Raw genomic sequence first — 55,773 nt, forward strand, 5'->3', positions numbered from 1 at the left:
CTGCCCGGCCGGCTGCGCACCGGACCGACGGTGCTGCTGTCCACCCGGCCGGACCCGAAGGCGCTGCTGGCCATCGCGCGACTCGCCGACCCCGAGGCGGTCTTCGACGGCGACGACATCCTCGCGGGCAGTTCCCGGATTCTCGCGGCCATCGAGTTGACCGGCGCGATCCTGGCCAAGCTCGGCCTGCAGGGCGAGGAGCGCCTCTGGGCATGCCGGGTCACCGCGGAGGGGCCGCTGCCGGTGGACTTCTTCGACAAGAGCCTCGCCGAGGGCATCGCGTTCCGCCTGGGCGGCTGGTCCCTGTGCCAGGGGGAGCCGACCGATCCGACAGAGAGCGAGCGGCGCGACCCCGTCGTCTACCTGCCCGCCGCGCCCTCACCCGAGGAGACCATCGAGATCCTCCGCGAGCTCGTCAGCCCGGTCGAGTCGCTGGACGTCGACCGGTGGCCGGACGGCGAGCTGGTCGACGGCATCGTCCGCGTGCCGATGGGGCAGGGTGCGATCACGGACGTCTACGTGGGAGCCGACACGGTTGTCACCATCGAGGAAGGCCGTGGGATCCCCCCGGCCGCCCGGGTCCGCTGGCCGTACCTCACCGAGATCGTGATCGCGAAGATCTCCCCGCTCGCTTCCCCGGACGCGAACGAGCCCACGGGCGCCGTGGACGATGGGTCCGACGCCGAAACACGGGACGACGGTGAGGTCCAAGGCGGGATTCCAGCCGACGAACAGGCGTTGGCGACCCGAGCGGAGGTGGCGCTGGCACTGGCGCAGCGGCTGCGGGGCATCGCCGCCGACGAGGGCGGTTTCCAACTCGTCGAGCCGGCGGACATCCTCCCCGGCCGCCACACCTGAACTTCCGGCGGTGATCCCCCCACCCCCAGATTGTGATCTTGCAAAAACTGTCAGACATGCCCCCTGACCTGCGCAAACTCCTGCAATGTTCTTGCAGAAACTCGCACGCATACCTCCTGACCTCGCATTATGTCGCCTATGATCTTGCATTGGATCATCGGGGTGTGGTCCATGTGCCGGACAAGCGTTCTGATGTAGCCTCTCAAGTAACCGAACATTGCTCGGTTGCTTTGGAGGACTTCTGTGGCAGAGGCGTACATCGTCGGCGCGGTCCGCAGCCCCGTCGGCAAGAAGAAGGGCGGGCTGTCCACGGTCCACCCGACCGACCTGGCCGCGCACACTCTCGCGGCCCTCGTCGAACGCACCGGCGTGGATCCCGCTGCGGTCGATGACGTGATCATGGGCTGTGTCATGCAGTTCGGCCCGCAGTCGATGGACATCGCACGCAACGCCTGGCTCAGCGCGGGCCTCCCGGAGAGCGTGGCGGGCGTCACGATCGACCGGCAGTGCGGGTCCTCGCAGCAGGCCGTCCACTTCGCCGCCCAGGGCGTGATGTCCGGCACGCAGGACCTGGTGGTGGCCGCCGGCGTCGAGTCGATGTCCATCGTCCCCATGGGGTCGAGCATCACGGCCGCGCTGGAGAAGGGCATGCCCTTCCCGTTCGGCGAGAAGTGGGTCGAGCGGTACGGCAACCAGGAGATCTCCCAGTTTCGCGGTGCGGAGCTGATGTGCGAGAAGTGGGATCTGCGGCGCGACGAGTTGGAGCGCTACGCCTACGAGAGCCACCAGCGGGCCGCCAAGGCCGTCGCCAACGGCTACTTCAGGGACCAGATCGCGCCGGTGGGCGGCGTAGAGGACGACGAGGGTCCCCGGCCGGACACCACGCTGGAGAAGATGGCCGCCCTCAAGACCCTGCGTGAGGGCGGGCGGATCACGGCGGCCACCTCGTCGCAGATCTCGGACGGCTCGGGCGCGGTGCTCGTCGCCTCCGAGCGGGCGGTACGCGAGCACGGCCTGACGCCACGCGCCCGGATCGTCACGTTGTCGCTCGTCGGAGGCGATCCCGTCTACATGCTGACCGCGCCCATTCCTGCGACGCGCAGGGCGCTGGAGCGGGCCGGTCTCGGCATCGAGGACATCGACGTCATCGAGATCAACGAGGCGTTCGCGCCGGTGCCGCTCGCCTGGCTGCGCGAGATCGGCGCCGACCCCGCGAAGACCAACCCGAACGGCGGCGCGATCGCCCTGGGCCACCCCCTCGGGGGCACGGGCGCGATCCTGATGACCAAGCTGCTGCACGAGCTGGAGCGCACCGGCGGGCGGTACGGCCTGCAGACCATGTGCGAGGGCGGCGGCCAGGCCAACGTCACGATCATCGAACGACTCTGATCTCCGTACGGCTCCGAGGGCACCCCGCGCCGGGGTGCCCTTCGCCCCGGGCTCCGCTGGGTTACGCTGAACCGTGACTCGTGGAATCCGGGTGAAGGAGGCGGGATGAGCGTCGCTTACGACGATCGTGAGCACTCCTATAATCACGGACCGTACATGATCGCCGACCTGGATCGAATGCCCAGGGATGCTCGGTATGAGCTCGTCAACGGATGGATCGTCATGTCGCCCTGGCCCAGCATTCGCCACGACCACGCGGTTCGGAACCTGCGGATGCAGCTGGAAGCGGCGGTCACACGAGCCGGCGCGGATCTCTACGTGAATGGTCCTGTCGACGTGTTCACGTCCACCGGGATACGCGTGCCCGATGTCGCGGTGATCGACGGCAAGGCGGCTCGGCGGGCCATCGAGCGAGACGATCGGGCCTATCAGGGAGCGGACCTGCTCCTTGTGGTCGAGGTCGTATCCCGAGAGAGCGGCAGCGAGCGCACCGACAGATACGAGAAGCCCAGCGAGTACGCCGCAGCGGGGATCGGCCAGTACTGGGTGGTGGACCTGGAGCCTAAGCCGAACATCACGGTCTGGACGCTGGTGCCCGGTCATGGCGTCTATCGGCGGGCCGAGCGAGTCTTCGCCGGGGACCTGCTGGAGGTCCGCGCTCCGGTCGAGCTCACGATCGATCCGGCGGTGCTCGTCTCGGTCTGAGGTCGGCTCCTCGGCCCCTGGCGGGAACGGCCGGTCCGGGCCTCTCTCGATCGACAAGAGGCCCGGACAGGCCAGGGATCGATCGAACTACCTGACGTGCCGATGCACGTCCTCGAAATCCGACGGCCCGGGTCGCGACTGGGCGATCCAGGGACCGTCCAGTGAGGGGTCGAGGACGCCCTCCTCCAGGAACGCGTACCGGCCGTCGAGGACCAGGCGGGCCAGCCGTACGTCACGGGAGTCGGTGTTCTCCCACAGCCGGTCGAACAGCGCCTCGGCACGCAGGCGCGCCTGATGACAGAAGGTGTCGGCCAGTTCGTACGGCCTGCGCCCGTACTCGACGGCGTCCTCCTGGGCCTGGACGCACACGGCGGTCATGGCGAACAACTCGGCGCCGATGTCCACGATCCGGGAGAGGAAGCCCTGCTTGTGCTCCAGCCGTCCCTGCCAGCGTGACATGCCGTAAAACGTGGACCTGGCGAGCCTGCGGCTGGTGCGCTCGACGTAGCGCAGGTGATGGGCGAGCGCGCCGAACTCGGCGTAGGAATTCGGCAACTGCCCTGCCCCGGCGACCAGGCTCGGCAGCCATCTGGCGTAGAAGCCGCCCGCTTTGGCGGCCGCCCGCCCCTTCGCCTTGAGATCGGCCTTCGGGTTGATGAGTTCCCCGGCGACCGACAGGTGGGCGTCCACGGCCTCGCGGGCGATGAGCAGATGCATGATCTCGGTCGAGCCCTCGAAGATGCGGTTGATCCGCAGGTCGCGCAGCATCTGCTCGGCGGGCACGCCGCGCTCACCGCGAGCGCGCAGGGACTCGGCCGTCTCGTAGCCGCGCCCGCCCCTGATCTGGACGAGCTCGTCGGTGGCCTGCCAGGCCAGCTCCGATCCGTACAGCTTCGCCAGGGCCGCCTCGATGCGAATGTCGTTGCGCTCGTCGTCGGCGAGGCGGCTGACGAGGTTGACGACGGCTTCGAGGGCGTAGGCCGTGCCGGCGATGAAGGCGATCTTGCGAGCCACCGCCTCGTGCTCGCCGAGGCGGCGCCCCCACTGGACCCGTTCCCCGCACCACTCGCGGGCGATCTTGGTGGCCCACTTGGCGGCGCCCGCGCAGGTGGCGGGCAGTGAGAGGCGCCCGGTGTTCAGCGTGGTCAGGGCGATCTTCAGGCCCTGGCCCTCGCGGCCGATGAGGTTCTCCGCCGGGACACGGACCTGATGGAAGCGGGTGACGCCGTTCTCGATGCCGCGCAGGCCCATGAACGAGTTGCGGCGCTCGACCGTGATCCCGGGGCTGTCGGCCTCCACCACGAACGCCGAGATCCTGGCGCCGGTGCGGGCCATCACCACCAGCAGGTCGGCCACGACGCCGTTGGTGGTCCACAGCTTGACGCCGTCGATGACGTACGAGTCCCCGTCGCGGACCGCGGTCGTGGCCAGTCGCGCGGGGTCGGACCCCACATCGGGCTCGGTCAGGAGAAACGCGGAAATTTCCCCACTCGCGCACCGGGGGAGGAAACGCTCCTTCTGCTCAGGCGTACCGAACAGCCGCAGCGGCTGGGGAACCCCGATGGACTGGTGCGCCGACAGCAGCGCGCTCAGCGCCGGGCAGTATGACGCGGTGAGCTGCAGAGCCCGGCAGTAGTAGAGGTGGGCCAGGCCGAGCCCGCCGTACTCCTCCTCGATGGTCATCCCGAACGCGCCGATCGAGGCCAGGCCCTTGACCACCTCGTCGGGGATGACGGCCGTGCGCTCGATCTGCGGCGGATCGACCTTTTCCTGCAGAAACCGTCGCAGCGTCCGCAGGAAGGCGTCCCCCTTTTTGATCTCTTCTTCCGGCAGTTTCGGCGCGGGGTGCACGAGGTCGAGCCGGAAGTCCCCGAGGAACAGTTGCCTGCCGAAGCTCGGCCGGGTCCATTCCGTCTCACGTGCCTGCTCGGCGACTTCTCGTGCGGTGGCGTAGTCGGTGGTCATCGCGGCCTCCTCAGGCAGTGGACCTCCCGCCGCGTCCCGGGATCCGCGGGACGCGTCCCATAACGGGATACCTACCCACCAGTAGCCTGATAAGCGCTGTCGATGTGAATGCTCGCCCGATACCAACCGCGTGGACTGCGTTTATTGGGGATTGTGCCTATTGAGGGACGCGTGCCACGCAGAAGACGGTCTGGCCGAAGGGCGGCCGGATGATGCGCTCGATGAACCGCGTCATCGGCACGACGGTCCGGTCGTAGACCTTGACGAGTCGCGGATCGGGATAGCCGACGCCGCCTCGCCGTACCGCGGCCCACCACGCGATGCCGCCCAGGAAGTTGATCGGCTTGAGCACGTCGACGCCCAGCCCCGCGGCCGTGACCGCGGCGCGGAGCGTGGCGGGGGTGTACCGCCTGACATGCCCAACCTTGCGGTCAAAATCCCCATAAAGCTGCATGTATCCGGGAACCCAGATGATGATACGTCCGCCCGGCGCGGTCACCCTGGCGAGGGATCGCAGGGCCTCGGCGTCCTCTTCGATGTGCTCCAGGACATTCATCATCACGACCGTGTCCACCGGATCGGCCAGGGGGATCTCGGCCGGCAGCCCGAACTGGAGCACGGAGACGTCGTCGCGATGAGCGAACCGCTTCTCGAGCTGCTCGACACAGTACGGATCGAAATCGCTCACGACCAGCCGATCGAGACGCGGGAGGAACTGTTCGGCGAAATGCCCCAGACCGGACCCGATCTCGAGCATTGAGCGTCCGACGTGCGGGGCGACCATGTCGAACTCGTACTGCCGGTAGTTCTTCGCCTCATCGCCACCGAGGTGGTTCTCCAGAGCATCGTCTCCGGCCGCGGGCTGGACTACACGGTCATACCCAGACATAAGATCCTCTTTACGCGCTGACGGACGTCGAAAGTGTAGTGGTCACCGGATTCCGGGGTGTCGCCTTCGGTGGCCTTCACCCGATGCCCTACCCCAAAGCCTCCTGGGATCGGGTGACGAGGCCGAGGACGTCGTTCAGGAAACCTTCGTCAAGGCGTTCCGACACCTGGGAAGCTTCCGTCGCGACGCGGCTTTCAAACCGTGGGGGGATCACTCCGGGGTGGTCAGCCAGGTGTCGATCTCGGTGATGATCTCCTTCTTCACCGTCTCCGGCGCCGCCGACGACCTGATCGACTGCCTGGCCATCTCCGCGATCTCCGCGTCGGTGAAGCCGTACACGTCCCGGGCGAGCTGGTACTGCGGCAGCAGCCGGGCGCCGAACAGCAGCGGGTCGTCGGCGCCGAGCGCGATCGGGACACCCGCGTCGAACAGCCGTCGCAGCGGTACGTCCTCGGGCTGCTCCGCCACACCGAGCCCCACGTTGGACAGCGGGCACACCTCGCAGGTGATCTGCCGGTCGGCCAGCCGCTCCATGAGCCGCTGAGACTCGGCCGCGCGGATGCCATGGCCCAGCCGGTCGGCGTCCAGATCGTCGACGCACTCCTCGACGCTGGCCGCGCCCAGCAGCTCACCTCCGTGCGGTACGGCGAGCAGCCCGGCCCGCTTGGCGATCCGGAAGGCGTGGTCGAAGTCCCTGGCACGTCCGCGCCGTTCGTCGTTGGACAGGCCGAAGCCCACGACCCCCTTCCCGGCGTACTGCGCGGCCAGCCGGGCGAGCGTCCGCGCGTCGAGGGGATGGCGGGTGCGGTTGGCCGCCACGACCACGGCCATGCCGATGCCCGCGGCCCGCGCCGCCTGCTCGGCCGCGTCGAGGACGAGCTCGAGCGTCGATGTCAGCCCGCCGAACCGCTGGGCGTACCCCGAGGGGTCCACCTGGATCTCCAGCCAGCGGGAACCCTCACGCGCCTCGTCCGCCGCCGCCTCGTGCAGCAGCCGCCGGACGTCCTCCGGCCGCCGCAGCACCGACCGTGCGATGTCGTAGAGCCGCTGGAACCGGAACCAGCCCCGCTCGTCGGTCGCCCGCAACCTGGGCGGCCAGTCCTGGACGAGCGCGTCGGGCAGATGGACGCCCCGCTCCCGGGCCAGCTCGATCAGCGTCGTGTGCCGCATCGAGCCGGTGAAGTGCAGGTGCAGATGTGCCTTGGGCAGCGTGTCGAGTGGACGTGCCATTTTCATATGGTGCCGCATCCCCCGAGCGCGCGTGCTGCGCTCCTGGACTCGGCGGCCATCTCGGCCGGCTAGGACATGCGAAAAGGCCCGGATGTCGCCATCCGGGCCTTCGCCGGCAGAGCTAGTGTGCTTCGTCGAGGAACTTGGCCAGACGGCTGACGCCCTCGACCAGGTCGTCATCGCCCAGTGCGTACGAGAGCCGGAAATAACCAGGAGTGCCGAACGCCTCGCCGGGGACCAGCGCGACCTCGGCCTCCTCGAGGATGATCTCAGCCAACTCGGCCGACGACCGCGGCCGCCTGCCGCGGATCTCCTTGCCGAGCAGCGCCTTCACCGAGGGGTAGGCGTAGAACGCGCCCAGCGGCTCGGGGCAGACCACGCCGGGGATCTCGTTGAGCATCCTGACCATGGTCTGGCGGCGGCGGTCGAAGGCCGCGCGCATGGCGGAGACGGCCGACAGGTCACCGGAGACGGCGGCGAGGGCGGCGGCCTGCGCGACGTTCGAGACGTTGGACGTCGCGTGCGACTGCAGGTTGGTCGCCGCCTTCACGACGTCGGCGGGGCCGATGAGCCAGCCCACCCGCCACCCGGTCATCGCATAGGTCTTCGCCACGCCGTTCAGCACGACGACGCGGTCCCGCAACTCGGGTACGGCGGTGGCCACGCTGGAAAACGCGGCGTCGCCGTACACGAGGTGCTCGTAGATCTCGTCGGTGACGATCCACAGGCCCTTGTCGAGCGCCCAGCGGCCGATCTCCGCCACCTGCTCGGGGGTGTAGACGGCGCCGGTCGGGTTGGAGGGGGAGACGAAGAGCAGCACCTTGGTGCGCTCGGTCAGCTTCTCATCGAGCTGCTCGACCGAGGCGAGGTAGCCGGTCGTCTCGTCGGTCACGACGTCGACCTGGACACCGCCCGCCAGCTTGATCGCCTCGGGGTAGGTCGTCCAGTACGGAGCGACCACCAGGACCTCGTCGCCCGGGTCGAGCAGCGTGGCGAACGCCTCGTAGACCGCCTGCTTGCCACCGTTGGTCACGAGCACCTGGGCGGCGTCGACCTGGAACCCGCTGTCGCGCAGCGTCTTGTCGGCGATCGCCTGCTTGAGCTCGGGCAGGCCCCCGGCGGGCGTGTACTTGTGGAATCTGGGGTTCCTGCACGCCTCGACGGCCGCCTCGACGATGTAGTCGGGTGTGGGGAAGTCGGGCTCGCCGGCGCCGAAGCCGATGACCGGGCGACCGGCGGCCTTCATCGCCTTGGCCTTGCTGTCCACGGCCAGCGTCGCGGACTCGGAGATCGCGGAGATACGCGCGGAGATGCGAGGTCGGGTCATGCCTCCATCGTTCCAGATCGCCTGTGTGGTTTCCCCGCGATATCCGGCCCTGGGAGGCCGTGCTGCGGTACGGTCGAGGGGCACGGAGGCGATCTCCGGGCAACGCTGTGAGCTGGGACGCGGTCGGTGTGGACAACGTCGGTTCGACGTAGCCGCCATTCCCCCGTACACTTCACCGTCTAGTGGGCCACGCGGGGAACGTGCGGACGCATCAGAGCGTTTCTCGGGTATCGTGGTGCACGGCCTAGGGCACTGGCGCAATTGGTAGCGCACCGGTCTCCAAAACCGGCGGTTGGGGGTTCGAGTCCCTCGTGCCCTGCGGAGTGCGGTCCGCGCAACAATGGCGTGAAAAGCGCGCCGCAAGCTGCGACGGACACGACGGATCAGGTGAGGACTGTGGCGATCGACACCCGCGGCGAGACCGCTGGAAAGCCAGGCAAGTCGACCGGTGAGAAGAAGACCAAGCGCACCTCTCCCGCCCTCTTCTATCGGCAGGTCGCCGCTGAGCTGCGCAAAGTCATCTGGCCACGGCGAAACGAGCTGGTCTCGTACACGGCTGTGGTCCTGGTCTTTGTGCTGATCATGGTTGGCCTTGTGTTCGGGTTCGACACCCTGCTGGGTAAGGCTGTGCTCTGGCTCTTCGGCAGCGGATCCTGATCCGGATTCGATCCGAGACGTCCCAGCGCGTCAAGACACCGAACGAAGAAGGAAGAGTCCCGTGTCCGAGTCCCCGATGTCGGCCGACCACTCCCGCGACGAGTGGGAGATCGAGCAGGACGAGGCCGTAGCGGAGGTTGGCGACACCGCGGCCGTCGACTCAGACGCCGTCGGCGACGACGCCGACTCGACCTCGGCCGCGCCGGAAGTCGACGAGGACGGCGACATCGTCCCGGACGTCGACCCGGTTGAAGAGTTCAAGCGTCAGCTTCGCGGGCAGATCGGCGAGTGGTACGTGATCCACTCCTACGCCGGCTACGAGAACCGTGTGAAGCAGAACATCGAGAGCCGGATCGGCAATCTCAACATGGAGGAGTTCATCTTCCAGGTCGAGGTGCCGACTCACACGATCACCGAGTTCAAGGGCGGCAAGAAGACCCCGATCAAGGAGCGGGTGCTTCCCGGCTACGTGCTGGTCCGCATGGAACTGAGCGACGAGTCCTGGGCCGCTGTACGGAACACGCCCGGTGTGACCGGTTTCGTCGGCCTCTCGAACAAGCCGAGCCCGCTGAACCTCGACGAGGTCGCCAAGCTGCTCGCACCGGAGCCTTCCGAGGAAGTCAAGAAGACGACGACCAAGACGGTCACCGCGACCGTCGACTTCGAGGTCGGCGAGTCGGTCACCGTGATGGACGGGCCGTTCGCCACGCTCCCGGCCACCGTCAGCGAGATCAGCGCCGAGTCGCAGAAGCTCAAGGTGCTCGTGTCGATCTTCGGGCGGGAGACGCCGGTGGAGCTGTCGTTCAACCAGGTCTCGAAGATCTGACCGTCTGACTTAGACTCGATAGTCGTCCTCGCGCGCATGCGCGAGGATTCTGTAGGACCAAGGACCCGGAGAAGGACAAATGCCTCCTAAGAAGAAAGTCGCGGCGCTGGTGAAGGTCCAGCTTCCCGCTGGACAGGCCACGCCCGCGCCGCCGGTCGGTACCGCGCTCGGTCCGCACGGTGTCAACATCATGGATTTCGTCAAGCAGTACAACGCTGCCACGGAATCTCAGCGGGGCAACATCATCCCCGTCGAAATCACCATCTTCGAAGACCGCACCTTCACCTTCATCACGAAGACGCCTCCGGCGCCTGAGCTGATCAAGAAGGCGGCCGGCCTGCAGAAGGGCAGCCCGAGCCCGCACAAGGAGAAGGTGGGCAAGCTGACCCGCGAGCAGCTCCGCCAGATCGCCGAGACGAAGATGAAGGACCTCAACGCCAACGACGTCGAGGCCGCCGAGAAGATCATCGCCGGCACCGCCCGTTCCATGGGCGTCACGATCGCCGACTAGTCCTCGCGAGCCGAGCAACCGAGCACTGTGGCAGGGCCTGCGCCGGCCCGGACCACGAACTCCACAAGGAGCATCAAGTGAAGCGCAGCAAGAGCTGGAAGAACGCGGCCGCCCAGGTCGACCGCGAGAACCTGTACAGCCCGCTGGAGGGCGCCCGGCTGGCCAAGGAGACGGCCACCACCAAGTTCGACGCCACCGTCGAGGTCGCCCTGCGCCTGGGCGTCGACCCGCGCAAGGCGGACCAGATGGTCCGCGGCACCGTCAACCTCCCGCACGGCACCGGTAAGACCGCCCGGGTCCTGGTCTTCGCGACCGGTGCCCGTGCCGAGGAGGCCCGCGCCGCCGGCGCGGACATCGTGGGTGCGGACGAGCTCATCGACGAGGTGTCCAAGGGCCGCCTCGACTTCGACGCGGTCGTGGCGACCCCGGACCTGATGGGCAAGGTCGGCCGCCTGGGCCGCGTGCTCGGCCCGCGTGGTCTCATGCCCAACCCGAAGACCGGTACGGTCACGCCCGACGTGGCCAAGGCCGTCACCGACATCAAGGGCGGCAAGATCGAGTTCCGCGTCGACCGGCACGCGAACCTGCACTTCATCATCGGCAAGGCGTCCTTCAGCGAGCGTCAGCTCGTGGAGAACTACGCCGCCGCCCTTGACGAGGTGCTGCGTCTCAAGCCGTCGGCCGCCAAGGGCCGCTACCTCAAGAAGGTCAGCTTCAGCACGTCCATGGGTCCGGGCATCCCGGTCGACCCGAACGTGACGCGGGGACTGACCGCCGAGATCGAGGCCTGATCGAGGCCTGGTCGCCTGATCGAAATTCCGAAGAACCCCTGCCCGTCGCCGGGCGGGGGTTCTTTCCTGCATTCAGGGTTTCTTGTTTCCACTGAACAGCGTGATTCGCGTGAGACCAGCTGTGCCGTACGGGCGGAGAAGTGTGCAGCGGGTGTGCACACTTCATGGGAATTTCCGCGGTTCGCCGCGTTCGGCTCCTCGGCCGAATAGGGTCAAGGGTAAGTAAACGGGGAACAGAAGGGATGCAACGATGCGCCGACTTCTGGTGGCCGCTTGTGCGGCGGCCGCGATCACGATCGCGGGATGTGGCTCGACCACGACGCCGACGCTGGAGAATGCCAAGCTTTCGGCCGCCGCGGTGCTCACGCAGAGCGCGAAGAAGGCCGATGAGGTCACTTCCTACTCTGCCGACCTCGTCATGGACATCACGGCAGGTGCGCAGGGCAAGGGCAACATTCAGGGGACGATGCTCTACCAGAAGACCCCTGAGCTGGCCACGGACACGACCCTCGACAAGGTCTCGTTCGCCGGCCAGGACCTGCCCGGGGGCATGCGGGTGATCCTCCTGGGCGATGTGATGTACATGAAGATGGACATGCTGAAGGCCCTCACGGGCTCCACCAAGCCGTGGGTCAAGGTGGACCTCAAGCAGATCGGCTCCTCCGCGGGAGTCAACGTCGACCAGCTCCTCGGACAGTCCAAGCAGATGGACCTCAAGACCAGCGTCACGATGCTCACGGCGTCCAAGGACGTCAAGGAGGTCGGTGCGGAGCAGGTCGGGGGCGTCGACACCACGCACTACGCGGGAACGTTCCCGATCGAAGAGGCGATCAAGCAGCTGCCGGCGGAGGCCCAGAAGAACATGAAGGGCCAGCTCCCGGCGGAGGTGAAGGACATGAAGTTCGACGCCTGGATCGACGGCGACGGGCTGCCCCGCAAGGTGCAGCTCAGCGGGGAGCAGAAGGAGGGCGCGTTCGCCGCCACCATGATCTTCAAGGCTTTCAACGAACCCGTCGAGATCAAGGCGCCGCCGGCCGACCAGGTGGGCGATCTTCCGCAGAACCTCCCGGTGGGCGGCTGATTTGGCGTCCTAGGGATTGACACGTATTCTGGCTTCTGCCGAAGACCGCCGGTCGTCGCCGGGCTCACAGCCTGGCGACCGAAGGATCCACTCAGTGGGTGGCCCGCGTAGGTGTATGTAGAAGCTTGGGACGTGTCATGTCAGTCCAAGCCCCGTGCGCCTGCGCCGGGGCTTGTCCGTTTTTGTGGGCCTTCGCCGGTGGCACATCTGGAAGGAGGCCCATGGCGAAGGCAGACAAGAGCGGTGCGATCGCCGAACTCAAGAGCGAGTTCGAGAGCTCCAGCGCCGCCGTTCTGACCGAGTACCGCGGTCTCACCGTCGCCCAGCTCAAGGAGCTGCGCGTTTCGCTCGGTGGGAATGCGAAGTTCGCCGTGGCGAAGAACACGTTGACCAAGATCGCGGCGAATCACGCCGGGATCAGCGTCCTGGACGACCTGTTCCAGGGGCCGACCGCCATCGCCTTCGTGAAGGGCGACGTGGTCGAGGCGGCCAAGGGTCTGCGTGATTTCGCCAAGGCCAACCCCCTCCTGGTGATCAAGGGAGGTGTCGTCGACGGCAAGTCGATGACCCCGGCCGAAATCACGAAGCTTGCCGACCTCGAGTCCCGTGAGGTGCTCCTCGCGAAGCTGGCCGGTGCGCTGAAGGCCAAGCAGTCCCAGGCTGCCGCCACCTTCGCCGCGCTGCCCACCAACATGGCTCGACTGGCCGAGGCTCTGCGCGCCAAGCGCGAAGAGGCCGGCGAGTAAGGTCCGCGCAGGCGGCGGGGGAAGCGCGCACCGCGGTCCCTTTTCACGTTTTTCGCTAGATCCACGAGAGGAACACCATCATGGCGAAGCTCAGCACCGACGAGCTGCTTGAGACCTTCAAGGAGATGACCCTCCTTGAGCTGTCGGAGTTCGTGAAGGTCTTCGAGGAGACCTTCGACGTCAAGGCCGCTGCCCCCGTCGCCGTTGCCGCGGCCGGCCCGGCCGGCCCCGCTGCCGCCGCTGAGGAGGCGGAGGAGCAGGACGAGTTCGAGGTTGTCCTCGAGGCCGCCGGCGACAAGAAGATCCAGGTCATCAAGGAGATCCGCGCCCTGACGAGCCTGGGCCTCAAGGAGGCGAAGGACCTGGTCGACGGCGCTCCGAAGCCGGTCTTCGATGGCAAGGTCAACAAGGAGCAGGCCGAGAAGGCGAAGGCGGCCCTCGAGGGCGCCGGCGCGACGGTCACCGTCAAGTAACGCTCTTCCGAAAGGGGCGGATCCATCCAGGTGCCGGATGGTCCGCCCCTTTCGCATGTTCGCAGTCAGTGCGGCGCGCGGCGGGGAAGTCGTGCGACGAGCGTCGAACCGGTGGGCAGATCGCGCAGGCTGATCTATGTTCGGAACTACCGCTCTTGGCGCGGCCGGCAGGGGAGCAGCGGGACCATCGGGACCATCGGGACCATCGGGAGCAGGGGGTGGCGGGCATGCGACGGCGGGTGCCGATCATCGGGCTCGTCGTCCTTGTGGCGCTCCTGTCGGGAACGGTCTTCCAGGTCAGGGCGAGCCGGGGCGCGGCGCGGGACGCGGCCGAGGCCCGACAGGAGGCGGTGCGTGCGGCGGCGGCTCATGCGATGAGCCTGCTGTCCCTGAACCACCGGACCATCGATGAGGACATGAAGCGGGTACTTGTCACCTCCACGGGCCGGGAGCACGAGCGGTACGCCGATGGCCGTGCTGCGTTACGGGCCGCCACCCTGAAGAACAAAGTCGTGCAGACCGGGGTGCTCCGGGCGTCCGCCCTGGAGTCTGCCCAAGCGGGAAAGGCACAGGTCCTGATCGTCGCCGACGCGGTGATCCATTGGGAGGACGGCAAGAAGTCGGCGCCTGAGGAGCGGTTCTTCCGTTGGCGTATGACGGTCACCGAGGTCTCCGGCCGGTGGCTGGTCTCCGACTCGGAACTGGTGCCGTGAGCCGGAGGCGCGGGCGGAGCAGGGTACTGCCCGCCCTGCTGGCGCTCGTGGCCGTCGGGTTGGCCGCCGCGGCCCTGTGGATCTTCCTCGACCTGCGCCGCCTGCAGGAGAGTGCCGCGTCGGCCGCGTCGGCCCGCACGGCTGCCCGGTTATATGCCGCCGAGATGTTGTCGTACGACTATCGTACGATTGATCGGGATTTAGCCAGGGCGAGCGGTCGTGCCACCGGAAGCCTGGTGGCTCACTTCCGTGAACTCGCCGGGACGCTGGGGCCACAGGCCCGGCAGCGGAAGACGGTCCAGCAGGCAGTGGTGGCGGCGGTGGGAGTGGAGTCGGCGACCCCGGACGAGGTGCACGTGCTGGTGTTCGTGAACATGGTCACGACCAGTACGCCACCGGGGCAGGAGAGCCCCCGACAGGAGATCAGCCAGGGTAGGGTCCGGCTTGTCCTGGTTACGCAGGGTGACGACTGGCGGGTCGCTCGGCTGTCCACCCTGCTGGGCGACGCACCCGTTCGGTAGTTCGCGTTATTTAATTGTTAGCAAAGGCCGTGTTTAGGGCGCGGATACGGGTGGGATACCTACGGCACGGCAGCGTCGACCCACGGTCAGCGTTGGACCCTTCGCGTGACGGAGCGTTACCCGGACGGGCTCTCGGGTAGGGACTGGAACCCCGGCGCTCGCGAGTCCTGCGAAGGGAAACACCCAGCGTGGCGGCTGTGAGTTAGGCGAAATGTCGGCTCTTGGGGTTGACGTATCGCCGCTAACGGGTGATGCTGCCAGCAACGTGGAGCGTAGAGCGAAAGCGGAGTGGACAGGTGTATGCCTATCGGCTACACTGCCCCTTTGCGCTGCCCTTTGACGACCGCTTCGCTGAGTGACTCCGAAACTCCTTGATTCTGGTCGTCTGGCGTGCGTGTAGTCAGTCCGCGAGCCCTCGGAAGGACATCTGTTGGCAGCCTCGCGCAACGCCTCCGCCGTACCCGTCGGTCCCCGTACCGTGTCGTTCGCACGTATCGAGGAGCCGCTCGAAGTTCCCGACCTTCTCGCCCTGCAGACCGAGTCCTTCGACTGGTTGGTCGGCAATGAGAAATGGAAGGCCCGGGTCGAGGCAGCTCGCCAGGCCGGGCGCAAGGACGTTCCCGCCCAATCAGGTCTCGAAGAGATCTTCGAGGAGATCAGTCCCATCGAGGACTTCTCCGGAAACATGTCCTTGTCGTTCCGCGACCACCGGTTCGAGCCGCCCAAGCACTCTGTGGACGAGTGCAAAGACAAGGACATGACCTACTCCGCCTCGCTCTTCGTGACGGCGGAGTTCATCAATAACGAGACCGGTGAGATCAAGAGCCAGACGGTGTTCATGGGCGACTTCCCGCTCATGACCTCCAAGGGCACGTTCATCATCAACGGCACCGAGCGTGTCGTGGTCTCCCAGCTTGTGCGTTCGCCGGGGGTCTATTTCGACCGCACGATCGACAAGACCTCTGACAAGGACCTGTTCGGCTGCAAGGTGATCCCGTCTCGGGGCGCGTGGCTCGAGTTCGAGATCGACAAGCGCGACAGCGTCGGCGTGCGCATCGACCGCAAGCGTAAGCAGCCCGTCACGGTGCTGCTCAAGGCACTCGGCTGGACGAACGACCGGATTCTGGAGCGTTTCGGTCAGTACGAGTCGATGCGGGCAACGCTGGAGAAGGACCACACGTCCGGTGAAGAGGACGCGCTGCTCGACATCTACCGCAAACTGCGTCCGGGCGAACCGCCGACCAAGGAGTCCGCGCAGACCCTGCTGCAGAACCTCTACTTCAACCCCAAGCGCTACGACCTGGCGAAGGTCGGCCGCTACAAGCTCAACAAGAAGCTCGGGGTCGACTCGGAGATCACGCAGGGCACGCTGACCGAGGACGACATCGTCTCGACCATCGAATACCTCGTACGGCTGCACGCCGGCGAGGAGACGATGGGCGAGAACGGCTCGGTCATCGTCGAGACCGACGACATCGACCACTTCGGCAACCGGCGGTTGCGCACGGTCGGCGAGCTCATCCAGAACCAGGTCCGCCTGGGCCTGGCCCGCATGGAGCGCGTCGTCCGTGAGCGAATGACCACCCAGGACGTCGAGGCGATCACCCCGCAGACGCTGATCAACGTCCGCCCGGTCACCGCGTCGATCAGGGAGTTCTTCGGAACGTCGCAGTTGTCGCAGTTCATGGACCAGACGAACCCGCTGGCCGGGCTGACGCACAAGCGGCGTCTTTCCGCCCTCGGCCCGGGTGGTCTGTCCCGGGAGCGCGCCGGCTTCGAGGTCCGCGACGTACACCCGTCGCACTACGGGCGCATGTGCCCCATCGAGACGCCGGAAGGCCCGAACATCGGGCTGATCGGTTCGCTGTCGTCCTTCGGCCGGGTCAACTCCTTCGGCTTCGTGGAGACTCCGTACCGCCGGGTCGTCGACGGCCGGGTGACCGACGAGATCGACTACCTGACCGCCGATGTGGAGGACAGGCACGTGGTGGCCCAGGCCAACACGGTCCTGAACGCCGATGGCGGTTTCGCCGAGTCCCGGGTGCTGGCCCGCCGCAAGGGCGGCGAGTTCGAGGCGGTGCACCCCTCCGAGGTGGACTACATGGACGTCTCGCCGCGCCAGATGGTGTCGGTCGCGACCGCCATGATCCCGTTCCTCGAGCACGACGACGCCAACCGCGCGCTCATGGGCTCGAACATGCAGCGTCAGTCGGTGCCCCTGCTCAAGAGCGAGGCCCCGCTGGTCGGCACCGGCATGGAGTACCGCGCGGCCACCGACGCCGGTGACGTCATCGCCGCCGAGAAGGCGGGCGTGGTGGAGGAGGTCTCGGCCGACTACGTCACGGTCATGAACGACGACGGCACACGCATCACCTACCGTGTCGCCAAGTTCAAGCGCTCGAACCAGGGCACCTGCTTCAACCAGAAGCCGATCGTCGCCGAGGGCGACCGGGTCGAGGTCGGTCAGGTCGTCGCCGACGGCCCGTGCACCGAGAACGGCGAGATGGCGCTCGGCAAGAACCTGCTCGTGGCGTTCATGCCGTGGGAGGGCCACAACTACGAGGACGCGATCATCCTGTCCCAGCGCCTGGTGCAGGACGACGTCCTTTCCTCGATCCACATCGAGGAGCACGAGGTCGACGCCCGTGACACCAAGCTGGGCCCGGAGGAGATCACGCGGGACATCCCGAACGTCTCCGAGGAGGTCCTGTCCGACCTCGACGAGCGCGGCATCATCCGCATCGGCGCCGAGGTCGTGACCGGTGACATCCTGGTCGGCAAGGTCACTCCCAAGGGTGAGACCGAGTTGACCCCGGAGGAGCGGCTGCTGCGGGCGATCTTCGGCGAGAAGGCGCGTGAGGTCCGCGACACCTCGCTCAAGGTGCCGCACGGCGAGTCCGGCAAGGTCATCGGCGTCCGCGTGTTCAGCCGCGAGGAGGGCGACGAACTGCCCCCGGGCGTGAACGAGCTGGTCCGCGTCTACGTGGCGCAGAAGCGCAAGATCACCGACGGTGACAAGCTCGCCGGCCGCCACGGCAACAAGGGCGTCATCTCCAAGATCCTCCCTGTGGAGGACATGCCGTTCCTCGAGGACGGCACTCCGGTCGACATCGTGCTCAACCCGCTCGGCGTCCCCGGGCGAATGAACGTGGGCCAGGTGTTGGAGACACACCTGGGCTGGATCGCCGCCCGGGGATGGGACGTCAGCGGCATCGAGGAGGCCTGGGCCGAGCGCCTTCGCGAGAAGGACCTGACCACGGTCGCGCCGAACACCAAGGTGGCGACCCCGGTGTTCGACGGCGCGCACGAGCAGGAGATCGTCGGTCTCCTGGAGAACACGATGGTCAACCGGGACGGTCAGCGTCTGGTCGGCGCCAACGGCAAGGCACGGCTGTACGACGGCCGCTCCGGCGAGCCGTTCCCGCACCCGATCTCGGTGGGCTACATCTACATCCTGAAGCTGCTCCACCTGGTCGACGACAAGATCCACGCCAGGTCGACCGGTCCGTACTCGATGATCACCCAGCAGCCGCTCGGCGGTAAGGCCCAGTTCGGCGGCCAGCGCTTCGGTGAGATGGAGGTATGGGCCCTTGAGGCCTACGGCGCGGCGTACGCCCTTCAGGAACTGCTCACGATCAAGTCCGACGACGTGCTGGGCCGCGTGAAGGTCTACGAGGCCATCGTCAAGGGCGAGAACATCCCCGAGGCGGGCATTCCCGAGTCCTTCAAGGTCCTTATCAAGGAGATGCAGTCACTCTGTCTGAATGTCGAGGTCCTCTCCAGCGACGGTATGTCGATCGAGATGAGGGACACGGACGAGGACGTCTTCCGTGCCGCGGAGGAACTCGGCATCGACCTGTCCCGGCGCGAGCCGAGCAGTGTCGAAGAGGTCTGATCTAAAAGCGAGGGGACATCAACGTGCTGGACGTCAACTTCTTCGACGAGCTGCGCATCGGTCTGGCGACCGCCGACGATATCCGCCAGTGGTCGCACGGCGAGGTGAAGAAGCCGGAGACCATCAACTACCGGACTCTCAAGCCGGAAAAGGACGGGCTCTTCTGCGAGAAGATCTTCGGTCCGACCCGGGACTGGGAGTGCTACTGCGGTAAGTACAAGCGGGTCCGCTTCAAGGGCATCATCTGTGAGCGCTGTGGCGTCGAGGTCACCCGTGCCAAGGTGCGCCGCGAGCGGATGGGCCACATCGAGCTGGCCGCTCCCGTCACTCACATCTGGTACTTCAAGGGCGTTCCTTCGCGCCTGGGTTACCTGCTCGACCTGGCCCCGAAGGACCTGGAGAAGGTCATCTACTTCGCGGCCTACATGATCACGCATGTCGACAAGGAAATGCGTGAGCGCGACCTGCCGTCGCTGGAGGCCAAGATCTCCGTCGAACGGCAGCACATCGAGCAGCGCCGCGACGCCGATATCGAGGCCAGGCAGAAGAAGCTCGAGGCCGACCTGGCCGAGCTGGAGGCCGCGGGCGCCAAGGGCGACCAGCGTCGCAAGGTGCGGGAGGGCGCCGACCGCGAGATGCGGCAGCTCCGTGACCGGGCCCAGCGTGAGCTGGACCGGCTGGAGGAGGTCTGGAGCCGGTTCAAGAACCTCAAGGTCCAGGACCTCGAGGGCGACGAGCTGCTCTACCGCGAGATGCGCGACCGATTCGGCCGCTACTTCCGCGGTGGCATGGGCGCCCAGGCGATCCAGGAGCGGCTGGGCAGCTTCGACCTGGAGGCCGAGGCGGAGAACCTGCGCGAGACCATCCGCAGCGGCAAGGGCCAGAAGAAGGCCCGCGCGCTCAAGCGGCTCAAGGTCGTGGCGGCGTTCCTCAACACGCGGAACTCGCCCAGCGGCATGGTGCTGGACTGCATCCCGGTCATCCCGCCGGACCTGCGCCCGATGGTGCAGCTCGACGGTGGCCGGTTCGCGACCTCCGACCTGAACGACCTTTACCGCCGGGTCATCAACCGGAACAACCGGCTCAAGCGTCTGCTGGACCTCGGCGCGCCCGAGATCATCGTGAACAACGAGAAGCGGATGCTGCAGGAGGCCGTCGACGCGCTGTTCGACAACGGCCGCCGTGGCCGTCCGGTGACAGGCCCCGGCAACCGTCCGCTGAAGTCCCTCAGCGACATGCTGAAGGGGAAGCAGGGCCGGTTCCGTCAGAACCTGCTGGGCAAGCGAGTCGACTACTCCGGCCGTTCGGTCATCGTCGTCGGCCCGCAGCTGAAGCTGCACCAGTGCGGCCTGCCCAAGCAGATGGCGCTGGAGCTGTTCAAGCCGTTCGTGATGAAGCGCCTGGTGGACCTGAACCACGCGCAGAACATCAAGTCGGCCAAGCGCATGGTCGAGCGGGCCCGTCCGGTCGTGTGGGACGTGCTGGAAGAGGTCATCACCGAGCACCCGGTGCTGCTCAACCGCGCGCCCACGCTGCACCGCCTGGGCATCCAGGCGTTCGAGCCGCAGCTCGTCGAGGGTAAGGCCATCCAGATCCACCCGCTGGTCTGCACCGCGTTCAACGCGGACTTCGACGGCGACCAGATGGCGGTGCACCTGCCGCTGTCCGCCGAGGCCCAGGCCGAGGCTCGCATCCTGATGCTGTCCACCAACAACATCCTCAAGCCGGCGGACGGCAAGCCGGTGACGATGCCCACCCAGGACATGGTCATCGGGCTGTACTGGCTGACCACCGAGAAGGAGGACGCGCAGGGGGCCGGCCGGGTGTTCACCTCGGTGGCCGAGGCGCTCATGGCGTTCGACCGCCGGGAGTTGGACGTCCAGGCCAAGATCCAGATCCGGATGAAGGACGTTCCGCCGCCGCGGGGCTGGGAGGCGCCCGAGGGCTGGGAGAACGGCCAGGCGTTCCGGCTGGAGACCACGCTGGGCCGGTGCCTGTTCAACCAGACGCTGCCGGACAACTACCCCTTCGTGAACTACCAGGTCGGCAAGAAGCAGCTTTCCGGCATCGTCAACGAGCTGGCCGAGCGGTACCGGAAGGTCGAGGTCGCCAACGCGCTGGACGCACTCAAGGACACCGGGTTCTACTGGGCGACCCGCGCCGGTGTCACCATCTCGATCGAGGACGTCGTGGCGCCGCCCAACAAGGCGGAGATCATGGATTCGTACGAGAGGCGGGCCGACAAGGTCCAGCGCGAGTACGACCGTGGTCTGATCACCGACGAGGAGCGCCGTCAGGAGCTCATCGAGATCTGGACCCACGCGACGGCGGACGTCGAGACCGACATGGTCAACGCGTTCCCGGACACCAACCCGGTCTGGATGATGGTCAACTCCGGTGCCCGCGGTAACAAGATGCAGGTACGGCAGATCGCCGGCATCCGCGGCCTGGTGTCCAACACCAAGGGTGAGACGATCCCGCGGCCGATCAAGTCCTCCTTCCGTGAGGGCCTGTCGGTGCTGGAGTACTTCATCTCCACCCATGGTCAGCGGAAGGGTCTGGCGGACACCGCGCTGCGGACCGCGGACTCCGGTTACCTGACCCGTCGTCTGGTCGACGTCGCCCAGGACGTCATCGTCCGGGAGATCGACTGCGGCACGGACCGGGCCGTCCCGCTGCGCGTGGGCGAGCGAGACTTCCAGGGCAGCCTGGTCAAGGCCGAGAACGCCGAGAGCAACGTGCATGGCCGGATCCTGGCCGAGGACGTCGAGGCGGACGGCAAGCTCGTCGCCTCGAGGGACACCGACATCAACGACGCCGTGGTCACCGCGCTCGTCGCGGCCGGCGTCGAGCAGGTCAGGACCCGCAGCACGCTCGTGTGCGAGGCCAAGATCGGTGTCTGCGCGATGTGCTACGGCCGTTCGCTGGCCACCGGCAAGCTCGTCGACGTCGGAGAGGCCGTCGGCATCATCGCGGCCCAGTCGATCGGTGAGCCGGGCACGCAGCTGACCATGCGTACCTTCCACACCGGTGGTGTGGCCGGTGCGGACATCACCCACGGTCTGCCGCGAGTCCAGGAGCTGTTCGAGGCGCGCATCCCCAAGGGTGTCGCCCCGATCAGCGAGGTCGCCGGCCGGGTGCGGATCGACGAGACCGACAAGACGCGCAAGCTCGTCATCACTCCGGACGACGGCTCCGACGAGATCGCCTACCCGGTCTCGATGCGGTCCCGGCTGCTGGTCTCCGAGGGGCAGCACGTCGAGGTCGGCCAGTTGCTCGTCGCGGGTGCCCGCAACCCGAACGAGGTCCTGCGCATCCTCGGTCCGCGTGCCGTCCAGCTCCACCTGGTCGACGAGGTCCAGCAGGTCTACCGCTCGCAGGGTGTGTCGATCCACGACAAGCACATCGAGGTCATCGTCCGGCAGATGCTCAAGCGGGTCAACGTGCTCGAGTCGGGCGACACCGAGCTGCTTCCCGGCGAACTGGTCGAGCGGCCGCGCTTCGAGGCCATGAACCGCCAGACCGTGGCGGAGGGAGGCCAGCCCGCCGCCGGTCGTCCGGTGCTCATGGGCATCACGAAGGCGTCGCTGGCCACCGAGTCGTGGCTGTCGGCGGCGTCGTTCCAGGAGACGACACGGGTGCTCACCGACGCGGCGATCCACGCCAAGTCGGACTCGCTGCTCGGTCTCAAGGAGAACGTCATCATCGGAAAGCTCATCCCGGCCGGTACGGGCATGCCGCAGTACCGCAACATCCGGGTGGAGCCGACCGAGGAGGCGAAGGCGGCGATGTACACCGTGGGCGGCTACGACGGCTCCGCGGCGGACTACACGTTCGGCGCCGGCAGCGGCGAGGCCGTTCCGCTAGAGGAGTACGACTTCGGCCAGTACGGCCGCTAGCGAGACGACCCAGGTCGACGGGAAAACGCCCGGAGTGGTTCGCCACTCCGGGCGTTTTCCCGTTTCCCGGCACGGTGACCCCGCTCGTACCGGTAGACTCAGCGAGGGCCTTGTGTGGTCTGCGTAGAAGCAGGCCGCCGGAACAGGGAACGTGGACAGCGTCGATCCAGGCGCGTTCGTTTTGACGAGCGGCGTCGGCCTGGGTAGTGTTGTCCTTCGTGCCCACGGTTCGTGGGCTCACATGCGTGTGCTCGAGGGCCTGCTCCTCGCATGGGAGACGGGCGTAGGCGCCGCGTGATTCCTCCAGATCGACCGGGTCAGCCCGGGCGTGGTGCGGCAAGTCTGCGACACGCCCGAGCGCGTGGGTCGGAGGGCGAGGAAGACCAGCAGGTCATGACACCGGCAGTACCTGCGAAAAGCACAGTCGGAGGAAGAAACTGGGCCGAGCGTGGCCGAGGGACCTCGATCCGGCAACGACGTAGCACCGGCCAAGGCGCGAAATGGAGACGTAGTGCCTACTATCCAGCAGTTGGTCCGTAAGGGCCGGCAGGACAAGGTAACGAAGACGAAGACACCGGCGCTGAAGGGAAGCCCGCAGCTCCGGGGCCACTGCGTGCGCGTTTACACTACGACTCCCAAGAAGCCCAACTCGGCCCTGCGCAAGGTGGCGCGTGTCCGCCTCACCAGCGGCATCGAGGTCACCGCCTACATCCCGGGCGTTGGGCACAACCTTCAGGAGCACTCCATCGTGCTCGTGCGTGGCGGTCGTGTGAAGGACTTGCCGGGCGTTCGTTACAAGATCGTCCGTGGGGCGCTCGACGCTCAGGGTGTCCGCAACCGCAAGCAGGCCCGCAGCCGTTACGGCGCGAAGAAGGAGAAGAGCTGACATGCCGCGCAAGGGTTCCCCTGGCCGCCGCCAGTTGGTCGCCGACCCGGTGCACAACTCGCCGCTGGTGACCGCGCTGATCAACAAGGTTCTCCTGGACGGCAAGCGCTCGATCGCCCAGTCGATCGTCTACGGAGCCCTCGAGGGCTGCCGGGACAAGACGGGCAACGACCCGGTCGTCACGCTCAAGCGGGCTCTGGACAACGTCAAGCCCACCCTCGAGGTCCGCAGCCGCCGTGTCGGTGGCGCGACCTACCAGGTGCCGGTCGAGGTGCGCGCGTCGCGCAGCACCACCTTGGCCCTGCGGTGGATCGTCCAGTACGCGCGGGCACGCCGCGAGAAGACCATGACCGAGCGCCTCATGAACGAGCTGCTCGACGCGAGCAACGGCCTCGGCGCCAGCGTGAAGCGGCGCGAGGACACGCACAAGATGGCCGAGTCCAACAAGGCTTTCGCCCACTACCGCTGGTAGTAGGCACCTACGACGAGTTAGGACGCGAGAGAAGTGGCCACCACGACCGCTCTTGAACTGGCCAAGGTCCGCAACATCGGGATCATGGCCCACATCGACGCGGGCAAGACCACGACGACTGAGCGCATCCTGTTCTACACCGGCATCAACTACAAGATCGGTGAAACCCATGAGGGCGCTGCCACCATGGACTGGATGGAGCAGGAGCAGGAGCGCGGCATCACGATCACGTCTGCCGCGACCACCTGTAGCTGGCTTGATCACACGATCAACATCATCGACACTCCCGGTCACGTGGACTTCACCGTTGAGGTGGAGCGTTCGCTCCGCGTCCTCGACGGCGCCGTCGCGGTGTTCGACGCGGTCGCCGGCGTCGAGCCGCAGTCGGAGACGGTCTGGCGCCAGGCCGACCGGTACGGGGTGCCCCGCATCTGCTTCGTGAACAAGATGGACCGTGTCGGCGCGGAGTTCCACCGCTGCGTCGACATGATCGTGTCCCGTCTGGGCGCGACGCCGCTGGTCGTCCAGCTTCCCTGGGGTGTCGAGGCCGAATTCAAGGGCGTCATCGACCTGGTGAAGATGAAGGGCCTGATCTGGAGCGCCGAGGCTGCCAAGGGCGAGATGTACGACACCGTCGACATCCCCGCCGACCACGCCGAGGCGGCCCGTGAGTGGCGCGACAAGCTGGTCGAGACCGTCGCCGAGAACGACGACGAGTTGATGGAGCTCTTCCTCGAGGGCGTCGAGCCCAGCGAGGAGCAGCTGGTCGCGGCCATTCGCCGGGCCACCATCAAGGGTGCGGTCAACCCGGTCATGTGCGGCACGGCCTTCAAGAACAAGGGCGTGCAGCCCCTGCTCGACGCGATCGTGGCCTACCTGCCGGCGCCGACCGACATCCCCGCCATCGACGGGCACGCCCCGGGCAACGAGGAGAAGGTCGTCGAGCGGCACGCCGACCCGGCCGAGCCGTTCTCCGCGCTCGCCTTCAAGATCATGAGTGACCCGCACCTGGGCAAGCTCACCTACATCCGCATCTACTCGGGCAAGCTCGAGGCCGGCACCGGGGTCATCAACTCGACCAAGGGCAAGAAGGAGCGGATCGGCAAGATCTACCAGATGCACGCGAACAAGCGCGAGGAGCGCGCGTCCGCGTACGCCGGTCAGATCGTCGCCGTCATGGGTCTGAAGGACACCACCACGGGTGACACGCTCAGCGACCCGGCGAACCCGGTGATCCTGGAGTCGATGAACTTCCCCGCTCCGGTCATCAACGTGGCCATCGAGCCCAAGACCAAGGGCGACCAGGAGAAGCTGGGCACCGCGATCCAGCGCCTGGCCGAGGAGGACCCGTCCTTCCAGGTCCGCCGCGACGAGGAGACCGGGCAGACGGTCATCTGGGGGATGGGCGAGCTCCACCTGGAGATCCTCGTCGACCGCATGCGCCGCGAGTTCAAGGTCGAGGCCAACGTCGGCCGCCCGCAGGTCGCCTACCGCGAGACCATCCGTCGGAAGGTGGAGAAGGTCGAGTACACGCACAAGAAGCAGACCGGTGGTTCCGGTCAGTTCGGTCGCGTGATCATCGCCCTTGAGCCCCTGGGTGAGGGCAACGACGGGTACGAGTTCGAGAACAAGGTCACCGGTGGCCGCATCCCGCGGGAGTACATCCCGTCGGTCGACGCGGGCTGCCAGGAGGCCGCCGAGTTCGGTGTGCTCGCCGGCTACCCGATGGTGGGGGTCAAGGTCACCCTCCTGGACGGCGCCTACCACGAGGTCGACTCGTCGGAAATGGCTTTCAAGATCGCCGGTTCGATGGCCTTCAAGGAGGCCGCTCGTAAGGCGGACGCGGTTCTCCTCGAGCCGATGATGGCCGTTGAGGTCACCACGCCCGAGGACTACATGGGTGACGTCATCGGTGACCTGAACGGTCGCCGCGGACAGATCCAGGCGATGGAAGACCGGACCGGGGCCAAGGTCATCCAGGCCCTCGTCCCGCTGTCAGAGATGTTCGGCTACGTGGGAGACCTGCGCAGCAGGACCCAGGGCCGGGCGGTCTACAGCATGCAGTTCGACTCCTATGCGGAGGTGCCCCCGGGCATCGCCAAGGAGATCGTCGCGAAGGCTCGGGGCGAATAGGTTCCGCTCAGGACGACAGCCCCGCACGTACGGCGGAGCGCTCATGCGAGTGCCCCGCCGTACAGAGCCTGAGTTAGTAGACGCAAGTCAAGTCAGAATCTCTAAGGAGACAGACCAGTGGCCAAGGCCAAGTTCGAGCGGAACAAGCCGCACGTGAACATCGGCACCATTGGGCACATCGACCACGGCAAGACCACTCTGACCGCGGCGATCACCAAGGTGCTTCACGACCGCCTCCCGCAGCTCAACGAGGCGACCCCGTTCGACAAGATCGACAAGGCGCCCGAGGAGAAGGCTCGCGGCATCACCATCTCGATCTCCCACGTCGAGTACCAGACCGAGAAGCGCCACTACGCCCACGTGGACTGCCCCGGTCACGCCGACTACGTGAAGAACATGATCACCGGTGCCGCCCAGATGGACGGTGCGATCCTGGTGGTCGCGGCCACCGACGGCCCGATGCCGCAGACGAAGGAGCACGTCCTCCTGGCCCGCCAGGTCGGCGTTCCCTACATCGTCGTCGCGCTGAACAAGTCGGACATGGTGGACGACGAGGAGATCCTGGAGCTCGTCGAGCTCGAGGTCCGCGAGCTGCTGTCGGCTCAGGAGTTCCCCGGCGACGACGTGCCGGTCGTCCGCGTCTCGGCGCTGAAGGCGCTCGAGGGCGACGAGAAGTGGGGCGACGCCATCATCGAGCTGATGACGGCTGTCGACGACAACGTCCCCGAGCCGGTCCGTGACACCGACAAGCCGTTCCTGATGCCGATCGAGGACGTCTTCTCGATCACCGGTCGCGGCACCGTCGTCACCGGCCGTATCGAGCGCGGCATCGTCAAGGTCAACGAGACCGTCGACATCATCGGCATCAAGGAGAAGGGCACCACGACGACCGTCACCGGCGTCGAGATGTTCCGCAAGCTCCTCGACGAGGGCCAGGCCGGTGACAACGTCGGTCTGCTCCTGCGCGGCATCAAGCGCGAGGACGTCGAGCGCGGTCAGTGTGTCATCAAGCCGGGCACGACCACCCCGCACACCGAGTTCGAGGCGCAGGTCTACATCCTGAACAAGGACGAGGGCGGCCGCCACACGCCGTTCTTCAACAACTACCGTCCTCAGTTCTACTTCCGTACGACTGACGTGACCGGCGTGGTGAACCTCCCCGAGGGCACCGAGATGGTCATGCCGGGCGACAACACTGAGATGCGCGTCGAGCTCATCCAGCCGATCGCCATGGAAGAGGGTCTGAAGTTCGCGATCCGCGAGGGTGGCCGCACCGTCGGCGCCGGTCGCGTGACCAAGATCATCAAGTAGGACCGTTGCCGGGCGGCGGTCGGGTCCGTCCAGGCAGTGTCAGACGGCACTGCCGAGGGGCCTGACCGCCGCACCGCGAAGGGGCCGCCAGCCGGCCCCGCCCACGGGCGACGACACCGTGATCTCGCAGTCGTCTCGGCCGGAACGGCCGAGGGCACTGCCAGATCACGGTTCGGCTGGGTGGGATGACCTGCGGCGTAGGGCGAAATGCCCTATCGGCCGCGTGAAGCTTTATACGACGACAGCGAAGGACACCGAGGCCATCATGGCGGGACAGAAGATCCGCATCCGGCTCAAGGCGTATGACCACGAGGTCATCGACAGCTCGGCCAAGAAGATCGTCGAGACGGTGACGCGGACCGGTGCCAAGGTCGCTGGCCCGGTGCCGCTTCCGACCGAGAAGAACGTGTACTGCGTCATCCGGTCGCCGCACAAGTACAAGGACAGCCGCGAGCACTTTGAGATGCGCACCCACAAGCGGCTGATTGACATCATCGACCCCACGCCGAAGACGGTCGACTCGCTCATGCGCCTCGACCTGCCCGCCGGCGTCGACATCTCGATCAAGCTCTAAGGAACGCACTGACATGGCTAAGCAGATCAAGGGCGTCCTGGGCAAGAAGCTCGGCATGACCCAGGTCTTCGACGAGGCGAACCGGGTGGTCCCGGTGACCGTTGTCGAGGCCGGTCCGTGCGTGGTGTCCCGGGTTCGCACCCCTGAGAAGGACGGCTACTCGGCGATTCAGCTCGGGTACGGCCAGATCGACCCGCGCAAGGTCAACAAGCCGCTGGGCGACTACCTGCGTAAGCACGACATCACGCCCCGCCGTTACTTTGTCGAGGTCCGGACCGACGACGCCTCCGAGTACACGCTCGGACAGGAGATCCTCGCCGACACCTTCGAAGCCGGGCAGTACGTGGACGTCACCGGCAAGAGCAAGGGCAAGGGCTTCGCGGGTGTCATGAAGCGCCACAACTTCGGTGGTCTGAGCGCTTCGCACGGTACCCAGCGCAAGCACCGCTCGCCGGGCTCCATCGGCGGCTGCGCCACCCCTGGCCGCGTTTTCAAGGGCCTGCGCATGGCCGGTCGGATGGGCAACGTCCGCACGACTATTCAGAGCCTCACGGTCCACGCCGTCGACGCCGAGAAGAACCTCATCCTGATCAAGGGTGCGATTCCCGGCCCCAACGGCAGCCTCGTCCTCATCCGCACCGCCGCCAAGAAGGGGGTTGCCGCCAAGTGAACAGCATTGACGTCCTCGACGCGACCGGTGCCAAGACGGACACCGTGGACCTGCCCGCGGAGATCTTCGGCGCCAAGGTCAACGTGCCGCTGATCCACCAGGTCGTGGTCGCGCAGCTCGCGGCGGCCCGGCAGGGCACCCACTCCACCAAGACCCGCGGCGAGGTCCGCGGCGGCGGCAAGAAGCCGTACCGCCAGAAGGGCACCGGCCGCGCCCGCCAGGGCTCGACCCGCGCACCGCAGTTCGCCGGTGGTGGCACCGTGCACGGGCCCAAGCCCCGCTCGTACGACCAGCGGACGCCCAAGAAGATGAAGGCGGCCGCGCTGCGCGGCGCCCTGTCCGACCGGGCCGGCTTCGGTCGCATCCACGTGGTGACCGACTTCAACACCGGTGAGACGCCCAAGACCAAGGTGGCCCTGGAGGCGCTGCGCAAGGTCACCCAGGCCCGCCGGGTGCTGGTGGTCCTGGACGCGAACGACGAGGTCACCTGGTTGAGCCTGCGCAACGTGCCCGAGGTTCACCTCCTGGACGCGGGTCAGCTCAACACCTACGACGTGATGTGCAGCGACGACGTGGTCTTCACCCGCGAGGCGTACGACCAGGTCGTGGCCCGGCTGGCGAACAGCGGGAAGGAAGAGGCCTGATGGAGAAGATCACCGACCCGCGCGACATCATCGTCAAGCCGATCGTCTCGGAGAAGAGCTACGGCCTGATCGATGAGCACAACCAGTACACGTTCCTGGTGCGCAAGGACGCGAACAAGACCCAGGTGAAGATCGCCGTTGAGCAGATCTTCGGGGTCAAGGTGACCAGCGTGAACACGATCAACCGGCAGGGCAAGCGCAAGCGGACCCGCCAGGGTTACGGGCAGCGTCCGGGCTCCAAGCGCGCGATCGTGAGCCTGGCCGAGGGTGAGCGGATCGACATTTTCGGTCAGATCGGCTAACGCGGCGGGATCGCCACCATGTCAGCGCCGGGGGGACCGCCGTGAGGCGGACCCCGACCGGTACGAACCGACAAAGGATGAACGAAAGAGATGGGCATCCGTAAATACAAGCCGACGACCCCGGGTCGCCGCGGCGCGAGCGTCTCGGACTTCTCCGAGATCACGCGCAGCACACCGGAGAAGTCGCTGCTTGCTCCCCTGCACAACAAGGGCGGTCGTAACGTCCACGGCCGGATTACCGCCCGGCACCAGGGAGGCGGGCACAAGCGCGCCTACCGGATCATCGACTTCCGTCGCCACGACAAGGACGGAATCCCGGCCAAGGTCGCGCACATCGAGTACGACCCGAACCGGACCTCCCGGATCGCGCTGCTCCACTACGCCGACGGCGAGAAGCGGTACATCATCGCCCCCGTCGGACTGAAGCAGGGGGACCACGTCGAGAACGGTCCCGGCGCCGACATCAAGCCGGGCAACTGCCTGCCGCTCCGCAACATCCCGACCGGTACCTTCATCCACGCGGTGGAGCTCCGTCCGGGCGGTGGCGCCAAGCTGGGCCGCAGCGCCGGCGCGCAGATCCAGCTCCTCGCCAAGGAGGGCAACTACGCCACGCTGCGGATGCCGTCCGGTGAGATGCGCCAGGTCGACGTGCGTTGCCGGGCCTCCGTGGGCCAGGTCGGCAACACCGAGCAGGGCAACATCAGCATCGGCAAGGCCGGCCGTAACCGGTGGAAGGGCAAGCGCCCCACGGTCCGCGGTGTCGCCATGAACCCGGTCGATCACCCGCACGGTGGTGGTGAGGGCAAGACCTCCGGTGGTCGCCACCCGGTGAACCCGAAGGGCAAGCCCGAGGGCCGTACCCGTCAGCCGAACAAGGCGAGCGACCGGCTGATCATCCGTCGTCGGAGCAAGAGGAAGAAGCGGTAGGAGCAGCCGACATGCCACGTAGCCTCAAGAAGGGTCCCTTCGTGGACGACCACCTGATGAAGAAGGTGGACGCCCAGAACGAGAAGGGCACCAAGACCGTCATCAAGACGTGGTCGCGGCGTTCCATGATCGTGCCGGACATGATCGGTCACACGATCGCCGTGCACGACGGCCGCAAGCACGTCCCGGTCTTCGTCTCCGAGTCGATGATCGGTCACAAGCTCGGAGAGTTCGCCCCGACGCGGACGTTCCGCAGCCACGTCAAGGAAGACCGCCGCAGCCGGCGGTAAGCGCCTTCAAGTAAGCATCAGAGGAGACAGCGATGGAAGCCAGGGCACAGGCGCGGTACGCGCGCCACACGCCCCGGAAGGCCCGCCGCGTGGTGGACCTCATTCGCGGGCTGCCCGCTTCGGAGGCGCAGGCCGTGCTGCGGTTCGCTCCCCAGGCGGCGAGCGAGACGGTTTACAAGGTGCTCTCGAGCGCGATCGCGAACGCCGAGCACAACTTCAAGCTCGACCGGGACACACTGGTCGTGAGCCGCGCGTGGGTCGACGAGGGACCGACGCTGAAGCGGTTCCGCCCGCGCGCCCAGGGTCGTGCCTATCGGATCAACAAGCGGACCAGCCACATCACCGTGATCGTGGAGTCCCGCGAGCCGAAGGGGAGGACCCGCTAGTGGGCCAGAAGGTTAACCCGCACGGGTTCCGCCTTGGTATCACGACCGACTTCAAGAGCCGGTGGTACGCCGACAAGCTGTACAAGTCGTACGTCGCCGAGGACGTGGCGATCCGCCGCATGCTGCAGAAGGGCATGGAGCGGGCCGGCATCTCCAAGGTCGAGATCGAGCGCACCACCGACCGCGTTCAGGTCGACATCCACACCGCCCGGCCGGGCATCGTCATCGGCCGCCGCGGCGCGGAGGCCGACCGCATCCGCGGCGACCTGGAGAAGCTGACCAAGAAGCAGGTCCAGCTCAACATCCTCGAGGTGAAGAACCCCGAGATCGACGCGCAGCTCGTCGCGCAGGGCGTGGCCGAGCAGCTGTCCAGCCGCGTCTCGTTCCGGCGGGCGATGCGCAAGGCCATGCAGTCCGCGATGAAGAGCGGGGCCAAGGGCATCCGGGTCCAGTGCTCGGGCCGTCTGGGCGGCGCCGAGATGTCGCGCTCGGAGTTCTACCGCGAGGGCCGGGTGCCGCTGCACACGCTGCGCGCGGACATCGACTTCGGCTTCTACGAGGCCCGCACCACCTTCGGCCGCATCGGCGTGAAGGTGTGGATCTACAAGGGTGAGGCCCCGACGAGCCGCGCCGAGCGTGAGGCGGCCGCTGCGGCCGCGGCCGGCGCCCGGGCGGGCCAGCGCCGTGAGGACCGTCGTGGCGGCGGCGAGCGCCCCCGTCGTGGCGGTGGCGGCGAGCGTCCGCGCCGGGGCGGCGCGGGCCGCGGGGACCGTGCCGGCCGGGGCGAGGGCCCCAGGACCGACGCAAGCAGGAGCGAGGCGGCTTCGCAGGCCGCCCCCGAGACCGGCCCGGCGCAGCAGCCGGGTGCTGAAGGGAGCTGACCATGCTGATCCCGCGCAGGGTCAAGCACCGCAAGCAGCACCGGCCTGACCGCAGCGGCGCCGCCAAGGGTGGCACCCGGGTCGTGTTCGGCGAGTTCGGCATCCAGGCGCTTGAGCACGCCTACGTGACGAACCGCCAGATCGAGGCCGCGCGTATCGCCATGACCCGGCACATTCGCCGTGGTGGAAAGGTCTGGATCAACATCTTCCCGGACCGTCCGCTCACGAAGAAGCCCGCCGAGACCCGGATGGGTTCCGGTAAGGGCTCGCCGGAGTGGTGGATCGCCAATGTCAAGCCCGGCCGCGTCATGTTCGAGCTGTCCGGCGTCGCCGAGCCCGTGGCCCGTGAGGCCATGCGGCGGGCGATGCACAAGCTCCCGATGAAGTGCCGGTTCGTCAAGCGTGAAGTGGGTGAGGCGTGATGGCTAAGGGTCTGACCGCCGCTGAGCTGCGGGTGGAGGACCAGGACGTCCTGGTCCAGAAGCTGAAGGAAGCCAAGGAGGAGCTGTTCAACCTCCGCTTCCAGGCGGCGACCGGCCAGTTGGAGAGCCACGGGCGGCTCCGTGCCGTCCGCCGCGAGATCGCCCGTATCTACACCGTGATGCGCGAGCGCGAGCTCGGCATCGTCACGGTCGAGAAGGAGTCGAGCGATGGCTGAGACAACCGAGGCAACTGAGACGACCGAGGCGACCGAGGCCGGTCGCCAGGCCGCGCGGAACTACCGCAAGACCCGTGAGGGTCTGGTGGTCAGCGACAAGATGGACAAGACCGTCGTCGTCGCTGTCGAGGACCGCGTGAAGCACCCGCTGTACGGCAAGGTCATCCGTCGGACGACCAAGTACAAGGCCCACGACGAGCAGAACGCGTGCGGCGTCGGCGACCGCGTCCTCCTGATGGAGACCCGGCCGATGTCCGCCACCAAGCGCTGGCGAGTCGTCGAGATCCTCGAGAAGGCCAAGTAACACGAACGCGCCTCGTGGGGGGTGGGCGGACCACCCCCCACGACGGTGTCCAAGGGGCCGGGCGGATCACCCGCACGGCCCGCCCGCGGCGGCGGTCGTACGGCTGTCGCCGGGGGAACAAGACCACATCAGGTTCCGCCAGGCTCACCCGCGAGGGTGAGAACCGGCGCGACACACAGGAGTTGACGTGATCCAGCAGGAGTCGCGGCTCAAGGTCGCCGACAACACGGGTGCGAAGGAGATTCTCTGCATCCGTGTTCTCGGTGGCTCGGGTCGGCGCTACGCGGGAATCGGCGATGTCATCGTTGCTACGGTGAAGGACGCCATTCCCGGCGGAGGCGTGAAGAAAGGCGACGTTGTCAAGGCTGTCGTGGTGCGCACCGTGAAGGAGCGCCGCCGCCCCGACGGCTCCTACATCCGCTTCGACGAGAACGCGGCGGTCATCATCAAGGACAGCGGCGACCCTCGGGGCACCCGCATCTTCGGCCCGGTGGGCCGGGAGTTGCGTGACAAGAAGTTCATGCGCATCATCTCGCTCGCCCCGGAGGTGCTGTGATGCCGACGCCGAAGCTGCATGTGAAGAAGGGTGACCTTGTCCAGGTCATCGCCGGCAAGGACAAGGGCGCCAAGGGCCGTGTGATCGCCGCCTACCCGCGCGACCAGCGCGTGGTGGTCGAGGGTGTGAACATGATCAAGAAGCACTCCAAGGTGACCCACCAGGGCCCGCGCGGCGCCAAGGAGGGCGGCGTGCAGACCATGGAGGCCCCCATCCACGTGAGCAACGTCAAGAAGCTCAAGGACGAGGACAAGGCCGAGAAGAAGTCCGCCGGCAAGGACGAGTCCGGCGCGGCGGGTGAGGACAGCTGATGACCGCCACGACTGAAGAACGCGTCGTTCCGCGCCTCAAGCAGCGCTACCGCGAGGAGATCATCGCGAAGCTGCGTGAGGAGTTCGGGATCGAGAACATCATGCAGGTGCCCACGATCACCAAGATCAAGGTGAACATGGGCGTCGGCGAGGCCGCCCGCGACTCGAAGCTCATCGAAGGCGCCGTTCGCGACCTCACCGCGATCACCGGTCAGAAGCCGGCCGTCGCCCGTGCCCGCAAGTCCATCGCGCAGTTCAAGCTGCGCGAGGGCATGCCGATCGGCGCGCACGTGACGTTGCGTGGCGACCGCATGTGGGAGTTCCTCGACCGCCTGCTGTCCCTGGCGCTGCCGCGCATCCGGGACTTCCGCGGCCTGTCGCCGAAGCAGTTCGACGGCAACGGCAACTACACGTTCGGTCTGACCGAGCAGGTCATGTTCCACGAGGTGGACCAGGACAAGGTCGACCGGCAGCGGGGCATGGACATCACGGTCGTGACCACCGCGAAGAACGACGAGCAGGGCCGGGCGCTGCTGAAGCTCCTCGGATTCCCCTTCAAGGAGGCCTGATCATGGCGAAGACGTCGCTGAAGGTCAAGGCAGCGCGCAAGCAGAAGTTCGAGGTCCGGGCGTACACTCGTTGCTCCCGCTGTGGCCGGCCCCGCGCTGTCTACCGCAAGTTCGGGCTGTGCCGCGTGTGCTTCCGTGAGATGGCGCACCGCGGCGAGCTGCCCGGCATCACCAAGTCGAGCTGGTAAGCCCCGCCGGGCTGCCGGCCGTACGTCAGAAGTAGTAACCAACCGGGCGCTGCTCGCAGCGCCCACGACCGCACCGAAGGTCCGCCGCGTGTCGAAGACACGAAACGAACCGGGCGGAAACCGCGGTGAGGAAGGCCACCGGCCATGACGATGACCGACCCGATCGCAGACATGTTGACGCGTCTGCGCAACGCGAACTCGGCCTATCACGACAGCGTGACCATGCCCTACTCCAAGATCAAGGCCCACATCGCCGAGATCCTGCAGCAGGAGGGCTACATCCAGGCCTGGAGCGTCGAGGACGCCAAGGTCGGCAAGAACCTCGTGGTGGAGCTCAAGTTCGGGCCCACCCGGGAGCGTGCGCTCGCGGGCCTGCGCCGGGTGTCGAAGCCCGGTCTGCGGGTCTATGCAAGGAAGGACAATCTGCCTCGAGTCCTGGGCGGGCTGGGCGTCGCGATCATTTCGACGTCCAGCGGCCTGATGACCGACAGGCAGGCCGGCAAGCGTGGAGTGGGCGGGGAAGTCCTCGCCTACGTCTGGTAACGAGGGGAGGAACCACAGCATGTCGAGAATCGGACGGCTGCCCATCCCCGTACCGTCGGGTGTCGAGGTCACCATCAACGGCCGGGATGTCCAGGTCAAGGGGCCGAAGGGCACGCTCGCTCACACCGTCGTCGATCCGATCGAGGTCGCCAGGGCCGAGGACGGCGCCATCGCCGTCACCCGCCCGAACGATGAGAACAAGGTTCGTGCGCTTCACGGGCTGTCTCGGACGCTCATCGCCAACATGGTGACGGGTGTGACGCAGGGGTACACGAAGACGCTGGAGATCGTGGGCGTCGGTTACCGTGTCCAGGCCAAGGGCCCGAACCAGCTCGAGTTCTCGCTGGGCTTCAGCCACCCGGTGGTCGTGGACGCTCCTGAGGGCGTCACCTTCCGCGTCGAGAAGCCGACGCTGTTCCACGTGGACGGCATCGACAAGCAGAGGGTCGGCGAGGTCGCCGCGAACATCAGGAAGTTGCGCAAGCCGGACCCGTACAAGGGCAAGGGCGTGCGCTACCAGGGTGAGGTTATCCGCCGCAAGGTCGGAAAGGCTGGTAAGTAGGCATGGCTGGGAAGACTGCGTTCGGCAAGCACACCGCCGCCCGCACGGTCTCGCGGGCCCGCCGGCACCGTCGCGTCCGGAAGAAGGTCGTCGGCACGGTGGAGCGTCCGCGCCTGGTCGTCAACCGGTCCACGCGGCACCTGTTCGTGCAGATCGTCGACGACACCAAGGGCCACACGCTGGTGAGTGCGTCCACCATGGACGCCTCGCTGCGCGGCGCGGAGGGCGACAAGACCGAGAAGGCGAAGAAGGTCGGCGAGCTTCTCGCTCAGCGGGCCAAGACCGCCGGGATCACCGCTGTCGTTTTCGACCGCGGTGGCAACCGCTACGCGGGGCGCCTCGCGGCCCTCGCGGACAGCGCCCGTGAAGGCGGGCTGGAGTTCTGATGACCTCGGCCCGTGACATGAGCAACGAGAAGAGGAACCACTGATGGCTGCAGCTCCGCGTCGCGGTGCGGGCGGCGGTGGCGAGCGGCGGGACCGTCGTGACGATCGCCGCGGCGGCGCCGCCGACAAGGGCGTCTCGTACATCGAGCGCGTCGTAAAGATCAACCGAGTGGCCAAGGTCGTCAAGGGCGGCCGGCGCTTCAGCTTCACCGCGCTGGTCGTCGTCGGCGACGGCAACGGCATGGTCGGAGTCGGGTACGGCAAGGCCAAGGAGGTGCCCGCGGCGATCGCCAAGGGCGTCGAGGAGGCCAAGAAGCACTTCTTCAAGGTGCCCCGCATCCAGGGCACGATCCCGCACACCGTGCAGGGCGAGGAAGCCGCCGGCGTCGTTCTGCTGCGTCCGGCCTCGCCCGGTACCGGTGTCATCGCGGGTGGCCCGGTGCGTGCGGTCCTGGAGGCCGCCGGGATCCACGACGTGCTGTCGAAGTCGCTCGGCTCCCAGAACCCGATCAACATCGTCCACGCCACCGTGCGGGCTCTGAAGGACCTGAGCCGTCCCGAGGAGATCGCCGCCCGCCGTGGGCTGCCGATCGAGGACGTCGCGCCCAAGGCCATGCTCAAGGCGCGTGCCGAGGGTCTCGCCGAGGCCGCAGCGGCGGCGAAGGCGGTGAGCTGACGGATGGCCCGACTGAAGATCACCCAGCTCCGGTCGAAGATCGGTGGCAAGCAGAACCAGCGTGACTCGCTGCGCTCGCTGGGTCTGAAGCGGATCGGCGACGTCGTCATCAAGGAGGACCGCCCGGAGATCCGGGGCATGGTCGCCACGGTGGCGCACCTCGTCCACGTCGAAGAGGTCGATTAGGCATGACTGAGAACGCTCCTCTCAAGATTCACGACCTCCGTCCCGCCCCCGGCGCCAACAAGGCCAAGGTCCGTAAGGGTCGCGGCGAGGCTTCCAAGGGCAAGACGGCCGGTCGCGGCACCAAGGGCACCAAGGCCCGTAAGACCGTCGCCCTCGGCTTCGAGGGTGGCCAGATCCCGCTCCAGCGGCGGCTGCCGAAGCTGAAGGGCTTCTCCAACGCCCTGTTCAAGACGACCTACCAGGTCGTCAACCTGGACAGGCTCGGCGAACTGTTCCCGGCCGGTGGGACCGTGACCCTCGACGACCTGGTCGCCAAGGGTGCGGTGCGCAAGAACCAGCCCGTCAAGGTGCTGGGAACCGGTGACATCTCCGTGGCGTTGAACGTGCAGGCGCACGCATTCTCGGCCACCGCCAAGGAGAAGATCGCCGCCGCCGGTGGTTCGGTATCCGAGCTGTAGACACAGCTGGGGTCTGGCCAAGGATGTGCGGAGGCGCGGAGGTTCGTTATGAGCCTCCGCGCCCGTAGTGCGTTAGAGTTCGCTGGGCAGCGAGTTGACTCGCTGTTCGGCCTGACTTGTTGGCAAGAAGAAATGTCGATGGTCGCCCCCCAGCCCATCGCCGACCATTACCGCGTCTCTGGCGCGCAGGAGGGACCGTGCTAACCGCGATTACCCGGGCATTCCGGACGCCGGACCTGCGCAAGAAGTTGCTCTTCACCTTGGGCATCATCGTGCTGTTCCGGCTGGGCTCGGTGCTTCCCACGCCCGGCGTCAACTCCGAGAACGTCGCCAAGGCGCTGGAGCAGGCGCAGGCCGGAGAGTCCAACAACATCTACGGGATGGTGCAGTTGTTCAGCGGCGGCGCGCTGCTGAGACTCTCAGTCTTCGCGCTGGGCATCATGCCGTACATCACCGCGAGCATCATCTTGCAGTTGCTCGTTGTGGTGATCCCCCGTCTTGAGGCCCTGAAGAAGGAGGGCCAGGCGGGCACCGCGAAGATCACACAATACACCCGATATCTGACCATCGGGCTCGCCGTGCTCCAGTCGACTGCTTTCGTAGCTCTGGCGCGCTCGGGGCAACTCTTCCCGAACAGCAACCTGCCGGTCCTGCTGAGCAATGACGTCTTCCCGCTCGTGACCATGGTGATCACGATGACGGCTGGCACCGCCGTGATCATGTGGCTGGGTGAGCTGATCACCGACCGCGGTATCGGAAACGGCATGTCGGTCCTGATCTTCGCGCAGGTCATCGCGGTCTTTCCTGCCGAACTGATCAACATCTACCGGCTCAGCCCGTTCAAGTTCGCCGTCGTGATGATCACCGGTATCGCGATGATCGCGTTCGTGGTGTTCATCGAGCAGGCGCAGCGCCGCGTCCCGGTCCAGTACGCCAAGCGCATGGTGGGCCGGCGGATGTACGGCGGGACCTCGACCTACATCCCGCTGAAGGTGAACCAGGCCGGCATCATCCCGGTCATCTTCGCCTCGTCGCTGATGTACCTGCCGCAGTTGGCGGTCACCATGTGGGGCAACAGTGAGAAGCCCAACGTGGTGGTCGAGTGGCTGGCGCAGAACCTGATGCAGGGCGATCACCCCGTCTACGCGAGCGTGTACTTTCTGCTGATCATTTTCTTCACGTACTTCTACGTGTCGATTACCTTCAACCCCACTGAAGTGGCCGACAACATGAAGAAGTACGGTGGGTTCATCCCGGGCATCCGTCCGGGCAGGCCGACCGCCGAGTATCTGGGCTTCGTGCTCAACAGGCTCACGGCCACAGGCGCTCCGTATCTGGGTTTCATCTCGCTGATCCCGGTCGTCGCGCTTGGGGCGGTCGGCGCCAGCGCGAACTTCCCGTTCGGAGGGACCAGCATTCTGATCATGGTTGGTGTGGGCCTGGACACGGTCAAGCAGATCGAAAGCCAGCTTCAGCAGCGTAACTACGAGGGCTTCCTGAGATAGTGCGCCTCGTCTTGGTCGGGCCCCCCGGAGCGGGTAAGGGGACGCAGGCCCAGTTCATCGCATCGCACCTGTCGATCCCGAAGATATCGACCGGTGACATCTTCCGCGCCAACGTGTCGGGGGGCACGCCCCTCGGCAAGCTCGCCAAGGAGTACATGGACCGCGGCGACCTCGTCCCCGACGAGGTGACGGTCGCCATGGTCCGAGACCGCCTGTCGGAGGACGACGCGCAGGAGGGCTTCCTCCTCGACGGCTTCCCGCGCAACGTGCCCCAGGCGGAAGTGCTCAAGAAAATGCTGGCCGAGTTCGGCACGACACTCGACCTGGTCCTCGAGTTGGTCGTCGACGACGATGAGGTCGTCAGGCGGCTGGCCGGCAGACGCACCTGCCGCTCCTGCGGCAAGGTATGGCACGTGCTGTTCGATCCGCCGGCGGAACCGGGTGTCTGCGACGCCTGCGGCGGCGAGTTGTTCCAGCGCGACGACGATCGGGAGGAGACCATCAGGCACCGCCTGGAGGTCTACCAGGAGCAGACGGCTCCGCTGGTCGCCTTCTACGCCGACGAGGGCATCCTCGTGGGGGTGGACGCGACCGGGCCCGTCGAGGAGGTAACCCAGCGGGCGATGGCCGTACTGCGACGGTTCGCCGACTAGGGGACCGCCTGGCAGGGGCTGTCCGTCGCGAGCGTGGGCCGCGCGGACCAGGGCTGGTTTGCCGGACGCGACCGAGTTGCTTACTCAAGGCGTGAACGCCACTCCAATGTATGGAGTGGCGTTCAGTCTTATATGGGACAATTGACACGAGGGGGTGCGAATACGTGTTCAAGAAGAGCCGGCACGGGATCCAGATCAAGAGCGCCGAACAGCTGGACAAGATGCGTGCCGCGGGACTGGTGGTGGCCAGGACGCTGGAGCTGCTCCGGGCGGCCGTGGAACCCGGGCTCACCCCTCTCGATCTCGATGCCGTCGCGGAGAAGGCCATTCGGGATGAGGGTGCGATCCCGTCGTTCAAGGGGTACCAGGGCTTTCCCGCCACGATCTGCGCCTCGGTGAACGAGGAGGTCGTTCACGGCATCCCGACGGACCGCCGGAAGCTGCGCGAGGGCGACGTCATCTCCATCGACTGCGGCGCGATCCTGGACGGCTGGCACGGAGACTCGGCCATCACGGTTCCGGTCGGCGAGGTCGACCCGAAGCTGACCGAGCTGATGCGGGTCACCGAGGAGGCCATGTGGCGGGGCATCTCGGCCCTGCGGGTCGGCGGCCACCTGTCGGACATCGGCTTTCGGATCGAGCGCTACGTTCGCTCTCAGGGCCGCTACGGGATCCCGCCTGAGTACGGCGGGCACGGGATCGGCACCGAGATGCACATGGACCCGTGGGTGGCCAACCACGGTAAGCCCGGCCGGGGACCGCGCTTCGAGGTGGGCATGTGCTTCGCGGTCGAGCCCATGGTCAACCTCGGCACAGAGCGCACGAAGGTTCTCGCGGACGACTGGACCGTGATCACGCTTGACGGCAGGGCCTCGGCGCACTTCGAGCACAGCGTCGCGGTGACCGAGGACGGCCCGCTGGTGCTTACCGCCCTTGACGGAGGTGCCTCCCGATTCGGGCCGCACCACACGGCGGACGCGGAGACAGCCGAGGATCAGGCAACCGGCGAAACCTGAACTGCGTGGCACGCGGCAGCCAAGAAGGCTCCATAATAGTCTTATCGCTCTATCAGCGGGAGTTGGTGATGGCGGCAACGCCGGAGATGCGCGCCTCCGACGGCGACCGAGACCGGGTCGCCGCCGCGCTGCGGGAGCACATGGCGGAGGGCAGGCTCGACGTTGACGAGTTCAACGAACGGCTGGAGCGGGTGTATGAGAGCCGCACCTACGGCGAACTCGCCCGGCTCACCGTCGACCTGCCCGAGATCGATCTGCACACGCTGCCCGCCACGGTCGGCAGGAGCGGTGACCAGCCGCGTCCGCGTGACAAGGGCCGGGCCGGGTTGAAGGCCGCCTGGGGCGTGTGGGCGACGGTCAGCATGATCAACTGGGCGGTCTGGCTGGTCGCGATCATCGGTGCCGGCCACCTGATCTATCCGTGGCCGCTGTGGGTGATGGGCCCGTGGGGCATCGTTCTGCTGATGGGCACGATCTTCGGCGACGGCCAGGCGCGCCGCCGGTCCTGATCCTCGCCGCTGCTCCTGATCACTCCGGGGGAGAGGGTCCCGTCGGTCCCTCGTCGGAGGTTCGTTTCGCATTCCGGGCCGTGTTGTCGTAGACTCCTTTGTCGGTTCACTATGACCTTATGCGCCAAGGCGGCCTGGCTGGCCGCCGCTCTCTGGAAGCGCCCGAAAGGTCGCGGCTACTTAGTGTTCCGAAGCCTCTGACGATCGATCAGTGAAACGCGAGGGCCATGGCCAAGAAAGACGGCGCCATCGAGATTGAGGGCACTGTGATCGAGTCACTCCCGAACGCCATGTTCCGGGTGCAGCTCGACAACGGCCACAAGGTCCTTGCCCACATCAGCGGACGGATGCGGATGCACTACATCCGAATCCTCCCCGACGACCGAGTTGTGGTCGAACTGAGTCCCTACGACCTGAGTCGTGGTCGGATCGTCTACCGGTACAAGTAGGTTCCCCCTCTCAGGAGGGCGGACCGCGCGGAACGAATTAGGACTATGAAGGTCAAGCCGAGCGTCAAGAAGATCTGCGACAAGTGCAAGGTGATCCGCCGGCACGGTCGCGTCATGGTGATCTGCGACAACCTGCGCCACAAGCAGCGCCAGGGCTAGTCGAGTCGCAGCGGCCCCGCTGAGCCCGCTCTGGTGGCGGACTCGAGGCACGTGGGGCCGGACAACAGAAATCGCGTCTCACACCCGCGCAGGCGGTTTCCGGAAGCGGAAGCCGTACCACGTGGGAGACCCCCGGTCGGAGGCCGGGGCCCTCGCCCCGGGCATGGGGAGGGGAGTCGAGGCGCAGGACCTCCGCCATACCGAAGGAGAATGCCCGACCATGGCCCGCCTGGTTGGCGTCGACCTCCCCCGCGACAAGCGGCTGGAGATCGCTCTCACCTACATTTTCGGAATCGGCCGCACCCGCGCCCAGGAGATCCTGGAGGCGACGGGCATCAGCCCCGACCTGCGTGTCCACCAGCTCACCGATGCCGAGCTGGTCCCGATGCGTGACTTCATCGAGGCGAACTACAAGATCGAGGGTGACCTCCGCCGCGAGGTTCAGGCCGACATCCGCCGCAAGATCGAGATCGGCTGTTACCAGGGCATCCGGCACCGCAAGGGGCTGCCCGTCCACGGCCAGCGGACGCAGACGAACGCCCGCACCCGCAAGGGCAAGAAGAAGACCGTGGCCGGCAAGAAGAAGCCGGGCAAGAAGTAGTCCTAGTAGCCACCATTCCAGGAGATAGCGCTTAAATGCCGCCGAAGAGCCGCCAGGGCGCACCGAAGAAGGTGCGCCGCAAGGAGAAGAAGAACGTCGCTCACGGGCACGCCCACATCAAGAGCACGTTCAACAACACGATCGTTTCGATCACCGACCCCAACGGGAACGTGATCTCCTGGGCCAGCGCCGGTCACGTCGGGTTCAAGGGCTCCCGCAAGTCCACCCCGTTCGCCGCGCAGATGGCTGCCGAGAACGCCGCTCGCCGGGCCATGGAGCACGGCATGCGCAAGGTCGACGTGTTCGTCAAGGGTCCCGGCTCCGGTCGGGAGACCGCGATCCGTTCGCTCCAGGCCACCGGCCTGGAGGTCGGGTCCATCCAGGACGTCACCCCCGTTCCGCACAACGGCTGCCGCCCGCCCAAGCGCCGTCGCGTCTGAGCTCAGGAGATAGAAAGAAATGGCTCGTTACACGGGTCCGGACTGCAAGCTCTGCCGCCGTGAGAAGACGAAGCTCTTCCTCAAGGGCAAGAAGTGCGAGTCCGCCAAGTGCCCCATCGAGATCCGTCCTTACCCGCCGGGTGAGCACGGCCGCGGCCGTCCGAAGGAGTCTGAGTACCAGCTCCAGCTTCGTGAGAAGCAGAAGACCCGCCGCATCTACGGCGTCCTCGAGAAGCAGTTCCACAACTACTACGAGGAAGCCAACCGCAAGGCAGGAAAGACCGGTGAGAACCTCCTCCAGATCCTGGAGAGCCGTCTCGACAACGTGGTCTACCGCGCCGGTTTCGCCGAGTCGCGCGACGCCGCCCGCCAGCAGGTGCGCCACGGCCACTTCCTGGTGAACGGCAGGAAGGTCGACATCCCGTCGTACCGGGTGCGCGAGCACGACATCATCGAGGTGCGCGAGAAGGCTCGGGGCCTCATGCCGTACGAGGTCGCGCGCGCGGTCGCCGGCGACAAGACCGTCCCGGCGTGGCTGGGCGTGTCCGCCGAGCAGATGCGCGTCCTCGTGCACCAGCTCCCGGTCCGCCAGCAGATCGACACGCTGGTCCAGGAGCAGCTGATCGTCGAGCTCTACTCGAAGTAGTAGGGCTCGTGGCCAGGGCTCGCGGTTAGAGCCCGCGGTCTCAGATATCGCATGGCGCCGTACGGCCCGCCCCGCGCGAGCCGTACGGCATCATGGTTGTAAGCGAGTGGCGTCAAATAGCGGGCGTCACCGTAATTCGGGACAGGGAGTTCCCACATGCTGATCGCACAGCGCCCGAGCCTCCAGGAGGAGACGCTCGAGGAGCACCGGTCCAGGTTCGTCATCGAGCCGCTGGAGCCGGGCTTCGGTTACACCATCGGCAACTCGCTGCGGCGCACGCTGCTGTCCTCCATTCCGGGGGCGGCCGTCACGAGCATCCGCATCGAGGGCGTGCTGCACGAGTTCTCGACCGTGCCGGGGGTCAAGGAAGACGTCACCGACATCATCCTGAACCTCAAGTCGCTGGTCGTCTCGTCCGAGCACGACGAGCCCGTGGTGATGTACCTCCGCAAGCAGGGCCCCGGTGAGGTCACCGCCGCCGACATCGCGCCTCCGGCCGGTGTCGAGGTGCACAACCCCGACCTGCACATCGCCACGCTGAACGGCAAGGCGAAGCTGGAGATGGAGCTGACCGTCGAGCGCGGTCGTGGCTACGTCTCCGCGGCGCAGAACAAGCAGCCGGGTCAGGAGATCGGCCGGATTCCGATCGACTCGATCTACTCTCCGGTGCTCAAGGTCACCTACAAGGTCGAGGCCACCCGTGTCGAGCAGCGCACGGACTTCGACCGTCTGATCCTCGACGTCGAGACCAAGCCGTCCATGAAGCCCCGCGACGCGGTGGCCTCGGCCGGTAAGACCCTGGTCGAGCTGTTCGGCCTGGCTCGTGAGCTCAACGTCGAGGCCGAGGGCATCGACATCGGCCCGTCGCCGACCGACGCCGCCCTCGCCGCCGATCTGGCACTGCCGATCGAGGAGCTGAACCTCACGGTCCGCTCCTACAACTGTCTCAAGCGCGAGGGCATCCACACCGTGGGTGAGCTCGTCGCCCGCAGCGAGCAGGACCTCCTCGACATCAGGAACTTCGGCGCCAAGTCGATAGAGGAAGTCAAGCAGAAGCTGCACGAGATGGGCCTCGCTCTCAAGGACTCCCCGCCCGGATTCGACCCCACCGCGGTCGCCGGCGCCGGGTTCGACGACGAGGACGGCGGCTTCATCGAGACCGAGCAGTACTGACCTGCGCGGTTCGTCGATCCGCTGATCACAACTGTCCGTCTCAGCTCGATGAACTGATGAGACGGCGATGACAAGTCACGACCGGTTCGCCGGTCGGCCCGACCCCGGTACCTCATACGGCCGGGGCGGGTTATTCATGAGGAGCATGAAATGCCCAAGCCCACCAAGGGCGCCCGTCTCGGCGGCAGCCCGGCGCACGAGCGGCTGATCCTGGCGAACCTCGCCACCCAGCTGTTCCAGCACGGCCGGATCCGCACCACCGAGGCCAAGGCCAAGCGTCTCCGCCCGCTCGCGGAGAAGCTGATCACCAAGGCGAAGAAGGGCGACATCCACAACCGGCGCCAGGTGCTGACCGTCGTCCGGGACAAGAGCGTCGTCCACCACCTCTTCACCGAGATCGCGCCGACGTTCGCCGAGCGTCCCGGTGGCTACACCCGGATCACCAAGCTCGGTCCGCGCCGTGGCGACGCCGCGCCGATGGCCGTCATCGAGCTGGTGAGCGAGCCGATGAACGCGGTCCGCGTCGGGCGTACGGCTCCCGCCGAGGCGGCAGAGGCGGCCGAGCAGGGCCAGACGGAGGCGCCGGCTCAGGAGAGCGCCGCTCAGGAGGCACCGGAGGCCGCCGTCGCGGAGTCCGCTGAGGCCGCCGTACCCGCCGAGGGCAGCGGAGAGACCAAGGCCTGATTTGCGGCATGGTGCGCGGACCCAGTTTCCCCTCGGGAAACTGGGTCCGCTTTTCGTTGTACGGCTGCCTGAGGGAGGAGCTTCGTGGATCGAGACGTACGGCTGAGGCTGGACCTGGGCTATGACGGCACCGAGTTCTCCGGATGGGCCAAGCAACCCGGACGGCGCACCGTCCAGGGCGAGTTGGAGGACGCCTTCGGCCGGATCCTGCGACTGGAGGTCCCGCCCGCGCTGACCGTCGCCGGCCGCACCGACGCGGGAGTCCACGCCCGTGGCCAGGTCGCGCACGTGGACGTCCCCATGTCCGCGTTGGCCGCGGTCGGCATGCGCCAGTCGGCAGCTCCCCACGGCATGGCCCAGGGAGGGAGCGAGGCGTCCACCGGTTCGGCCGCGGGGGCGGCCGCCGGCTTGATCAGGAGGCTGGCCGGTGTGTTACCGCCAGATGTCCGGGTTCATGCCGTCTCCGTCGCTCCTGAGGGCTTCGACGCCCGGTTCTCCGCGCTTTCCCGCCGGTACGGCTACCGCGTGTGCGACGCGCCCGGGGGCGTCGATCCCCTGCGCCGCCGCGAGGTGCTCTGGCACAGCCGTCCGCTGGACGTCGAACTCATGAACGCGGCGGCCGTCCGGTTGCTGGGGGAGCACGACTTCGCCGCCTTCTGCAAGCGCCGTGAGGGCGCCACCACGATCCGTGAGCTGCGGCGGCTCGACCTGGACCGGGGAGCCGACGGGATCATCCTCGCGACCGTGGCGGCCGACGCGTTCTGCCACTCGATGGTCAGGGCTCTGGTGGGCTCCCTGCTGGTGGTCGGAGAGGGCAGGCGGCCGGTCGGGTGGCCGGGGGAGGTGCTGGGCAGAGCCGTACGCGACTCGGGCGTGCATGTCGCGCCCGCGCACGGCCTGACGCTGGAGGAGGTGCGCTATCCGGCCGAGGCCGAGTTGGCCCGGCGCGCCCTGCAGACGCGCCGGGTCCGCACGCTCAGCCGGTGACGCGCTTTTCGATCACCTTGGCGGTGTGATCGCGGAAGGCTCCGCTGATCGGCCCCAGGGTCTTGTCCTTGTCATCAGGGGTGTGACCGTCGGCGTAGGTGGCGTAGCTGAAGACGACGTAGCGCCCCCACACCATGCCGGCCGCGTAGCCGCCGGAGATCGAGACCCGGTCGGCGCGGCTGGCCCGGCTGCCGTCGAGACCGCGGAACCACACGTTGCCGCCGAGGTCCTTGGCCTGGTCGACGGCGAGCGCGGCCTCCTTGGAGGGGAGCACGGCGATGCCCGTCGTGACGGCGTACTCCCGCTTGCCGTCCACATAGGTGGCGCGAACCACGCGCCGGCACTGGTGCTGCTCGAGGGCCCTGGCGAAGGCACCGGCGGCTGCGCGCTCGCACTTCTCGGTGATGCCGACCTTCACTCGCCGGTATGTGCGCCCGGCGAGGGTGATCTTCTGCTCGGGGAACGTTTCGGAGACGGTCAGCGTCCGCGGGTCGGTCGTCTCGGAGTCCAGGATCGCGGAGGCGGCGCCGGTCTGCTGGGGGAAGGCGGTCGCGTCGGGATCCGGGGCGGAGGCGTCCGTGGTGGGAGCGACGGTGGCTCCCGCCGTCCCGCCGTTCGCGGAGCCGCCCGGCTGGTCGGCGTAGGCGAAGTAGGCCGCCGTGCCGATCGCGCCGATCACGACCACGGAGCAGGCGGTGAGCAGCACCTTCCGCAGGCCGCCGCCCCCGCCGTCGGTCGTGGCGGCCCCCGGGGATCCGTTGCCCGGCCCGCCCGGCACGCCCCGTGTGGCCTCCGACGGCGGCACGGCCGGTCCGAACCCCGGTGGCGGGGACGGCTTGCCGGCCCGGGCCGGCGTCACCGGGGTAAAGGCGAACGGCGTCGAGTCGGGTGCCGGGGAGCCGGACGGGAGCCCCTGCTGGGACACCGCTGGAGGCGGCATGGGCCCAGCGGGGGGTGCTGCGGCGGGAATCGGTCCTGGGGGCGTCTGGAGGGATGTCTGGGGCCGCACCTCTCGCGGGGCATCGGACGGCGCTCCTCCCCCCGCAGGGAGCGCCCGCGTCTCCGGCGTCTCCCGCGGCGCGGGGACGCCGATCGGCATGCCGTCCGTGCTGTGTGCGGGCTCATGCGCGGATCCGGTGCCGGCAGCGTCGGCGGCGATCTGCGAGGGGGCCATGTCGGTCGGCTGGCGGGCCGGGGCCCCGTCCGGTGGCGGGACCTGCGCCTGTGGCGGCCCGGCCGATGTCGCCTCGGCCCCGCGCTGCGGGTGCCTCTGGTCGTCCCCGTGCGAAGTGGGTGGCGGCGAAGTGGGCGGCGGGGAAGGGGGCGGCGGCCATGGGGCGCCGAACGGACGGGTGACGGCGGCGGTGGGCGCGCCGGGCCAGGCGGCGGGCGACGGATGGTCGGGCTCACCCGGCAGCCGGGGCGGCCACGCGGGAAACTCGGGGGGACCCGGCATACGGAAGCGCGCGGTGTCGTCGGGTTGCGGGGTTTCGGGGGGCTGTGGGGTTTCGGGCGGCTGAGGAGACTGCCCGTACGGTCGTTGGTCCCCCTGCGTCGGGGCACCTCCGTAGATCGGCTGATATCCCTGTGCTTCCTGACGCCAGTACGCCTGATGATGCCCCGGGGCCTGGGCCTGGACATGGCCGTAGGTCCAAGTGGTATCGACAGTGCCGTGCTCATTTGGGCTGCCCGCAATGCCGGGGGCTCCCGGAGCGTCTGCCGGCGCCTGGCCGAAGCTCGGCGGTGGCATGGGCGGCGCCGCCGAGCCCTCGGCGTCGGACTCGCGGCGAGTCCACGCCGGGTCGTTTTCGTGCTCGGAACCGGAATCCTGGCCACGCATACGCGGAAGCGTATAGGCGCACGCGAGATCGACGTGCCGCTATGGGCGTTTCCGTATCTGCCCCGGCGGCGGCCCGCCCCCCGCTTCCATCGCCCAGAACGACGCGTCGACCGGCCGGTTTCAGGTGCGGCGACCCGTCAGCGAGCGGTGCTCCAGGGCCGGGAAGACGGTTTTGTCAGCGATGTCCGCGGCGGCTTGATACAGCAGCTTCTGCTCGGCCTTGGTGGGCTTGTGGCCATCCTTGAACTGGAACCACAGCAGAACCGCGTAGTGGCCGTACGCCCAGCCGCCGGCGTACGCATCCCCGGCGCCGCCCAGGTGCTTGGTGGCGTCGTCCTTGCCGGGCAGGGGCTTGAGGTAGTCAGTGCGCTGGGCGCCCCCGCCCGCCGAGGTGACCTTCTTGGCGTGGGCCGAGGTCGTGAGGTTGGCCACGCCCACCGTGCCGATGATCGTGCCCTTCGCGTCGGCGAAGCTCGCCCGGATGAGCTGGGTGCACCTGCCCGCCTTGAGCGCTTTCTGGATCTTCGCGCCGGAGACCCCGTCGGTGCAGGTCTTCTCCTTGCGGCGCACGGTCATGACATACGCCCGTCCGCTCCTGCCGAACTTCTTGTCGCCGAAGACCTCCCCGAGGGTCAGGGGCATCTTGTCGGTGGCCCGCGAGCCGGCGAAGCCGTACTTGCCCTTGGGCGCCTCCGGCACCTGGAGCGTCGGCGTGGGCAGGGCGCGCGGCGCCGGCGGCTTCTCGCTGCGCGCCGCGACCCACAGCCCGAGGAAGAGCGCCCCGATCAGGGCCAGCAGGGCGCAGCCGAGCACGACTGGGCGACGCCACAGGGGAGCCGGAGCGTACGGATCCCATTCCGGCCCCCCGTACTGGGGTGAGGACGTGCGTTCCGGCAGCGGTCGGTCGGCGGCCGCCGCCTGGTCCGGCTGTTCTCGGCGCCGGCCGGCGTACGGCGAGCTCTCGCCGGGTTCCTCCTGCCCGGCTTCCGGCGGTCCGCCGTCCCGGCTCTGCCACGGCGTCTCGTAGGGATTGCCATAGGGGTTCTCCCGAGACGCGCCGTACGGGGAGGCGTTGCCGTACGGGGAGGTGCCCTGTGGACTCGGCGGAGGCGGTGACGATGGTGCAGGCGGTGACGATGGCGCAGGCGGTGCAGGCGGCTGGCGGGGTGTTAGCGGATCGCCGGGGTAACCCATGCCCCGAGATTAGTCGGCTGGCCGGACACGGGAGGAACGGTCAGGAATAACCGAAGTCCTCGGTCCACCAGGGGCCGCCCGGCCCCATGTTCACCCCGACGCCGGTCGCGACCAGGCGGCAGTTGAGGATGGTCGTCCGGTCCTGGCGGTCGGCCATCCAGCCTCGTACGACTTCCTGGGCGGTCTGGTAGCCACGGGCGATGATCTCCGCGCCGCTGTTGGTGTATCCGGCCGCGGCCATGCGGTCCCAGGGCGTGGCGCCGTTCGGGGAAGAATGATCGAAATGGTTGGCGGCCGCCATCTCGGCCGAGTGGGCGCGGGCGGACCTGACCAGACGGCGGTCCATCCGCAACGGCGCGCAGCCGCGCCTGGCACGCTCGGCATTGACCAGTCGTACGACCTGCCGCTCCAGCGAGGGGAAGACGTCCGAGCCGACGCCGCCGTCGGCCGTCCCACCGGTGTTCTCCCGGCCGAGCGTGCTCCACAGCGGACTCCCGCCATCCGAGCCGTCGATCATGTTGGAGGGGCGGCGCGGTCGCGAGCGGGGAGTCGGAGAGGCCTTGGCCGCCTGCCCTGTCCTGGGCGTGTCGGTGCGCATCACGTGGTCGAGCGGCGGGCGGTCCTTTGAGGGAGCGGGCGGGGCGCTCTCCACCGGGGTGGGGGAGGGAGCCTGGTTGCGCAGATAGACGTCGTCCATGTCCTCTCTGGGCGAGGTCACCCGGCCGATGACTACGCCGATCAGCAGGATCGCCGTTGAGCACGCGAGCAGACCCAAAAGAGTCCCGCGCCGGGGCGTCCGTTGGGTATGCCGGTTGTGAGGGGGCTGCCACATACCGCAGTCAAATATAGGGATGTCGGGGAGAGGGAGGTAAGTGTCGGCAGATATGGATTTGATGAACGTTCAAAAGCCGTCCTGCCGACGGCTGAGCCCGGTGCCCGGGCTGCTGTTTTGACCGGGGGTCGGGAGGCCGGTAGTCTGCTAGTTCGTTGTGTGTGGATCGGTCTGCTCGATCGCGGACCGGTGCACGGCGCGTCCGGCGTCTTCTCCCGTACATGTGGAGACGGAGGTTGTGTCGTGCCTGCGCAACCTACCGAGTGTTCACATCCCGACAGAAGGCAGCACTGCCGTGCGCACGTTCTCACCGAAGCCCAACGACGTCGAGCGTCAGTGGTACGTCATCGACGCCACCGACGTCGTGCTCGGCCGGCTGGCCAGTCAGGTAGCGACCCTGCTCCGTGGCAAGCACAAGCCGATCTTCGCTCCGCATGTCGACACCGGTGACTTCGTCGTCGTCGTCAACGCCGACAAGGTCGCACTGTCCGGCAACAAGCTTCAGCAGAAGAAGGCCTACCGCCACTCGGGCTACCCCGGCGGTCTCCGTGCCGTCACCTACGGCGAGCTCATGGAGAAGCGTCCCGACCGGGCCGTGGAGAAGGCGGTCCGCGGCATGCTGCCCAAGAACTCGCTCGGCCGGAAGATGGCGAAGAAGCTCAAGGTCTACGCCGGCCCCGAGCACCCGCACCAGGCCCAGCAGCCGGTGCCGTACCAGATCACCCAGATCGCCCAGTAATCGCCGAGCCAGGAAAGTTAGAGGAGAGCCGTGGCCGAGCCCACCGGTATCGAGACGCTCGTCGAGGGCGAGCCGGAAGAAATCTCCTCGGAGGAGTTCCCCTCCGAGTACACCACTGAGTCCGCTCCCGCCGACGACGCCGCCGTTCGCCAGCCCATCACCACCGGCAACTCGTACGGCACCGGCCGCCGCAAGCAGGCCATCGCCCGAGTCCGGATCGTGCCGGGCACCGGCAAGTGGACCATCAACGGGCGTTCGCTCGACGCCTACTTCCCGAACAAGGTCCACCAGCAGATCGTCAACGAGCCGTTCGTCGTGCTCGGCGCCGAGGACGCGTTCGACGTCATCGCGCGCATCGACGGCGGCGGCGTGACCGGCCAGGCCGGTGCGCTGCGCATGGGGCTGGCCCGCGCGCTCGCCCTGCTGGACGTCGAGGTCAACCGCCCGCCGCTGAAGAAGGCCGGCTTCCTCACCCGTGACGCCCGCGCCACGGAGCGGAAGAAGTACGGTCTCAAGAAGGCCCGCAAGGCTCCGCAGTACAGCAAGCGCTAGCAGCAGTGTCTCTGGAGCCAGCAGGCGCCTCCTTGAGGGGACGCCTCTTCGGCACCGACGGGGTACGTGGGGTCGCGGGTCGCGACCTCACAGCCGAGCTGGCCATGGATCTGTCCGTGGCCGCGGCGCACGTCCTCGGCGATGCCGGGGCTTTCCACGCCAGCGTCGGGCGGCGCGGCCGCCCGATCGCCGTCGTAGGCCGGGACCCGCGAGCCTCGGGGGAGTTCCTCGAGGCCGCCGTGGTCGCCGGCCTCGCGTCGTCAGGCGTGGACGTGCTCCGGCTCGGCGTGCTGCCCACCCCGGCGGTCGCGTACCTCACCTCAGCGCTGGGGGCTGACCTCGGGGTCATGCTTTCCGCTTCGCACAACCCCGCGCCCGACAACGGGATCAAGTTCTTCACACGTGGCGGGTACAAGCTGCCCGACGCGGTTGAGAACGAGATCGAACGTCGGCTCGGGGAGAAATGGGACCGCCCGATCGGTGCGTCCGTCGGCCGTGTCCGGGACGCGTACGGCGAGGCCGACCGATATGTCTCGCACCTGCTGACCACGCTGCCGCACCGTCTCGACGGTTTGCGCGTCGTCGTCGACTGCGCGCACGGGGCGGCGCACATGGTCGCCCCGGAGGCGCTGCTGCGCGCCGGCGCCGAGGTGGAGACCATCGGGGCGGCTCCGGACGGTCTGAACATCAACGACGGGGCGGGCTCCACCCACCTGGACGCCCTGAAGGAGGTCGTCGTCAAGCGCGGCGCCGACCTCGGGGTCGCCTACGACGGAGACGCGGACCGGTGCCTGGCGGTGACCGGCTCCGGCGAGGAGATCGACGGCGACCAGATCATGGCGATCCTGGCCCTGGCCATGCATGCCGACGGCCGCCTGGCCGGCGACACCGTCGTCGCGACCGTGATGTCCAATCTGGGCTTCAAGATCGCATTGCGGAACGCGGGCCTGACCATGGTGGAGACCGCGGTCGGCGACCGGTACGTCCTGGAGGCCATGCAGGAGGGCGGCTACAACCTGGGCGGTGAGCAGTCGGGCCATGTGATCATGCGTGATCACGCCACCACCGGTGACGGCCTGCTCACCTCGCTCCAACTGATCGCCGAGGTGGCGAGGTCGGGGCGTTCCCTGGCCGAACTGGCCACGGTGATGACCAAGATGCCGCAGGTGCTGGTCAACGTCCGTGACGTGACGAAGTCGAAGGCGTCGGCGCCCGAGCTCCGGGCCGCGGTCGAGAAGGCCGAGGCCGAGCTGGGAGACGCCGGCCGGGTGCTGCTGCGGCCGAGCGGAACCGAGCCCATCATCCGCGTCATGGTCGAGGCCGAGTCGCACGACCGGGCCGCCGCCGTGGCGGACCATCTCGCCCAGGTCGTCCGTACGGTCTGCGGCTGACCGCTCCCACGCGCTGGAGCGAACCAGGGCCGTCCGGATCACCGGGCGGCCCTTCGTCTTCATGCCAGGGCTTCTACCAGGATTGTCCGGTGATGCGTTCGTAGGCCTCGATGTAGCGGGCTCGGGTCGCGTCGACGACCTCCTGGGGGACCTCCGGAGCCGGAGAGGTCCTGTCCCAACCCGTGCCGGTCGCCCAGTCTCGGACGTACTGTTTGTCGAACGCGAACTGGGGGCCGCCCGGCTGCCAGTCGTCCAGCGGCCAGAACCGTGAGGAGTCGGGGGTGAGGACCTCGTCTCCGAGCACGAGCCTGCCGTCGGCGTCCCGGCCGAACTCCAGCTTGGTGTCCGCGATGATGACGCCGCGCCCGCGGGCGATCTCCGCACCGCGCCGGTAGATCTCCATCGTGATCCGGCGGAGCTCCTCGGCGACGTCCGAGCCCTCCTGCTCCATCACATCGTCGAACGTGATGAACTCGTCATGCGCCCCGAGCTGGGCCTTCGTCGTGGGCGTGAAGATCGGTTCGGGAAGCCGCGATCCCTCCACGAGCCCGGCCGGCAGCGGCACGCCGGAAACCGAACCGTCGCGTTCGTACTCCTTCAGCCCCAGGCCCGCCAGGTAGCCGCGGGCGATGCACTCGACCGGGATCATGTCGAGCCTGCGGCACCGTACGGCACGGCCCGCGAACTCCGCCGGCACGTCCGTCGCGGAGATGAAGTGGTTCGGCACGATGTCCGCGAGTTGTTCGAACCACCACAGCGAGAGCCGCGTGAGGACCTTGCCCTTGTCCGGGATGGGCGTAGGCAAGATCACGTCATATACGGACACCCGGTCCGACGCGACGAGGATGATGTCTCCACGATCCTCGTAAACGTCCCGGACCTTCCCCGAATGGATCAGCTTCACTGTTGTGCTTCCTGTGGATCGTCAGATGGTGAGGAGCTTGTGTACGCGGTCGGCGCCGACGGCGAGCAGCAGGGTCGGCAGCCGGGGGCCGGTGTCGCGGCCTACCAGGAGCTTGTAGAGCAGGGCGAAGAACTCGCGCTGAGCCGTCTTCAACTCGGGGGTGGGCTTGGCGTCGGGGGTGAGCCCCGCCTGGATCTTCGGCACGCCGTACACGAGCGTGGTCAGGCCGTCGAGCGACCAGTGCTCGTCGAGACCGTCCAGCAGGATCCGCAGCGACTCGCGTTCGGCCTCGCCGAGCGAGGCGAGCAGGTCGGCGTCGGGGGTCTCGCGAACCTGGGTGCGCTGCTCGGCCGGAACCTGCGTGGTGATCCACCGCTCGGCGCGGTCGAGCCGGGGTCGGACCTCGTCCAGGGAGGTCACCGGGCTGTCCGGGTCCAGGTCGCGCAGGATGCGCAGCGTCTGCTCGTCGTGGCCGGTCGTGATGTCCACGATCGAGGCCAGGGTCCGGTACGACAGGGGCCGCGGCGTGGTCGGGAGGAGGCCGGCGGCGGTGCCGACCGAGCGCTGGTGGGCCGCGAGGTCGGCCGGCTGCGCCGTACCGTCCGTGACCTTCCGGACGAGTGAGTCCCACTCGTCGTACATCCGCTGGACCTCCTGGTCGAACGCGACCTTGAAGGACTGGTTCGGCCGGCGGCGCGCGTACAGCCAGCGAAGCAGCGGCGGCTCCATGATCTCCAGGGCGTCCGACGGGGTCGGCACACCGCCCTTGGAGCTGCTCATCTTGGCCATGCCGGAGATGCCGACGAAGGCGTACATCGGCCCGATGGGCTGGTCGGCCTTGAAGACGTCCCTGACGATCTGCCCGCCGACGACGAAGGACGACCCGGGAGAGGTGTGGTCGACTCCGGAAGGCTCGAAGACGACGCCCTCGTAGGCCCAGCGCATCGGCCAGTCGACCTTCCACACCAGCTTGCCGTGGTTGTGCTCCGACAGCAGCACGGTCTCGGCGTGCCCGCACGCGCAGGTGTAGGACAGCGCGGTGGTGTCGTCGTCGTAGGAGGTGACCGTGGTCAGGTCGCGGTCGCAGGCCGAGCAGTACGGCTTGTAGGGGAAGTAGCCGGTCGCCGCCGAGCCGTCGTCCTCGCCGGCCGCGCCCGACCCCTCCAACGCGGCGGCCTCGTCCGCGTCGGTGATCGGCTTGGCGGCCTTGGGCTTGGTCCGATACTGCGCCAGAATCGCATCGATCCTGCCGCGTTCGCGCATCGCGAGGAGGATCTGCTCCCGGTAGGCGCCGGAGGTGTACATCTGGGTCTGGCTGATGCCCCGGAACTCGACGCCCAGCTCGGCCAGCGCGGCGGCCATCGCCGCCTTGAAGTGCTCCGCCCAGTTCGGGTACGTGCTCCCGGGCGGAGCCGGCACCGCGGTCAGCGGCTTGCCGATGTGCTCGTTCCACGCCTCGTCGATCCCGACGGGGACCTTGCGGAAGCGGTCGAAGTCGTCCCAGGAGATGATGTGCACGCAGTCGTGGCCCCGGCGCCGGATCTCGTCGGCCACCAGGTGCGGGGTCATGACCTCGCGCAGGTTGCCCAGGTGGATCGGCCCGGACGGGCTGAGTCCGGAGGCGCAGACGATTGTTTTGCCCGGCGCACGCCGCTCCGCTTCGGCGATGACCTCATCCGCGAAACGAGAGACCCAGTCGGCCTCGATGCTACGAGCCACTGTCGGCGTGTCCTTCCTAGAAACCTGGCGTATCCGCTCTGACGCCCCAGAATCAATCCATAGCGTAGTCGCCTTTCCCGCCACGGGTTTCCAGCGATGCCGGTGGGACCCTCGTCGCGGTCCTCACTCCCCATGCTCCGCCGGCTGGATCCATCCGAAGCGGTGAGCGTGAAGCACGGCGGGGCGTGCATCGGGGCAGGCGGTTTTCAGACCGCTTGACCATGGGGTGGCAGGCACAGTCACGCTCTCGTAACGAGTCCCGGTTCGAGCCCTCGATTCGTTGATTTATGGCCATATCTGGGTGATGCTGCGCAGCAATGATCAGGGGACGTACGCACAACGTTGCTTCGCCTGTCATCGGTGTTCACGCGGGCCGAACAGGGACGGCCAGAGCTGATCGAGCGGGAGGACGTCAGGGCTACTGGTACGCG

The 55,773-nt window shown here is 67.5% G+C and carries 63 protein-coding genes, 1 tRNA gene and 1 pseudogene (1 of these 65 running past the window's edge); 56 read left to right on the top strand and 9 right to left on the bottom strand.

Translation table 11 applies throughout. The features are described 5' to 3' along the window. The 3 genes from Mth01_RS09230 to Mth01_RS09240 all read left to right on the top strand — a co-directional run. Positions 1-858: the 3' portion of a hypothetical protein gene (locus Mth01_RS09230; protein WP_204014457.1), read on the top strand. The gene continues 24 nt to the left of window position 1, outside the view; only the last 858 of its 882 coding nucleotides appear in the window; the start codon falls outside the window, past its left edge; the stop codon is at positions 856-858. A 243-nt stretch (positions 859-1,101) separates the two neighbouring features. Further along, positions 1,102-2,247: an acetyl-CoA C-acetyltransferase gene (locus tag Mth01_RS09235; protein ID WP_204014459.1), complete on the top strand. Its 1,146-nt coding sequence runs from the start codon at positions 1,102-1,104 to the stop codon at positions 2,245-2,247. Positions 2,248-2,352: 105 nt separating this feature from the next. Beyond that, positions 2,353-2,952, top strand: a complete 600-nt coding sequence (locus Mth01_RS09240; protein ID WP_204014463.1) for a Uma2 family endonuclease — start codon at positions 2,353-2,355, stop codon at positions 2,950-2,952. An 87-nt stretch (positions 2,953-3,039) separates the two neighbouring features. Here Mth01_RS09240 and Mth01_RS09245 read toward each other — a convergent pair whose 3' ends face one another. Both Mth01_RS09245 and Mth01_RS09250 read right to left on the bottom strand, forming a co-directional pair. Then, the gene (locus Mth01_RS09245; protein ID WP_204014465.1) at positions 3,040-4,917 is read right to left on the bottom strand and encodes an acyl-CoA dehydrogenase family protein; all 1,878 of its coding nucleotides are present in this window, start codon (positions 4,915-4,917) and stop codon (positions 3,040-3,042) included. A 157-nt stretch (positions 4,918-5,074) separates the two neighbouring features. Beyond that, positions 5,075-5,806, bottom strand: coding sequence for a class I SAM-dependent methyltransferase (locus tag Mth01_RS09250; protein WP_204014467.1), 732 nt, complete (start codon positions 5,804-5,806; stop codon positions 5,075-5,077). A 103-nt stretch (positions 5,807-5,909) separates the two neighbouring features. Between Mth01_RS09250 and Mth01_RS29620 the strand changes: the two are divergent. Beyond that, positions 5,910-5,999: pseudogene (locus Mth01_RS29620) on the top strand (sigma factor); the annotation flags it as partial. Between the two features lie 17 nt (positions 6,000-6,016). On the opposite strand, the gene Mth01_RS09260 reads toward Mth01_RS29620, so the two are convergent. Both Mth01_RS09260 and Mth01_RS09265 read right to left on the bottom strand, forming a co-directional pair. After that, on the bottom strand, positions 6,017-7,036 hold the full coding sequence (locus Mth01_RS09260) for an adenosine deaminase (protein WP_204014469.1): 1,020 nt from the start codon (positions 7,034-7,036) through the stop codon (positions 6,017-6,019). 121 nt (positions 7,037-7,157) lie between these two features. Further along, a complete protein-coding gene (locus Mth01_RS09265) occupies positions 7,158-8,363 on the bottom strand; it encodes a pyridoxal phosphate-dependent aminotransferase (protein WP_204014471.1) in 1,206 nt (401 codons plus the stop codon). 246 nt (positions 8,364-8,609) lie between these two features. Here Mth01_RS09265 and Mth01_RS09270 point away from each other — a divergent pair. The 49 genes from Mth01_RS09270 to truA all read left to right on the top strand — a co-directional run bounded on the left by Mth01_RS09270 (position 8,610) and on the right by truA (position 46,171). Beyond that, a tRNA-Trp gene (locus Mth01_RS09270) sits at positions 8,610-8,682 on the top strand. 77 nt (positions 8,683-8,759) lie between these two features. Continuing rightward, positions 8,760-9,020, top strand: a complete 261-nt coding sequence (gene secE / locus Mth01_RS09275; RefSeq protein ID WP_204014473.1) for a preprotein translocase subunit SecE — start codon at positions 8,760-8,762, stop codon at positions 9,018-9,020. 61 nt (positions 9,021-9,081) lie between these two features. After that, complete coding sequence (gene nusG, locus Mth01_RS09280) at positions 9,082-9,846, top strand: transcription termination/antitermination protein NusG (protein WP_204014476.1); 765 nt, start codon at positions 9,082-9,084, stop codon at positions 9,844-9,846. 79 nt (positions 9,847-9,925) lie between these two features. After that, entirely contained in the window at positions 9,926-10,357 is a 432-nt protein-coding gene (gene rplK, locus Mth01_RS09285; RefSeq protein ID WP_204014479.1) for a 50S ribosomal protein L11, read from the top strand. 77 nt (positions 10,358-10,434) lie between these two features. After that, complete coding sequence (gene rplA, locus Mth01_RS09290) at positions 10,435-11,148, top strand: 50S ribosomal protein L1 (RefSeq protein ID WP_204014482.1); 714 nt, start codon at positions 10,435-10,437, stop codon at positions 11,146-11,148. A 250-nt stretch (positions 11,149-11,398) separates the two neighbouring features. Next, positions 11,399-12,229 (top strand): LolA-like protein, encoded by an 831-nt coding sequence (locus Mth01_RS09295; RefSeq protein ID WP_204014492.1) that lies wholly within the window; start codon positions 11,399-11,401, stop codon positions 12,227-12,229. A 221-nt stretch (positions 12,230-12,450) separates the two neighbouring features. Continuing rightward, positions 12,451-12,975 carry a 50S ribosomal protein L10 gene (gene rplJ / locus Mth01_RS09300; protein ID WP_204014495.1) on the top strand — a complete coding sequence of 175 codons (525 nt, stop codon included), beginning with the start codon at positions 12,451-12,453 and terminating at the stop codon, positions 12,973-12,975. An 80-nt stretch (positions 12,976-13,055) separates the two neighbouring features. Further along, a complete protein-coding gene (gene rplL, locus Mth01_RS09305; RefSeq protein WP_204014498.1) occupies positions 13,056-13,448 on the top strand; it encodes a 50S ribosomal protein L7/L12 in 393 nt (130 codons plus the stop codon). 218 nt (positions 13,449-13,666) lie between these two features. Beyond that, on the top strand, positions 13,667-14,161 hold the full coding sequence (locus Mth01_RS09310; protein ID WP_204014501.1) for a hypothetical protein: 495 nt from the start codon (positions 13,667-13,669) through the stop codon (positions 14,159-14,161). Continuing rightward, positions 14,158-14,682 carry a hypothetical protein gene (locus Mth01_RS09315; protein ID WP_204014504.1) on the top strand — a complete coding sequence of 175 codons (525 nt, stop codon included), beginning with the start codon at positions 14,158-14,160 and terminating at the stop codon, positions 14,680-14,682. Before Mth01_RS09310 ends, Mth01_RS09315 begins: the two co-directional genes overlap by 4 nt. 430 nt (positions 14,683-15,112) lie before the next feature. Continuing rightward, the gene (gene rpoB, locus Mth01_RS09320; RefSeq protein ID WP_204014507.1) at positions 15,113-18,577 is read left to right on the top strand and encodes a DNA-directed RNA polymerase subunit beta; all 3,465 of its coding nucleotides are present in this window, start codon (positions 15,113-15,115) and stop codon (positions 18,575-18,577) included. Between the two features lie 23 nt (positions 18,578-18,600). Then, positions 18,601-22,476 (top strand): DNA-directed RNA polymerase subunit beta', encoded by a 3,876-nt coding sequence (locus tag Mth01_RS09325; protein WP_204014509.1) that lies wholly within the window; start codon positions 18,601-18,603, stop codon positions 22,474-22,476. Positions 22,477-22,987: 511 nt separating this feature from the next. Next, on the top strand, positions 22,988-23,362 hold the full coding sequence (rpsL, locus tag Mth01_RS09330; protein ID WP_055482768.1) for a 30S ribosomal protein S12: 375 nt from the start codon (positions 22,988-22,990) through the stop codon (positions 23,360-23,362). A gap of 1 nt (position 23,363) precedes the next feature. After that, a complete protein-coding gene (rpsG, locus tag Mth01_RS09335) occupies positions 23,364-23,834 on the top strand; it encodes a 30S ribosomal protein S7 (RefSeq protein ID WP_204014512.1) in 471 nt (156 codons plus the stop codon). An 84-nt stretch (positions 23,835-23,918) separates the two neighbouring features. Then, complete coding sequence (gene fusA, locus Mth01_RS09340; RefSeq protein WP_239089507.1) at positions 23,919-25,967, top strand: elongation factor G; 2,049 nt, start codon at positions 23,919-23,921, stop codon at positions 25,965-25,967. 117 nt (positions 25,968-26,084) lie between these two features. Further along, the gene (gene tuf / locus Mth01_RS09345) at positions 26,085-27,278 is read left to right on the top strand and encodes an elongation factor Tu (protein WP_204014518.1); all 1,194 of its coding nucleotides are present in this window, start codon (positions 26,085-26,087) and stop codon (positions 27,276-27,278) included. Between the two features lie 265 nt (positions 27,279-27,543). Beyond that, the gene (gene rpsJ, locus Mth01_RS09350; protein ID WP_012887830.1) at positions 27,544-27,852 is read left to right on the top strand and encodes a 30S ribosomal protein S10; all 309 of its coding nucleotides are present in this window, start codon (positions 27,544-27,546) and stop codon (positions 27,850-27,852) included. 13 nt (positions 27,853-27,865) lie between these two features. After that, complete coding sequence (rplC, locus tag Mth01_RS09355; protein ID WP_204014521.1) at positions 27,866-28,522, top strand: 50S ribosomal protein L3; 657 nt, start codon at positions 27,866-27,868, stop codon at positions 28,520-28,522. Then, positions 28,519-29,166 (top strand): 50S ribosomal protein L4, encoded by a 648-nt coding sequence (gene rplD / locus Mth01_RS09360; protein WP_204014523.1) that lies wholly within the window; start codon positions 28,519-28,521, stop codon positions 29,164-29,166. The genes rplC and rplD overlap by 4 nt, the downstream gene beginning before the upstream one ends. Continuing rightward, a complete protein-coding gene (gene rplW, locus Mth01_RS09365; RefSeq protein WP_204014525.1) occupies positions 29,166-29,468 on the top strand; it encodes a 50S ribosomal protein L23 in 303 nt (100 codons plus the stop codon). The genes rplD and rplW overlap by 1 nt, the downstream gene beginning before the upstream one ends. A 90-nt stretch (positions 29,469-29,558) precedes the next feature. Further along, positions 29,559-30,395, top strand: coding sequence for a 50S ribosomal protein L2 (gene rplB, locus Mth01_RS09370; protein WP_204014527.1), 837 nt, complete (start codon positions 29,559-29,561; stop codon positions 30,393-30,395). An 11-nt stretch (positions 30,396-30,406) separates the two neighbouring features. Then, positions 30,407-30,685: a 30S ribosomal protein S19 gene (rpsS, locus tag Mth01_RS09375; RefSeq protein WP_204014529.1), complete on the top strand. Its 279-nt coding sequence runs from the start codon at positions 30,407-30,409 to the stop codon at positions 30,683-30,685. A 32-nt stretch (positions 30,686-30,717) separates the two neighbouring features. After that, positions 30,718-31,071 (top strand): 50S ribosomal protein L22, encoded by a 354-nt coding sequence (gene rplV / locus Mth01_RS09380; RefSeq protein ID WP_204014538.1) that lies wholly within the window; start codon positions 30,718-30,720, stop codon positions 31,069-31,071. Beyond that, positions 31,071-31,952, top strand: a complete 882-nt coding sequence (gene rpsC / locus Mth01_RS09385; protein WP_204014540.1) for a 30S ribosomal protein S3 — start codon at positions 31,071-31,073, stop codon at positions 31,950-31,952. The genes rplV and rpsC overlap by 1 nt, the downstream gene beginning before the upstream one ends. Before the next feature lie 2 nt (positions 31,953-31,954). Beyond that, positions 31,955-32,374 carry a 50S ribosomal protein L16 gene (rplP, locus tag Mth01_RS09390; protein ID WP_204014543.1) on the top strand — a complete coding sequence of 140 codons (420 nt, stop codon included), beginning with the start codon at positions 31,955-31,957 and terminating at the stop codon, positions 32,372-32,374. Then, on the top strand, positions 32,374-32,610 hold the full coding sequence (rpmC, locus tag Mth01_RS09395; protein WP_055482779.1) for a 50S ribosomal protein L29: 237 nt from the start codon (positions 32,374-32,376) through the stop codon (positions 32,608-32,610). The genes rplP and rpmC overlap by 1 nt, the downstream gene beginning before the upstream one ends. Beyond that, positions 32,603-32,914 (top strand): 30S ribosomal protein S17, encoded by a 312-nt coding sequence (gene rpsQ / locus Mth01_RS09400; protein ID WP_204014546.1) that lies wholly within the window; start codon positions 32,603-32,605, stop codon positions 32,912-32,914. Before rpmC ends, rpsQ begins: the two co-directional genes overlap by 8 nt. 187 nt (positions 32,915-33,101) lie before the next feature. Beyond that, complete coding sequence (gene rplN, locus Mth01_RS09405; protein WP_036328509.1) at positions 33,102-33,470, top strand: 50S ribosomal protein L14; 369 nt, start codon at positions 33,102-33,104, stop codon at positions 33,468-33,470. A gap of 14 nt (positions 33,471-33,484) precedes the next feature. Then, on the top strand, positions 33,485-33,781 hold the full coding sequence (gene rplX / locus Mth01_RS09410) for a 50S ribosomal protein L24 (RefSeq protein ID WP_204014737.1): 297 nt from the start codon (positions 33,485-33,487) through the stop codon (positions 33,779-33,781). Continuing rightward, complete coding sequence (rplE, locus tag Mth01_RS09415) at positions 33,781-34,350, top strand: 50S ribosomal protein L5 (protein WP_204014549.1); 570 nt, start codon at positions 33,781-33,783, stop codon at positions 34,348-34,350. Before rplX ends, rplE begins: the two co-directional genes overlap by 1 nt. Positions 34,351-34,352: 2 nt before the next feature. Then, on the top strand, positions 34,353-34,538 hold the full coding sequence (locus Mth01_RS09420; protein ID WP_030451489.1) for a type Z 30S ribosomal protein S14: 186 nt from the start codon (positions 34,353-34,355) through the stop codon (positions 34,536-34,538). Between the two features lie 144 nt (positions 34,539-34,682). Continuing rightward, positions 34,683-35,081: a 30S ribosomal protein S8 gene (gene rpsH / locus Mth01_RS09425; protein ID WP_204014552.1), complete on the top strand. Its 399-nt coding sequence runs from the start codon at positions 34,683-34,685 to the stop codon at positions 35,079-35,081. A 19-nt stretch (positions 35,082-35,100) separates the two neighbouring features. Continuing rightward, complete coding sequence (gene rplF / locus Mth01_RS09430) at positions 35,101-35,643, top strand: 50S ribosomal protein L6 (RefSeq protein WP_204014554.1); 543 nt, start codon at positions 35,101-35,103, stop codon at positions 35,641-35,643. A gap of 2 nt (positions 35,644-35,645) precedes the next feature. Next, positions 35,646-36,029 (top strand): 50S ribosomal protein L18, encoded by a 384-nt coding sequence (gene rplR / locus Mth01_RS09435; protein ID WP_204014556.1) that lies wholly within the window; start codon positions 35,646-35,648, stop codon positions 36,027-36,029. Between the two features lie 43 nt (positions 36,030-36,072). Then, complete coding sequence (rpsE, locus tag Mth01_RS09440) at positions 36,073-36,705, top strand: 30S ribosomal protein S5 (RefSeq protein ID WP_062415242.1); 633 nt, start codon at positions 36,073-36,075, stop codon at positions 36,703-36,705. Positions 36,706-36,708: 3 nt separating this feature from the next. Beyond that, a complete protein-coding gene (gene rpmD, locus Mth01_RS09445; protein WP_204014558.1) occupies positions 36,709-36,891 on the top strand; it encodes a 50S ribosomal protein L30 in 183 nt (60 codons plus the stop codon). 2 nt (positions 36,892-36,893) lie between these two features. Then, the gene (gene rplO, locus Mth01_RS09450; RefSeq protein ID WP_204014560.1) at positions 36,894-37,349 is read left to right on the top strand and encodes a 50S ribosomal protein L15; all 456 of its coding nucleotides are present in this window, start codon (positions 36,894-36,896) and stop codon (positions 37,347-37,349) included. Positions 37,350-37,546: 197 nt separating this feature from the next. Continuing rightward, on the top strand, positions 37,547-38,854 hold the full coding sequence (secY, locus tag Mth01_RS09455; protein WP_204014740.1) for a preprotein translocase subunit SecY: 1,308 nt from the start codon (positions 37,547-37,549) through the stop codon (positions 38,852-38,854). Then, a complete protein-coding gene (locus tag Mth01_RS09460) occupies positions 38,854-39,507 on the top strand; it encodes an adenylate kinase (RefSeq protein WP_204014562.1) in 654 nt (217 codons plus the stop codon). Before secY ends, Mth01_RS09460 begins: the two co-directional genes overlap by 1 nt. 164 nt (positions 39,508-39,671) lie before the next feature. Next, on the top strand, positions 39,672-40,523 hold the full coding sequence (gene map, locus Mth01_RS09465) for a type I methionyl aminopeptidase (RefSeq protein WP_204014565.1): 852 nt from the start codon (positions 39,672-39,674) through the stop codon (positions 40,521-40,523). A gap of 68 nt (positions 40,524-40,591) precedes the next feature. Continuing rightward, positions 40,592-41,032: a DUF1707 SHOCT-like domain-containing protein gene (locus Mth01_RS09470; RefSeq protein WP_204014568.1), complete on the top strand. Its 441-nt coding sequence runs from the start codon at positions 40,592-40,594 to the stop codon at positions 41,030-41,032. 227 nt (positions 41,033-41,259) lie between these two features. Then, complete coding sequence (infA, locus tag Mth01_RS09475; protein WP_030508344.1) at positions 41,260-41,481, top strand: translation initiation factor IF-1; 222 nt, start codon at positions 41,260-41,262, stop codon at positions 41,479-41,481. A gap of 45 nt (positions 41,482-41,526) precedes the next feature. Continuing rightward, complete coding sequence (rpmJ, locus tag Mth01_RS09480; RefSeq protein ID WP_003956441.1) at positions 41,527-41,640, top strand: 50S ribosomal protein L36; 114 nt, start codon at positions 41,527-41,529, stop codon at positions 41,638-41,640. A gap of 220 nt (positions 41,641-41,860) precedes the next feature. Further along, on the top strand, positions 41,861-42,241 hold the full coding sequence (gene rpsM / locus Mth01_RS09485; RefSeq protein ID WP_204014571.1) for a 30S ribosomal protein S13: 381 nt from the start codon (positions 41,861-41,863) through the stop codon (positions 42,239-42,241). 35 nt (positions 42,242-42,276) lie between these two features. Further along, the gene (rpsK, locus tag Mth01_RS09490) at positions 42,277-42,681 is read left to right on the top strand and encodes a 30S ribosomal protein S11 (RefSeq protein WP_020542285.1); all 405 of its coding nucleotides are present in this window, start codon (positions 42,277-42,279) and stop codon (positions 42,679-42,681) included. Between the two features lie 19 nt (positions 42,682-42,700). Beyond that, the gene (gene rpsD / locus Mth01_RS09495) at positions 42,701-43,327 is read left to right on the top strand and encodes a 30S ribosomal protein S4 (protein WP_204014581.1); all 627 of its coding nucleotides are present in this window, start codon (positions 42,701-42,703) and stop codon (positions 43,325-43,327) included. A 156-nt stretch (positions 43,328-43,483) separates the two neighbouring features. Beyond that, entirely contained in the window at positions 43,484-44,500 is a 1,017-nt protein-coding gene (locus Mth01_RS09500) for a DNA-directed RNA polymerase subunit alpha (RefSeq protein WP_204014583.1), read from the top strand. 150 nt (positions 44,501-44,650) lie between these two features. Beyond that, positions 44,651-45,184, top strand: coding sequence for a 50S ribosomal protein L17 (gene rplQ, locus Mth01_RS09505; protein ID WP_204014585.1), 534 nt, complete (start codon positions 44,651-44,653; stop codon positions 45,182-45,184). 84 nt (positions 45,185-45,268) lie between these two features. Further along, positions 45,269-46,171, top strand: a complete 903-nt coding sequence (gene truA / locus Mth01_RS09510) for a tRNA pseudouridine(38-40) synthase TruA (RefSeq protein ID WP_204014587.1) — start codon at positions 45,269-45,271, stop codon at positions 46,169-46,171. Here truA and Mth01_RS09515 read toward each other — a convergent pair. The 3 genes from Mth01_RS09515 to Mth01_RS09525 all read right to left on the bottom strand — a co-directional run bounded on the left by Mth01_RS09515 (position 46,161) and on the right by Mth01_RS09525 (position 49,980). After that, entirely contained in the window at positions 46,161-47,111 is a 951-nt protein-coding gene (locus tag Mth01_RS09515) for a hypothetical protein (protein ID WP_204014589.1), read from the bottom strand. The genes truA and Mth01_RS09515 overlap by 11 nt on opposite strands. A 1,020-nt stretch (positions 47,112-48,131) precedes the next feature. Beyond that, complete coding sequence (locus Mth01_RS09520; RefSeq protein ID WP_204014591.1) at positions 48,132-49,205, bottom strand: hypothetical protein; 1,074 nt, start codon at positions 49,203-49,205, stop codon at positions 48,132-48,134. A gap of 40 nt (positions 49,206-49,245) precedes the next feature. Then, positions 49,246-49,980: a CAP domain-containing protein gene (locus Mth01_RS09525; protein WP_204014593.1), complete on the bottom strand. Its 735-nt coding sequence runs from the start codon at positions 49,978-49,980 to the stop codon at positions 49,246-49,248. A 352-nt stretch (positions 49,981-50,332) separates the two neighbouring features. Here Mth01_RS09525 and rplM point away from each other — a divergent pair, with 352 nt between their 5' ends. From rplM to glmM, 3 genes are read left to right on the top strand one after another with little or no spacing between them, the layout of a single operon-like run. Next, positions 50,333-50,776: a 50S ribosomal protein L13 gene (rplM, locus tag Mth01_RS09530; RefSeq protein ID WP_204014596.1), complete on the top strand. Its 444-nt coding sequence runs from the start codon at positions 50,333-50,335 to the stop codon at positions 50,774-50,776. A gap of 30 nt (positions 50,777-50,806) precedes the next feature. Continuing rightward, on the top strand, positions 50,807-51,328 hold the full coding sequence (gene rpsI / locus Mth01_RS09535; RefSeq protein WP_204014599.1) for a 30S ribosomal protein S9: 522 nt from the start codon (positions 50,807-50,809) through the stop codon (positions 51,326-51,328). Between the two features lie 32 nt (positions 51,329-51,360). Then, positions 51,361-52,719, top strand: a complete 1,359-nt coding sequence (glmM, locus tag Mth01_RS09540; RefSeq protein ID WP_204014602.1) for a phosphoglucosamine mutase — start codon at positions 51,361-51,363, stop codon at positions 52,717-52,719. Between the two features lie 73 nt (positions 52,720-52,792). Here glmM and Mth01_RS09545 read toward each other — a convergent pair whose 3' ends face one another. Continuing rightward, a complete protein-coding gene (locus Mth01_RS09545) occupies positions 52,793-53,623 on the bottom strand; it encodes a phosphoribosylaminoimidazolesuccinocarboxamide synthase (protein WP_204014605.1) in 831 nt (276 codons plus the stop codon). A 21-nt stretch (positions 53,624-53,644) separates the two neighbouring features. Next, a complete protein-coding gene (gene lysS, locus Mth01_RS09550; RefSeq protein ID WP_239089498.1) occupies positions 53,645-55,342 on the bottom strand; it encodes a lysine--tRNA ligase in 1,698 nt (565 codons plus the stop codon). Positions 55,343-55,773: the final 431 nt, after the last annotated feature.

This window comes from Sphaerimonospora thailandensis (assembly GCF_016863115.1).
GTDB lineage: Bacteria > Actinomycetota > Actinomycetes > Streptosporangiales > Streptosporangiaceae > Sphaerimonospora > Sphaerimonospora cavernae.

Bases quoted from the DNA above. Each gene is read 5' to 3' on its own strand.
- Mth01_RS09240 (WP_204014463.1), top strand. From the start codon at position 2,353: ATGAGCGTCGCTTACGACGATCGTGAGCACTCCTATAATCACGGACCG.
- Mth01_RS09245 (WP_204014465.1), bottom strand. From the start codon at position 4,917: ATGACCACCGACTACGCCACCGCACGAGAAGTCGCCGAGCAGGCACGT.
- Mth01_RS09250 (WP_204014467.1), bottom strand. From the start codon at position 5,806: ATGTCTGGGTATGACCGTGTAGTCCAGCCCGCGGCCGGAGACGATGCT.
- Mth01_RS09260 (WP_204014469.1), bottom strand. From the start codon at position 7,036: ATGGCACGTCCACTCGACACGCTGCCCAAGGCACATCTGCACCTGCAC.
- Mth01_RS09265 (WP_204014471.1), bottom strand. From the start codon at position 8,363: ATGACCCGACCTCGCATCTCCGCGCGTATCTCCGCGATCTCCGAGTCC.
- rplK (WP_204014479.1), top strand. From the start codon at position 9,926: ATGCCTCCTAAGAAGAAAGTCGCGGCGCTGGTGAAGGTCCAGCTTCCC.
- Mth01_RS09295 (WP_204014492.1), top strand. From the start codon at position 11,399: ATGCGCCGACTTCTGGTGGCCGCTTGTGCGGCGGCCGCGATCACGATC.
- rplJ (WP_204014495.1), top strand. From the start codon at position 12,451: ATGGCGAAGGCAGACAAGAGCGGTGCGATCGCCGAACTCAAGAGCGAG.
- rplL (WP_204014498.1), top strand. From the start codon at position 13,056: ATGGCGAAGCTCAGCACCGACGAGCTGCTTGAGACCTTCAAGGAGATG.
- rpsG (WP_204014512.1), top strand. From the start codon at position 23,364: ATGCCGCGCAAGGGTTCCCCTGGCCGCCGCCAGTTGGTCGCCGACCCG.
- fusA (WP_239089507.1), top strand. From the start codon at position 23,919: ATGGCCCACATCGACGCGGGCAAGACCACGACGACTGAGCGCATCCTG.
- rpsJ (WP_012887830.1), top strand. From the start codon at position 27,544: ATGGCGGGACAGAAGATCCGCATCCGGCTCAAGGCGTATGACCACGAG.
- rplC (WP_204014521.1), top strand. From the start codon at position 27,866: ATGGCTAAGCAGATCAAGGGCGTCCTGGGCAAGAAGCTCGGCATGACC.
- rplW (WP_204014525.1), top strand. From the start codon at position 29,166: ATGGAGAAGATCACCGACCCGCGCGACATCATCGTCAAGCCGATCGTC.
- rplB (WP_204014527.1), top strand. From the start codon at position 29,559: ATGGGCATCCGTAAATACAAGCCGACGACCCCGGGTCGCCGCGGCGCG.
- rpsS (WP_204014529.1), top strand. From the start codon at position 30,407: ATGCCACGTAGCCTCAAGAAGGGTCCCTTCGTGGACGACCACCTGATG.
- rplV (WP_204014538.1), top strand. From the start codon at position 30,718: ATGGAAGCCAGGGCACAGGCGCGGTACGCGCGCCACACGCCCCGGAAG.
- rplP (WP_204014543.1), top strand. From the start codon at position 31,955: ATGCTGATCCCGCGCAGGGTCAAGCACCGCAAGCAGCACCGGCCTGAC.
- rpmC (WP_055482779.1), top strand. From the start codon at position 32,374: ATGGCTAAGGGTCTGACCGCCGCTGAGCTGCGGGTGGAGGACCAGGAC.
- rpsQ (WP_204014546.1), top strand. From the start codon at position 32,603: ATGGCTGAGACAACCGAGGCAACTGAGACGACCGAGGCGACCGAGGCC.
- rplE (WP_204014549.1), top strand. From the start codon at position 33,781: ATGACCGCCACGACTGAAGAACGCGTCGTTCCGCGCCTCAAGCAGCGC.
- Mth01_RS09420 (WP_030451489.1), top strand. From the start codon at position 34,353: ATGGCGAAGACGTCGCTGAAGGTCAAGGCAGCGCGCAAGCAGAAGTTC.
- rpsH (WP_204014552.1), top strand. From the start codon at position 34,683: ATGACGATGACCGACCCGATCGCAGACATGTTGACGCGTCTGCGCAAC.
- rplF (WP_204014554.1), top strand. From the start codon at position 35,101: ATGTCGAGAATCGGACGGCTGCCCATCCCCGTACCGTCGGGTGTCGAG.
- rplR (WP_204014556.1), top strand. From the start codon at position 35,646: ATGGCTGGGAAGACTGCGTTCGGCAAGCACACCGCCGCCCGCACGGTC.
- rpsE (WP_062415242.1), top strand. From the start codon at position 36,073: ATGGCTGCAGCTCCGCGTCGCGGTGCGGGCGGCGGTGGCGAGCGGCGG.
- rpmD (WP_204014558.1), top strand. From the start codon at position 36,709: ATGGCCCGACTGAAGATCACCCAGCTCCGGTCGAAGATCGGTGGCAAG.
- rplO (WP_204014560.1), top strand. From the start codon at position 36,894: ATGACTGAGAACGCTCCTCTCAAGATTCACGACCTCCGTCCCGCCCCC.
- Mth01_RS09470 (WP_204014568.1), top strand. From the start codon at position 40,592: ATGGCGGCAACGCCGGAGATGCGCGCCTCCGACGGCGACCGAGACCGG.
- infA (WP_030508344.1), top strand. From the start codon at position 41,260: ATGGCCAAGAAAGACGGCGCCATCGAGATTGAGGGCACTGTGATCGAG.
- rpmJ (WP_003956441.1), top strand. From the start codon at position 41,527: ATGAAGGTCAAGCCGAGCGTCAAGAAGATCTGCGACAAGTGCAAGGTG.
- rpsM (WP_204014571.1), top strand. From the start codon at position 41,861: ATGGCCCGCCTGGTTGGCGTCGACCTCCCCCGCGACAAGCGGCTGGAG.
- rpsK (WP_020542285.1), top strand. From the start codon at position 42,277: ATGCCGCCGAAGAGCCGCCAGGGCGCACCGAAGAAGGTGCGCCGCAAG.
- rpsD (WP_204014581.1), top strand. From the start codon at position 42,701: ATGGCTCGTTACACGGGTCCGGACTGCAAGCTCTGCCGCCGTGAGAAG.
- Mth01_RS09500 (WP_204014583.1), top strand. From the start codon at position 43,484: ATGCTGATCGCACAGCGCCCGAGCCTCCAGGAGGAGACGCTCGAGGAG.
- rplQ (WP_204014585.1), top strand. From the start codon at position 44,651: ATGCCCAAGCCCACCAAGGGCGCCCGTCTCGGCGGCAGCCCGGCGCAC.
- Mth01_RS09515 (WP_204014589.1), bottom strand. From the start codon at position 47,111: ATGCCGCCTCCAGCGGTGTCCCAGCAGGGGCTCCCGTCCGGCTCCCCG.
- Mth01_RS09520 (WP_204014591.1), bottom strand. From the start codon at position 49,205: ATGGGTTACCCCGGCGATCCGCTAACACCCCGCCAGCCGCCTGCACCG.